Annotated in this window: 31 protein-coding genes and 1 pseudogene (1 of these 32 cut by a window edge); 9 read left to right on the forward strand and 23 right to left on the reverse strand. The window is 43.0% G+C overall.

Annotation, left to right across the window (positions count from 1 at the left end):
* Positions 1–55 precede the first annotated feature (55 nt).
* The 8 genes from GSQ19_RS30115 to GSQ19_RS25900 form a co-directional block, all read right to left on the reverse strand.
* Complete coding sequence (locus GSQ19_RS30115; RefSeq protein ID WP_011320675.1) at positions 56–4,987, reverse strand: non-ribosomal peptide synthetase; 4,932 nt, start codon at positions 4,985–4,987, stop codon at positions 56–58.
* Positions 4,988–5,508: 521 nt separating this feature from the next.
* Positions 5,509–13,164, reverse strand: a complete 7,656-nt coding sequence (locus tag GSQ19_RS25870) for a type I polyketide synthase (protein ID WP_011320676.1) — start codon at positions 13,162–13,164, stop codon at positions 5,509–5,511.
* Between the two features lie 143 nt (positions 13,165–13,307).
* On the reverse strand, positions 13,308–18,932 hold the full coding sequence (locus GSQ19_RS25875) for a type I polyketide synthase (protein ID WP_011320677.1): 5,625 nt from the start codon (positions 18,930–18,932) through the stop codon (positions 13,308–13,310).
* Positions 18,929–20,917: a long-chain-fatty-acid--CoA ligase gene (locus tag GSQ19_RS25880; RefSeq protein WP_011320678.1), complete on the reverse strand. Its 1,989-nt coding sequence runs from the start codon at positions 20,915–20,917 to the stop codon at positions 18,929–18,931. Before GSQ19_RS25880 ends, GSQ19_RS25875 begins: the two co-directional genes overlap by 4 nt.
* A 155-nt stretch (positions 20,918–21,072) precedes the next feature.
* Entirely contained in the window at positions 21,073–22,776 is a 1,704-nt protein-coding gene (locus GSQ19_RS25885) for an HAL/PAL/TAL family ammonia-lyase (RefSeq protein WP_011320679.1), read from the reverse strand.
* Positions 22,777–23,355: 579 nt separating this feature from the next.
* Complete coding sequence (locus GSQ19_RS25890) at positions 23,356–24,546, reverse strand: MFS transporter (RefSeq protein WP_041456968.1); 1,191 nt, start codon at positions 24,544–24,546, stop codon at positions 23,356–23,358.
* Between the two features lie 186 nt (positions 24,547–24,732).
* The gene (locus tag GSQ19_RS25895; protein ID WP_011320681.1) at positions 24,733–25,509 is read right to left on the reverse strand and encodes a thioesterase II family protein; all 777 of its coding nucleotides are present in this window, start codon (positions 25,507–25,509) and stop codon (positions 24,733–24,735) included.
* Positions 25,510–26,019: 510 nt separating this feature from the next.
* Complete coding sequence (locus tag GSQ19_RS25900) at positions 26,020–26,382, reverse strand: VHL beta domain-containing protein (protein WP_011320682.1); 363 nt, start codon at positions 26,380–26,382, stop codon at positions 26,020–26,022.
* A 15-nt stretch (positions 26,383–26,397) separates the two neighbouring features.
* On the opposite strand from GSQ19_RS25900, the gene GSQ19_RS25905 reads away from it, so the two are divergent.
* The 4 genes from GSQ19_RS25905 to GSQ19_RS30460 all read left to right on the forward strand — a co-directional run bounded on the left by GSQ19_RS25905 (position 26,398) and on the right by GSQ19_RS30460 (position 28,641).
* Positions 26,398–26,553, forward strand: a complete 156-nt coding sequence (locus GSQ19_RS25905; RefSeq protein ID WP_153228348.1) for a hypothetical protein — start codon at positions 26,398–26,400, stop codon at positions 26,551–26,553.
* Between the two features lie 150 nt (positions 26,554–26,703).
* Positions 26,704–27,780 (forward strand): alpha/beta hydrolase family protein, encoded by a 1,077-nt coding sequence (locus GSQ19_RS25910; protein WP_104009968.1) that lies wholly within the window; start codon positions 26,704–26,706, stop codon positions 27,778–27,780.
* A 390-nt stretch (positions 27,781–28,170) separates the two neighbouring features.
* The gene (psb34, locus tag GSQ19_RS25915) at positions 28,171–28,341 is read left to right on the forward strand and encodes a photosystem II assembly protein Psb34 (RefSeq protein ID WP_011320684.1); all 171 of its coding nucleotides are present in this window, start codon (positions 28,171–28,173) and stop codon (positions 28,339–28,341) included.
* Positions 28,342–28,518: 177 nt separating this feature from the next.
* Entirely contained in the window at positions 28,519–28,641 is a 123-nt protein-coding gene (locus tag GSQ19_RS30460; RefSeq protein ID WP_327194416.1) for a hypothetical protein, read from the forward strand.
* A 19-nt stretch (positions 28,642–28,660) separates the two neighbouring features.
* Here the strand turns inward: GSQ19_RS30460 and GSQ19_RS25925 are convergent, their stop codons facing one another.
* Positions 28,661–29,128: a GNAT family N-acetyltransferase gene (locus tag GSQ19_RS25925; protein ID WP_235622520.1), complete on the reverse strand. Its 468-nt coding sequence runs from the start codon at positions 29,126–29,128 to the stop codon at positions 28,661–28,663.
* Between the two features lie 1,059 nt (positions 29,129–30,187).
* On the opposite strand from GSQ19_RS25925, the gene GSQ19_RS25935 reads away from it, so the two are divergent.
* On the forward strand, positions 30,188–35,572 hold the full coding sequence (locus GSQ19_RS25935; protein ID WP_011320686.1) for a trifunctional serine/threonine-protein kinase/ATP-binding protein/sensor histidine kinase: 5,385 nt from the start codon (positions 30,188–30,190) through the stop codon (positions 35,570–35,572).
* Positions 35,573–35,808: 236 nt separating this feature from the next.
* Here GSQ19_RS25935 and GSQ19_RS25940 read toward each other — a convergent pair whose 3' ends face one another.
* The 3 genes from GSQ19_RS25940 to GSQ19_RS25950 form a co-directional block, all read right to left on the reverse strand.
* Positions 35,809–37,314, reverse strand: a complete 1,506-nt coding sequence (locus GSQ19_RS25940) for a bifunctional metallophosphatase/5'-nucleotidase (protein WP_011320687.1) — start codon at positions 37,312–37,314, stop codon at positions 35,809–35,811.
* A 331-nt stretch (positions 37,315–37,645) separates the two neighbouring features.
* Complete coding sequence (locus GSQ19_RS25945; protein WP_011320688.1) at positions 37,646–38,131, reverse strand: DUF4174 domain-containing protein; 486 nt, start codon at positions 38,129–38,131, stop codon at positions 37,646–37,648.
* A gap of 123 nt (positions 38,132–38,254) precedes the next feature.
* Positions 38,255–38,440 carry a hypothetical protein gene (locus tag GSQ19_RS25950; RefSeq protein ID WP_159368360.1) on the reverse strand — a complete coding sequence of 62 codons (186 nt, stop codon included), beginning with the start codon at positions 38,438–38,440 and terminating at the stop codon, positions 38,255–38,257.
* Positions 38,441–38,448: 8 nt separating this feature from the next.
* Here GSQ19_RS25950 and GSQ19_RS25955 point away from each other — a divergent pair, with 8 nt between their 5' ends.
* On the forward strand, positions 38,449–39,276 hold the full coding sequence (locus GSQ19_RS25955; protein ID WP_011320689.1) for a hypothetical protein: 828 nt from the start codon (positions 38,449–38,451) through the stop codon (positions 39,274–39,276).
* Between the two features lie 192 nt (positions 39,277–39,468).
* On the opposite strand, the gene GSQ19_RS25960 is transcribed toward GSQ19_RS25955, so the two are convergent.
* Positions 39,469–44,934: a phytase gene (locus GSQ19_RS25960; RefSeq protein WP_041456969.1), complete on the reverse strand. Its 5,466-nt coding sequence runs from the start codon at positions 44,932–44,934 to the stop codon at positions 39,469–39,471.
* Positions 44,935–45,724: 790 nt separating this feature from the next.
* On the opposite strand from GSQ19_RS25960, the gene GSQ19_RS25965 reads away from it, so the two are divergent.
* A complete protein-coding gene (locus GSQ19_RS25965; RefSeq protein WP_011320691.1) occupies positions 45,725–46,570 on the forward strand; it encodes a DNA/RNA non-specific endonuclease in 846 nt (281 codons plus the stop codon).
* A gap of 210 nt (positions 46,571–46,780) precedes the next feature.
* Here the strand turns inward: GSQ19_RS25965 and GSQ19_RS25970 are convergent, their stop codons facing one another.
* The 8 genes and pseudogenes from GSQ19_RS25970 to GSQ19_RS26005 form a co-directional block, all read right to left on the reverse strand.
* Complete coding sequence (locus GSQ19_RS25970) at positions 46,781–47,182, reverse strand: nuclease A inhibitor family protein (protein ID WP_011320692.1); 402 nt, start codon at positions 47,180–47,182, stop codon at positions 46,781–46,783.
* A 27-nt stretch (positions 47,183–47,209) separates the two neighbouring features.
* A complete protein-coding gene (locus GSQ19_RS25975; protein ID WP_011320693.1) occupies positions 47,210–47,656 on the reverse strand; it encodes a DUF1269 domain-containing protein in 447 nt (148 codons plus the stop codon).
* A 99-nt stretch (positions 47,657–47,755) separates the two neighbouring features.
* A pseudogene (locus GSQ19_RS25980) lies at positions 47,756–47,982 on the reverse strand (transposase); the annotation flags it as partial.
* Positions 47,983–48,342 carry a hypothetical protein gene (locus GSQ19_RS25985; protein ID WP_011320694.1) on the reverse strand — a complete coding sequence of 120 codons (360 nt, stop codon included), beginning with the start codon at positions 48,340–48,342 and terminating at the stop codon, positions 47,983–47,985.
* Positions 48,343–48,440: 98 nt separating this feature from the next.
* Positions 48,441–49,700 (reverse strand): SMI1/KNR4 family protein, encoded by a 1,260-nt coding sequence (locus GSQ19_RS25990; protein ID WP_228119702.1) that lies wholly within the window; start codon positions 49,698–49,700, stop codon positions 48,441–48,443.
* Between the two features lie 12 nt (positions 49,701–49,712).
* Positions 49,713–51,179 carry a hypothetical protein gene (locus GSQ19_RS25995; protein WP_011320696.1) on the reverse strand — a complete coding sequence of 489 codons (1,467 nt, stop codon included), beginning with the start codon at positions 51,177–51,179 and terminating at the stop codon, positions 49,713–49,715.
* An 88-nt stretch (positions 51,180–51,267) separates the two neighbouring features.
* On the reverse strand, positions 51,268–51,426 hold the full coding sequence (locus GSQ19_RS26000; RefSeq protein WP_153228350.1) for a hypothetical protein: 159 nt from the start codon (positions 51,424–51,426) through the stop codon (positions 51,268–51,270).
* Between the two features lie 108 nt (positions 51,427–51,534).
* Positions 51,535–52,542: a hypothetical protein gene (locus tag GSQ19_RS26005; protein WP_224311595.1), complete on the reverse strand. Its 1,008-nt coding sequence runs from the start codon at positions 52,540–52,542 to the stop codon at positions 51,535–51,537.
* Between the two features lie 336 nt (positions 52,543–52,878).
* Between GSQ19_RS26005 and GSQ19_RS26010 the strand changes: the two genes are divergently transcribed.
* Entirely contained in the window at positions 52,879–53,274 is a 396-nt protein-coding gene (locus tag GSQ19_RS26010) for a ribosomal maturation YjgA family protein (RefSeq protein WP_224311593.1), read from the forward strand.
* Positions 53,275–53,428: 154 nt separating this feature from the next.
* Here the strand turns inward: GSQ19_RS26010 and GSQ19_RS26015 are convergent, their stop codons facing one another.
* Positions 53,429–54,634 carry a lysozyme inhibitor LprI family protein gene (locus GSQ19_RS26015; RefSeq protein WP_199312797.1) on the reverse strand — a complete coding sequence of 402 codons (1,206 nt, stop codon included), beginning with the start codon at positions 54,632–54,634 and terminating at the stop codon, positions 53,429–53,431.
* Positions 54,635–54,876: 242 nt separating this feature from the next.
* Positions 54,877–56,865, reverse strand: coding sequence for a S8 family serine peptidase (locus GSQ19_RS26020; protein WP_011320700.1), 1,989 nt, complete (start codon positions 56,863–56,865; stop codon positions 54,877–54,879).
* 340 nt (positions 56,866–57,205) lie between these two features.
* Here GSQ19_RS26020 and GSQ19_RS26025 point away from each other — a divergent pair, with 340 nt between their 5' ends.
* Positions 57,206–57,671, forward strand: partial view of a hypothetical protein gene (locus tag GSQ19_RS26025; RefSeq protein WP_011320701.1) — the 5' portion only. 113 nt of this gene lie beyond the right edge of the window; only the first 466 of its 579 coding nucleotides appear in the window; it begins with the start codon at positions 57,206–57,208; its stop codon lies off the right edge, out of view.

Consider the following 57,671-nt stretch of genomic DNA (forward strand, 5'->3'; position numbering starts at 1 on the left):
ACCTCAGACTGGCGGTCTGAGGTATATTTTTGGCCTGTGCTAAGTGTGTAGTACGTTAAGAATGATTTGTCACGTCTATACCATTACCTACTAAAGATACAACAGCTAGCATCTGTGCCATTAGTTCCAAATAGCGATCGCCAAGTCTGCGAATAGTTGCAGGTAGATGGAAATTGCGAGAGTATTCGATTTCTAAGTGAACAGTACCATCGGTGATAGAGAAGAAAAACTCTAGTAACGCTGTACGTTTCTGGTCAGGGGAGGACAACCGACTATCTCTATCTTCCTCAATAAACTCAAACAGTTCCGAGGAGGGAGCAGTACGATTTCCTAAGTAGTTAGCTCTGACTGGTGTGAGATTGTTATCGGGATAAACATAATGAGGAAGCTGCTCAGAAATCCAATCGAAAGTTATACCATTCATCGGCAACTCGTTAAATTTGGCTTGGATTTCCTTAGTGGTTTGCTCCCACCTAATGGAACGTTCTAGATTAACCCCGACCGGGAAATTCATCGCAAAGTTACCAACACTATTTAAAAACGTGTGCTTGCTATCTAGATTCCTGCCGTGGCTGCGATGGCTAACCACTACCCAATGTTGTCCACTCCACTCAGCCATTAACTGATACAAGGTAGAAAGTAGCAACGTGTAGACATTACATTTGTAATACTGTTTGGCTTCACGTAAGAGAATATTACTACTGTTTTTGGACAGGGTGAATTTTTCGCTGGCGGCGGAAGCCTCTAAATTAGCACCTTTTTGATAGTCAAAGGGAACTTGGAAGGTATATTCCTGAGAAGGAAATTGAGATTTCCAATAATCTACATGACTTCTCAAAGCTCCTTGTTGTTCCGCCTGCATCAATGCACGTACATAGTCTATATAAGAAGGTGTCGCAGGGAGAGGCTGAGAAATCTGAGTTCTGTTCCCCAGCAACTCGCTGTAAGTCAACCATAATTGATTAAAAATTACCCCAGTACTCAGCAAATCACCGATGATATGATGTCCAACCAGCGAGATATCGTAGCAGGATTCATTCACCTTGATCGCGATGACTTTCATCAGCGGCCATTGGTCGATTTGAAACTGTTGAGCGATTTCTTGTATCCGGTTATGGATTTCACTGTCTCGCTGTGCAGATGTCAGATAACTACCATCGTAAAATTCAGCACTCAACTTTTGCTCTGGGGAAATTAACTGTTGCCACCATTGTTGATCTCTTTGCACAAACACAGTCCGTAGTGCAGGATGAGCTTCCAGTACAATATTGAGAGCTTGGTTAAATATCTCTGGGTCTAATGGTTGATGGAAAAGAAAACGCGTGTAACCATTCCATTGATATGGAGCCTCAAAGTATTTCACTAACCAACGTTGAGCAGGGCCTAGAGGTAAGTATTCCTGAGATACTGTTGGCTTTTCTTGGGTGATAGCTGCCAAAATAGCCTTGCGGTCTAGCTTCCCATTGTGAGTTTTAGGTAAACTGGCTAGCCATTCCCATCGGTGAGGAATCATGTAATCAGGCAAGCGTTGAGCCAGGAATTCCTTAATTTGTTGATTGTCTACTTGAGAACCAGCCAAGCAAGCTATTAACCGTTTTTGACCATTTTCGTAATCTACAGCTAAAACGGCAGCTTCACTAATCACGGGATGGCTATTGAGAACACTTTCAATTTCACCTAATTCTACACGGAAACCACGTATTTTAATTTGATGGTCAATGCGTCCATGATACTCGAAACTACCATCGGGCAATTCCACAGCTAAATCGCCGGTTTTGTATAAATATTCCCCAGGAACGTGAGAAAAAGGATTAAGCCGGAATGCGTCTGCTGTGCGTTGTGGATCTTTGAGATAACCTTTAGCCAATTGCACACCGCCAATCCAGAGTTCTCCCATTTTTCCTGGGGCTAATGGCTGCATCTGTTCATCCAAGATTAAGATATACACATTATCTATAGCTTTACCTATAGGAATGCAGATTTCTTGTTCGCCTGGACGTTGACGAATAATGTGTGCAGTGACATCGATGGAAGCTTCAGTGGGTCCATAAAGATTGGCTAAACCAACACTCATGCCATACTTATCAATCCAACGCTGTACAAAAGGTACAGGTAAAGCTTCACCACTAAAGACTAACCAACGCAAATCGGGAAAAGTCCATGATTCTGATTCTAAGGCATGACAAAATTCTCCAAATAAAGAAGGAACAAAGTGCATCACATTGATTTGGTTGTCCTGAATCCACTGTGCTAAGAGCCAAGGATTTTTGACTGTTTCTGTTTCCACAGAATAAACAGTAGCTCCCACCATCAAAGGCCAGAATATTTCCCATACTGATATATCAAAACAGCAAGATGTTTTTTGGGCAACGCGATCGCCATAACGCAATTGAAAAGCATTCTGCATCCAAACTAGACGATTCATGTAACCCCTATGGTTGAGCATCACTCCTTTCGGTTTACCTGTAGAACCAGAGGTGTACAGTACTGTCATCAAGTCATCAGGAGTATTCACATTGGCAGGAGCTATGTCTGAACAACGCGCCCAAGTCTTTTTGTTTAACTGTGTCCACGCTTTACCTTGCTCAAAAACACCCTCATCTAAAAACATCAAAGTCTTTAAAGGTAACTGCTCAGTCAGGCATTCTGCTAACTTGTTTGTCAAGCGATTTTCTGTGAGCAAAATTCCGATTTGAGCGTGTTCTAGTATGTACTTAATCCGTTCATGAGGATATATCGGATCTAAAGGAACATAAGTCCCGCCTGCTTTGAGAATACCGAGAATACCCACGAACATCAAAGGCCCGCGTCGTGTCATGATGCCCACAAACACGCCTGGTTTAACTCCCTGAGCCTGCAAATAATTAGCCACCTGATTAGAAAGACGGTTTAACTCTGCGTAGGTAATTTGAGTTTCTCCATCCGTCACCGCTACGGCATTGGGAGTACGCTTGGCTTGCTCGATAATTTCCCAGTAAGGAATTTCTTGGGGTTGTTGATTGTTGACAACTGATTGCTGTTGTAAAGAAGATGATTGTTTCTTGCCAAGTAGCACAGCCATTTCTTGCAGACTGCGACAAGAAAGCAAGGCTTGACGATTTACTTTGCCTAACCGTTTTTCTAACCTCGTAACAATGCGGATGAGTTCCAAAGAATCCATTCCCAATTCTGCTTCCAAATCCTTAGCCATATCATTGTCAGTAATCTGGGAATGGCAGATTTCTGTAGCAATGTCTTGCAGAAGCTGGGCTATATTTACATCTGTTTGTGTCTTAGGTAGTGGCTGCGTTAGTTGCTCAGAGGAGATTTTTAGTGAAGCTAACTCCTGGATTTGGGTAATATATTCCTGCATCAATTCATCGATAACAGACTCAGGGAAAAAGTTACTATCGTAGCTAGCGAACAAATGTAAACTGTCGTCAAATATTTCTTGCAATATATCAATTGTTCCTGCCGCATTAATACCACCTGCGCGATAATCGATGACATCTATGGGGCCATATTTGTTTTTAATATTTGTTTGTCCTGTAAATGGACAGTATAAATTTGATTTCAGTATGCGGCGATACATAGGTAACATCCGCTCAGGGATTTTGCCATCTTCTAAAACAATATTGTCTCGGAAAGCGATCGCCATTTGACGAGTTTGGGCGCGGTCATAACCATTAACTAACCCTTGTTGGATTTCCTGATGAACGCGGTTTAACAAGCGTTGCCAATCTTCATTCGGTGTTGGTAAGTCTAGGCTAATGGACAAATTCTGAGCAAAACTACCCACCACATCCGAAGCATCTATACCAGGATAAACTCTCCCACTGGTGGGAACTTGAACCATAATCGGTTCGTTTTTAGACTGCTCAAACTTGGCAACAGCCCGCACAAACGCACCCACTAGTAGAGAGTTCAGTGGTAATCGCCATTCACGAGTTTGGGCAATGAGTTGACCCGTGATAGCCTTTCCTAAGGAAAATCTGCGGTTATGGAATTTTGGACACAGGGATGTGATGGTATTTCCTGTAGGATTCCATAAGTAAGAATCTTTGCCTCGCCGATTTACATACTCGACCAGTGCTTTGTCTTCTTCCGGGTCTTGCCAAGCATTAATTGATTGCACCAATTCGCTGTAATCTTGGACGGTTGTAGGTGGCTGTAAATTAGGTTGTTCACCGCAGACATGGGCGCGGTAAATTTCCATAAATTCGCGTAAGATGACATGACATCCCAGGGCATCAGAAATGAGATGTTCGTTGGCTAATACCAGTTGATAGACTGAATCTTCCAGCCGAAAAACAAAAAATCGATGGAGTGGCCACTCTGTCATTTGCCATTCATAATTGAGGCAGCGATGTAATTCATCATTAATTAGTTGTTCTTGAGCCTCACTATGAAGATGCCTGATATCAGTAACAGGTATATCAGGAGGAGTAGGGTTTTCCATCACTACCATTTCGTAATCCTTGAATCTGGTAGTATCGGGAGGAATGATAAAGCGCGATCGCAGCATAGGATGACGATTTAGTAAGTCTTTCCAAGACTGCCAAGCAACTTTTGTATCAAAATCACCTCGTAAACGGAGAGTGGAAAATAAGCTAATTGAGTTTACTACCCAATGACCAAGTAAATGAAAATACTGTCCAGAAAGAATCTCAACTTTCTCTGTTTTCTGCTGCTCTTGATTGATAATACTTGCAGATGGTGAAGAATCAGAATTATCTATCGGGGAAATTAAGCAATTATCAGCTATTTGCACCACATCGCCCAAAGTTTGTAATTGCATCAAATTTTGCAAAGGCAATGTTTCCATGAATTTGGGTTGTATTTCTTGGGGAATTAGTGCAACTAATCCATTCAATAATTCCATCATTTTGATAGAATCTAATCCTAAGTTACCCTCCAAAAACATATCGCGTTCTAAGTCTTCTGCATCATGTCCAGTAATTTTGGCTACTAGGGAGAAAATTGGCAATTCTAAGCTCTTGGTACTCATTGCATCCTCTAAAAAATTAATGTTCGCAAAAAAATCTCCAACGTCTTACCTAATTAAGTAAGTATTATCTTGAAGGCTAGTTATTCATACAAAAATAAATTTGAATGGATAAGAATTACGAGAAAAATTAATCTTTGCTCTTGTTATGTTACTTATCGCCTTGTTCTGGGCTATTTATGCAAAAATTTAGGAGCAATAATACCAATTCAAAATTCACTCATAGCCTACTCTAAGGCTGCGCCAACAAAATTCCAAACAAAAACTCTACCCACAAGGAGGTAGAGTTTTTCATGCTAATTAAGTCAAGGGAAATTCAACAAACTATATTAACGTGAGTTCGATAAATTCGGAAGAACCCCTCTCCAAACCTCTCCCCGACGCGGGGAGAGGCTTAAAACCCTGATTATTTGGTACTCAGTTATAGATTTTCAGCCCCTTCCCTTGTAGGGAAGGGGTTGGGGTTAGGTTCAGTCGAACTCACGTTATATTACGAAACGTAAAGAGGCTGGAATGACCAATCACTAATGACCAATGACTGATTTACCAAACTTCTGCAAATCCTGAGCCAGCTTAATGTAACTTGACTGGCGTTGGCTATCGGTGAGTGGAGACAATTGTTCCATTGGCAAGAGTCGATTTTGGGTTACGGCTACCGGATGCCTTGGCTGTTGGCGATTGTCCACAATCTTCAAGTCCTCAATCAGCTTGGCGTAGCTTGACTGGCGCTGACTATCAGTGAGTGGGGACAGTTGTTCCATTGGCACTAGTCTTGGCTGTTGGCGATTGTCCACAATCTTTAAGTCCTCAGTCAGCTTGGCGTAACTTGACTGGCGTTGGTTATCTGTGAGTGGAGATAGTTGTTCTATGGGTAAGAGTCGAGTTTGGGCTACTGTTAGCTGATGCTTACTCTCTGGGCGTGGTGGTAATAATTCAGCCGCAGGTATAGAGGTGGCTTGATTTTCCTGAGTGTGATCAACTAATGATACTCTGTAGGTTTTACGCTCGAAAGGATAAGTAGGCAGCAGTACCCGACGTAGACCTTGGGGAAATAAGGGTATGCTATTAAACCTGATCCCAGCTACATAAGACCTAGCCAGACTTGTCAACACACGTTCCACTACTGGTTGTCTTTTGTTTAGATATATCCAGACTCCCAGTTCATCCAAACTTGCTAATTGTTCTTTGAGAGCGAATGAATCTCCTAAGTGTAGGTAAACACTTTCTTTAGAGATGACATCTTGACACACATCTACATTTAACTGTTCAGATACTTGCACCAGGGCTAGCAGTTGATCTGTGGAAATCGTGTCAGCATGACTGAAAATTCCTTGTGAAGTTACTAAGGGACAAGTCCAGGTGGATGCTGACTGTTCTTTTGCGGACACATCATGCACACTCAGACCTTTTTCTCCTTCTATTTGTAGGAGCAAAGCGATCGCCTGCTCTAGTGTCAACATTCCCCGCAGTGTAGCTCCGGCTAGAATACCAGTTTTTTCTACTAATAAACTAGTGGGTTGTAATTCCAAAGACATCAACAAGCGTCCCCAAGCGTACTGCACTGCAAATATATGTGCCTGTTCGCTCATCTCATGGAATCCGGCACGCACGCTATTGTAAGCTACTTGGAATTGGGGGAAACGTTGGCCTAAAGTTTCTATTTCTGCGGGAGCGATCGCACTAGTGCCATCTAATATTAAGTGAAACGGTGTTGTACGCTGGGGGTTAGCTCGACCTGTATATATATCTGCTGGTGTTTGTGCTGAACATATAGCCTCCAGGTAATTGAGCAGATGTTGGCGGTCATTGACTACTAAAGCTGCCTTGTAAGGTAATTCCTTCTGGGCATTATTTTGAGTAAAACAGATTTGGGAAGATTCTTGTTCAGGATGATGAATGATGTGTTGGCGTAGTTGTCTAGCTACTTCTTGAAGTGCTTGTTGATTCCGTGCCGTCAGACATAACAAATCAGGAGCAGAACTTGTGACCTGGGACTGTAAATTAGCTGCTACTGGGGATTCCTCAAGAATAACGTGACAATTAGTACCGCCAAATCCAAATCCATTCACACCTGCACGTAATGGGTTGCCATTAGGCGACCAAGGTATACTCTTACCTGCGACAGTGAAAGGTGTGTCTGCAAAATTGATATGGGGATTAGGCTCCTCAAAACCTACAGTTTGGGGAATTTTGCCGTGCTGCATGGCCAGTACCACTTTGATCAGGCTGACAATCCCGGAAGCAGACAGCAAATGACCAATAGAGGATTTAACCGAACCAATGGTACAGAATCCCTTTTCATCAGTAAAGCTACGGAAAGCTTTTGTCATCCCTTCTACTTCTACTGGATCGCCCAGGAGAGTACCTGTACCGTGGGTTTCAATGTAGGAGATAGTCCGGGGGTCTACGCCACAACTGTTGTAAGCTTGGCGGATAGCTTCCGCTTGACCTTTGGGATTGGGAGCAGTTATCCCCTGGGAGTGACCGTCATTATTTACTGCCGAACCTTTAATCACAGCATGAATCAAGTCACCATCTGCCAAAGCCTGCTTGAGAGGTTTGATAATTAATACGCCCGCACCTTCTCCTAAAACGATGCCATTAGCACGGCGGTCAAAGGGATAGCAAGTTCCACTCAGAGAAAGAGCCTGTGCCTTACGTAAAAAAGTAAAGGGGCTAGGACTAAGATTTAAATTTACCCCACCGACGATCGCCATGCCAGTTTGACCGGAGCGTAGACTTTCGCAAGCAATATGTAATGCCACCAAGGAAGAAGAACAAGCAGTACTAACTGCCATACTTGGCCCCTTGAGGTTCAGGCAATGACTAACTCGTGCCGCTAATTCGTTGACCTCGTTACCTGCTGCTGACTCAGGGAGAATTTCACTTGGTTGCAGTACTTGTGAAAGGGTCTTGAGCAAATGCTGACGATCTTCAGCAGGAAGGTGATCAAACCAGGAACTCTCTTGCAAACGTTGACGTAATTCCTCGTAATACTGATAATTGGTGAAGTGTTCGATGTAAGTATTTTGTCCACAACCAACAAACACACCGATATTATCAGGGCGATATTTGCCGCCGTAGCCTGCCTGTTGTAGAGCCTGCATCGAAAGCTCTAGGAACAACCTTTGTTGGGGGTCCATCGCCGTAGCTTCCTTGGGAGAGATGCCAAAGAACATCGGGTCAAAGTCGAAGGGACTATTTACAAAGCATCCCCGTTTGGATATTTTTGCTTGTGGAGAGTTTCCTTTGGCTTCAAAGTAGTGTTGGTTAAACCAACGGTCTTGAGGCACATCTTGAATGACGGAGCGCCCTGCATTGAGTAAATCCCAATACTGTTCTAAGTTATCGGCTCCTGGTATTTTACAAGCCATGCCGATGATAGCAATGTCTTGTTCAGGAACATCTTGGTATTTTTCCTGGGGAGCGACATTTGGGGGCGCTGATTTTTCGGTTTGTGGGCTAGATGTTTCTTCTGGAGCGATCACCAAAGGTGGGGCGTAGTCCATCGCACTCGTGCTAGTCTTCACAGAATAACCGTACTTGCTTTGTAAATAATCTACCAGGTCATCTGGTGTTTGATATTCAAACAGTAAAGTCGGAAATAATTCCTCACCCAGAGTTGTCCCTAAATGTTGGACAACTTCTACAGTGCCAACAGAATCTAACCCCATTTCTTGGAAAGTTTTGTGTCCTTCCACCTGTGCTTCCGGAATACGTAGATGTTGCAGCAAAACTTCTCGGACAAGCTGTCGCAGATTGCGAGGTTTAGCTTGTGATTGGCTTGCGGAGGATTTTGGTGCTATTTCTGGGGTGGCTTGAGCAATTAAGTCAATGATGTGAATTACAGGGGAAGCATCCAAAGATAGCGCCTGAATAAAGGCATTAGCAGCCGGCTCTGGTTCCAGAGGATTTAAACCTTTGGATCTTACCATTAATAAAGTTGATGCGCCTAAAAGAGCGCCCATACCGCGATCGCTCCATAGGGAATAATTCAGAGCTAGGGAGCGTCCTTGACCGCCATGCTGTGTGCGGTAGATGGCGTAACTATCGAGAAAAGTATTGGCTGCGGCATAATCGCCCATACCAGTTCCCCATTCGGCTTTAGAAGCGGAAACCGAGGACAATAACACAAAGTATTTCAGGGGTTCGTTACGGGTAACAGTATCGAGGATGATGGTTCCCTGGACTTTCGGAGCTAAAACTTTGGTGACTGAGGCGGGTTGTTTTTGCAGTAGTTTAAATGTGCTGTGGTCAACTGCACCCGCCGCATGGATGACTCCATCCAGATTACCAAAGCGGGACTTGATGCTCTCGATTAATTGCTTCATCCCCAAGGCATCCGTCACATCCACAGCCTGATACATGACTGTAGCTCCGAGTTGCTCTAATTGCTGAATTGCCTGGATACGTTGCTGGGTAGACGCATCATGACTAGCAGATTGCCATTCTTGTTTGGGGGGGAGGGGATGGCGACCTGTTAGCACCAAATTGATGGGTACTTGTCGAACCATAGCTAAGGCTATTTCTGTCCCGACAGCACTAGTACCACCAGTAATCAACCAAGTTTCTCCTGCCGACAAAGGTAGAGAATTGTTCTCTGTAGGTACATTAATTTTTGCCAGGGTACGGCTCAATCGTTGACCATCACGGATAGCAACGATACCTTCACCAGTAGGGGTTGCCTTCATTTCCTGGAACAAAATATCGGCTAATTTTTCTGGCAGATAAACATCTTGGTTAAAATCTACGACTTTGGCTTGAATTTGAGGATTTTCTTGTGCCACCACCTGCGCCAGTACACCTGCCATAGACTGATGTACACCGTGTAAGGAATCATTTGGAGATATTGGATAAGCACCTTGAGTTACCACTAAGAAATTGAGGGGAGAGGCTGGGTAATGTTTAACTAGCGCCTGTGTCAAAAACAAAAGACTGTAAACGCGTTCATTGAGTAGGCGGTCATTTTCTAGTAGTTGTTCTGGGGATGTTGCCCACAAACTATAGTTCCACAGATGCACGGCTGCGGTGACTGTCACACCCTGTGCTTTGATATTTTGGATCAGTTGTTCGTAGTCGGCAACGGATGCTGGATTTATAGTAAAGTGTCCTGCTGTTTGGGTGAAGCTCTCCCCTGGGGTGACAAAATATGTCGTGTACTTTTTAGCGTCGAAGAGCTTTGCTAAATTTTCCCCTACTTGGTGGCGATCGCTAAAGATCAAAATTGCCCCTGAAGGAATATCTTGAGATTGGCTCAACACCTCTGGAGTCCATTGCCAACTATGAAACCAATTCGATGGTACAGAAAGCGGAATTTTTGGCAAAGCTTTGGGGGGAATAGCTGAAGTAAAACCTAACCCCCCAGCCCCCTTCCCTTGTAGGGAAGGGGGAGAATTCAAAGCCTCTCTCCTCGTAGGAGAGAGGTTTGGAGAGAGGTTTTCCACCCAGTAGCGTTGGCGTTGAAATGGGTAGGTTGGTAGTGCCAGGCGGCGACGCTGATAACCTTGGTCAAATGCAGTCCAATTGATTTTTATCCCCCTGATGTACAACTCACTTAAACTAGCAAGCAATTGTGACCAGTCTGGTTGTCCTTTTTTCAGAGAAGTTAGCCAAGTACCTGCACCTTCTGGCAAGCATCTTTTACCCATGCCTACTAATGTGGTACTCGGCCCCATTTCTACAAAGATTTCATACCCTTGTTCATGTAGCGTCTTGATGCCGGCATAAAATCTTACTCCCTCTCTAAGATGCTGTCGCCAGTAAGCTGCATGGGGAATTTCGTTGGGTTTTAGTATTTGTCCAGTCAAATTCGAGATGAGGGGAATACGCGGCGCTTGAAACTGCACCGAGCTAGCTATCTGCTCAAAGGGATCGAGGATACTAGCCATTAAAGGGGAGTGGAACGCGTGGGAAACCTGCAATGGTTGGGCGTTAATTCCTTGAGTTGCCAATTCTTTCAGCACAGATTGGACTGCTTCTCTGGCTCCAGAAATAACAATATTTTCTGGGCCATTAATCCCGGCAATTGCCACTTGCCCTGTGTAAGCAGCTAAAATGCCATTCATCCGTGCTTCATTGGTGAACACTGCCGCCATCATGCCATTTTGGGGTAGAGATTGAATTAAACGCCCCCTCTCGGCGATTAATTTCAGCCCATCTTCCAAGCTGAACACTCCAGCAACGCAAGCGGCTACATATTCACCCACGCTGTGACCCATGACTGCATCTGGTACAATTCCCCAAGATTTCCACATTTCAGCGAGGGAGTACTCTAAAGCAAACAGTGCTGGTTGAGTATATGCTGTTTCATTCAAAGGGGAAGTAACATCAGATGTGGGGTAAAGTACTGACAACAAAGGCTGCTGGAGATAGGGACGCAAAATCTCATCGCATCGGTCTAAAGTCTTACGGAACGTCGGCTGAGTTTCGTAAAGTTGTCGTCCCATTTCCACGTATTGAGAGCCTTGTCCTGTAAACAGGAATACAACTTTGGAACGCTTCTTCTGTACTTGACCACTGACTGACGTGCTGGTCTGCTTTTGGCTAGCAAAAGCGGTTAGTTGTTCGCGCAAGTCTGCGTTAGATGCAGCGACAACAGCAAGACGGTGTTCAAAATGCGATCGCCCGGTGTTGGCTGTAAAACAAATATCTGCTAAAGATGTTTCTGGATGGGATGTTAAAAAAGATTCATAGCGGCTAGCCATTGCCAGTAGTGCTGCCTCAGTTTTGGCCGATAAACTTAGCAGGTGGAGTGGACGCTCAGTTTTCGGCAGCTCTAATTTCAATTCCGGTGCTTCTTCGATAATCAGATGGGCATTAGTGCCACTCATACCAAAAGAACTAACCCCAGCCAAGCGTTTCCCGTTAACTGCCGGCCACGGAGTTGGCTTAGTTGGCACAGCAACTGCCAGTTTGTCCCAAGGAATATGAGGACTGGGCTGTTGTAAATGCAGATGTGGCGGTATCTCTGCATTTTGTAAAGCCAGCACCACTTTCATTAAACTGGCAACTCCCGCAGCAGATTCTAAGTGACCCAACTGAGTTTTCACCGAACCAATCAACAATGGTTGCTCTGGAGAACGTCCTTGACACAACACTGAGCCTAAAGCTCTCACTTCTATGGGATCTCCCAAAGATGTGCCTGTACCGTGGGTTTCTACATAACTAATTTGTTCTGGTGCTACCTTAGCGTTGGTGAGCGCCTGATTAATCAACTTCTCTTGAGCTAGCCCATTCGGTACTGTCAAACCACTGCTAGCACCGTCGTGATTAACTGCCGAGCCTCGTACCACAGCCAAAATATTATCATTGTTAGCGATCGCATCTGATAAACGCTTGAGTACGACTATGCCGCAGCCTTCTCCACGTACATAACCATCGGCTTTGGCATCAAAGGTCTTACAACGACCATCTGGAGCCAGCGCCCTCATTCTACTCAGACCAATAGAAGCTTCCGGTGCTAAGATCAAGTTGACTCCACCCGCTAAAGCCATATTGCACTCACCTGAACGCAAGCTCTGACAAGCCAGGTGAACTGCTAGCAACGAAGAAGAACAAGCTGTGTCTAACTGCATCACAGGGCCTTGCAAGCCCAAGACATAAGCTAGGCGACCGATGGCAATACTCCGAGCATTTCCTAAACTGCTGTAAGCATCAATGCGGTGATGATCTCCAGAATATAGGTTAAAGCGGGAATAATCTTCCATAAAGAGTCCCATAAAGACTCCCGTCTGGCTGCCGTTTAATTCCTCTGGGGATTGTCCGGCGTTTTCTATTGCTTCCCAGCCCACCTCCAGCAGTAGCCGATGCTGGGGGTCCATGCTGGCTGCTTCTAGAGGGGAAAGTCCAAAGAAATGGGGATCAAATTGATCTACCTGTTTAATAAACCCACCATATCGGGTGTAAATTTTCCCCAGAGTGTTGGGATTTGCATTGTAATACTCATCCACGTCCCATCTGTCAGCCGGAACTTCAGTGATAGTGTCTACCCCATTGTGGAGTAATTCCCAGAATTTCTCAGGGTAGTCGGCTCCCCCAGGAAAGCGACAGTTCATGCCAATAATGGCGATTGGTGCTGTTTTGGCATTCTCCACTGCGTCCAACTTGGCACGCATTTCTTTTAAGGCTAAAACTGAACGTTGTAATGGAGATAATTGGTTAATGTCTGAAGTGTGACTCATTTTAAGAAATTGCGTAATTAATAGACAAAGAAATTGAGTCTGAAGCCAGACTCATTTAGCTGTGTAAGTAAATAAAAGAATGTCTTTTGTAGACTTATCGGAGTTAAGCAGGTGATTTACGCAAGTTCACAAGTAAAATTACTTCAGACACCAAGCAAAGCCTCTAATTCTTGGTCAACTAATGCTGCTAATTCGTCTTCAGAATATTGCTGAATATCTATTAACAAATCAGTTTGCTCTTCAGCCTCTATTTGCGGCTCCACCACAACTGGCTCGGCTACAGTCAAGGAAATTATATTGTTGAGCAGATATTCAGCTAAAGATTCAATTGTGGGATATTCAAAGGTCAAAGTTGAAGGCAGAGAATTTCCTAAGCTGGTTTCCAGTCGGTTCTTCAACTCGATGGACATGAGAGAGTCCATCCCCATATCGAAAAATCCCTGTTGCGGATTTGGTTGATAGGATGCTTCAAACCTGAGAACTTGGGCAACCTCAGTTTGAATGTAAGCAATTAAAACATTTTGGCGATCGCTAGCAATATTTTCCTCTAATTGACGCAGCAGTTCAAGTTGTTTGCCTGATTGTGCAGAATTGCTTTGTGGCTGGGTTTGGGGAGCTAAATCAGCAATTAAAGGTGCTGCGCCTCCTGGTGGGAATTGCTGGAGGAATTTCTCCCAATTGACTGACATCACACCAACTTGGGTGGCATCTTGTCTCAATAAATCTCCCAGTAGTTGCAATCCCAATTCTGAGGATATAGTAGCAAAACCACTCTCAGCTATGCGCTTTTGGCTACGACTATCTAAATCTGCTGCCATCCCAACTTCTGCCCAAGGCCCCCAGTTAATGCTCAAACCAGGTAAACCCAAACCTCGACGATAATGAACTAAGGCATCCATGAAGGCATTAGCGGCTGCATAGTTTCCTTGGCTGGGTGAACCAAGTAATGAAGCGACCGAGGAGAAGCAGACAAAGAAATCTAAAGGTAGGTCTTTGGTTAATGTGTGCAGGTTCCATGCGCCTTGCACTTTGGGCGCTAGGACTTTAGCAAAGCGGCTCCAATTTTGTTGCAATAATACCCCGTCATCTAAAACACCAGCCGCGTGAAAAATGCCTCTAAGGGGTGGATAGTTAGTTTTGATGGCTTCTAACATCTGAGCCACATCTTCCGGGTTGGACACATCTGCTGTGACAACTAGAACTTTTGCCCCTGCTTGCTGTAGTTGATTGATAGCTACTTGAGTATCACCAACCACTCCGCGCCTGCCGGTTAAAACTAAGTTTTTGGCTCCTTGTGCTACCATCCACTGAGCAACTTGCAGCCCTAGCGCCCCTAGACCACCTGTAATCAAATAAGTCACATCTTCACCAATTGCCAGTTGATTCGTGGGGGTTTGAGCTTGGCGACGCACCAACCGGGAGACTTTCCGCACTCCTTGACGGAATGCTACTTCGTCTTCTTGGTCTGGGAACAACAACTCTGCTAATAATTCTTCAATTTCGTTCCCATTACCAACTGGGTCTAAATCCAACCGCACACATGACAATTCTGGATGTTCCAAGGAAATAACACGTCCCAAGCCCCACAAAGCAGCTTGATTTATGGCTAAGGAATCAGACATTGGCTCTACTGGCTGGGTTCCTCTGGTAACTAACCACAAACGGGGAGGCTTAGACCAAGTTGATTGTGCCAAGGCTTGAACCAAATGCAGCACATTACCACAGCCAGTATTTAAAGTCTCCCGTGCCTCCTCCAGCCCCCACAGATATACTACCCCACGGCAGGGAGGTTGATGATTACCTAAGCTTTCTTGAATTAACCTCTGAAAATCTTGTGGTTCTGAGGGGTTGATGTAGTAATGTTCGCCATTGGCTTGATATTCTGCACCAGGAGAAACTAAGATGGGGCGATCGCCACGTTCTTGGAGTAGTTTTGCTAACTTAACCGCCGTTCCTTGCTCGTCAGCAAATATCAGCCAACTTCCTAACTCTTGTGTCTGTGCTAACTGATGATTTTGCTCACGAGGCTTTGGTTGCCAAGCTACTTCATACAGCCAATCACCTAAATCTTTTTGCAGACTTTGCAGCAGAGTTGCCCGCCGGACTTTCCTGACTTCAAAACCGATGATTTCGGCGATTAACTGCCCATTTTGGTCGAACAGATGTACGTCACCAGTTAAGCTTTGCTGATTAGATGTTGGTGTTTTTTGACCATGACACCATAGTTGATGACCAGGATGGGGACGACCATAGAATCTCAAGCTACCGATGCTAAAGGGAATGTACATATAGTCATTCTGGACTTGCTCGGCAGGATTAATATCCCAGCAAACGTTTAGTAGTTGCAAGCATGAATCAATTAATCCCGGATAAAGTTGATAGTTATCGAGTTCGTCTGGTAATTGGGGCAGTTTCATTTGACATACTGCTTCTCCATCCTGATACCAAATATTTTCTAGCCACTGAAATGAAGTTCCCCAACTGTAGCCGACTGCTTGAAAATTAGAGTAAAATTGCGTCCCCGATAAAACTTGAGAACATCTAGCCTTGACTTGTGCCACATCTACGAAATTGGGTACTGGCGAGAACAGCCGGACTTTTCCTGTACTATGTGTTTTCCAAGCGTTGACCTCGTTTTCTGCTTCTCCACCTAAAAAACTAATAATTTGCCAGGAAGTCTCTTCTGTTGTTTGGGGTGTCAAAACCAACTGAACTGTTGTACTGCCGTCATCTGGGCAAACCAGCGTATTTTGAAACAACAAATCTTCGATGATGCAAGATTCATTGGGGAAAGCCTCCCTAACTGCGGATAGAAGCATCGAGATATAAGATGCACCAGGAACTATTCTGACTCCGTTTAATTGATGATCCTCTAGGTAAGCGTGTGAATTGGGGCTAAATTGGGTTTCAAAGCGAATTTCTGGAGAAAATGGTAATTTTAGCCGTTGACCGAGTACAGGGTGGAGAGTTTTGCTAGTCTTAGCAGGTAATGTCTGTTGGCGATGGGATGTCTCAACCCAGTAACGCTGGCGCTGAAAGGGATAATTTGGCAGTACTAGACGATGACGGGGATAATCTTGGTCAAAGCCAGACCAGTTGATTGATGCCCCACGTAAGTATAATTCCTGCAAGCTTTGCAGTAGCTGTTGCCAATCTGACTGTTGTGGGCGCAAACTAGGAAGCCAAATTCCTACTCCTTCAGGGAGGCACTTACGACCCATTCCCAGTAAAACTGGTTTTGGCCCGACCTCTAGAAAAATGTCGCAACCTTGCTGCTCCAGGGTTTCCATCCCAGCAGCAAATCTCACGGAGTGGCGCAAATGTCTAACCCAATATTCCGCATTGGTGATTTCTGTGGTAACTACTGTGCCGGTAACATTAGAAATCAGTTTGATATTCGGAGATGAAAAGCTCACTTCTGAGGCAATGCGCGCAAATTCCGCTAACACTGGTTCCATTAAAGGAGAGTGGAAGGCATGGGAAACGTTTAATTTGACACTATTAACGCCTTCGCTTTGGAGAGTAGACATCACGGCTGCGACTGCTTGATGCTGTCCAGAAATAACGACACTCTCCGGGCCGTTAATGGCAGCAATTGATACTTGATCGGCATAAGGTTGAATAGCTGCCAATACTCGCCCTTGGGAGGCGAATATATTGACCATTGCCCCATCTTGAGGTAGAGACTGCATGAGGCGAGCGCGGGCAGCAACTAATTTTAGTCCATCTTCCAGACTAAAGACTCCAGCGATACAAGCGGCAACATATTCACCCAAACTATGACCGATAACTACTGTGGGTTCTATGCCCCAAGATTTCCATAACTGGCAGACGGCATACTCTAGGGCAAACAAAGCTGGTTGGGTGTAGGCGGTCTCATTGAGAGGGCTAGTCCCAGATTCAGGATAGAGAACCGACAGTAAAGGTTGTTCTAAATAAGGACGGAGAATTTCATCACAACGATCTAAAGTTTGCCGGAATGTTGGTTGGGTTTCGTAGAGTTCTCGCCCCATACCTATATACTGAGAACCCTGTCCGGTAAACAGAAAGGCGATTTTCGGGCGCTTTTTGTTGTGTAATTGTCCGCTCACACCTGGGGTTTTACCTGCTGTAAAAGCTGCCAATTGTTGACGCAAGTCTTGAGTAGATTCAGCGACAACAGCAAAACGATGGTCAAAATGCGATCGCCCTGTATTCGCACTGAAACAAATATCTGCTAGATTTGCTTTGCTATCATCTTTCAGGAAGGACTCGTAACGGCTGACAAGTGACTGTAGTGCTGATTCAGTTTTGGCCGATAAACTCAAAAGATGAAGTGGACGCTCAATTGCTTCTTCTTTTTGACTTTTGACTTTTAACTTTTGACTTTCTAAAGGTGCTGCTTCCAAAATCAGATGGACATTTGTACCACTCATGCCAAAGGAACTGACCCCAGCTAGTCGTCGTCCATCTGCCCCTAATGGCCATTGTGTGGGCTGAGTCGCCACTACAACCGGCAGTTTTTCCCAAGGAATATAGGGATTAGGTTGTTGAAAATGTAAATGTGGTGGTATCTGTGCGTGCTGGAGAGCTAATACAACTTTCATTAATCCAGCAACGCCGGCGGCTGATTCCAAATGACCAACCTGAGTTTTGACAGAACCGATAGTTAGGGGATTATCTTCTGAGCGACCTTCACCTAATACTGCTCCCAAGGCTAACACCTCGATGGGATCGCCCAAGGGTGTACCAGTCCCGTGAGTTTCCACATATTGAATCTGATGGGCTTGGACGTTGGCATTTTCTAAGGCTTTGCGAAGTAATTTTTCTTGAGCCGAACCATTGGGGGCTGTCAAACCATTACTAGAGCCATCATGATTGTATGCTGAACCCCGAATCAATGCCAGGATAGGATCGCCATCAGCTAAAGCATCAGATAAACGTTTGAGTAGGACTATGCCACATCCTTCTCCGCGTCCGTAACCATCGGCGCTAGCATCAAAAGTTTTACAGCGACCATCAGTAGATAAGGCTTTTAATTTACACAGACCAATGGAAGGATCTGGTGAGAGAATCAGGTTGACACCGCCAGCTAAAGCCATATTGCATTCTTGAGAACGGAGGCTTTGGCAAGCTAGATGCACTCCTAACAGAGAAGAAGAACAAGCTGTATCTAACTGCATGGTAGCGCCTTGCAGACCCAAGACGTAAGCTAAACGCCCAGCCGCCATACTTCTGAGAATACTTAAAGTATTGTAGGCATCAATTTGAGTGCGATCGCCATAAAAGCTCAGTTGTGAGTAGTCGTCCATAGATAGTCCGACGAATACCCCTGTAGGACTGCCATTTAACTTTTCTGGTGCTTGTCCAGCATTTTCTAGCGCTTCCCAGCTTACTTCCAAAAGTAGCCTTTGTTGGGGGTCGAGGCTGACGGCTTCGCGGGGAGAGATGCCAAAGAACTGAGCATCGAACTTGTCTACCTCATTTAAAAAACCGCCGTGCTGGGTGTACATTTTCCCCGACACTTCGGGGTCTGGATGATAAAACTCATCTACTGGCCATCTTTGTGCAGGAATTTTGCTAATGGCATCTACCCCATTATGTAATAAATTCCAGTAATCCTCTGGGTTATTGACACCCCCAGGTAAACGGCAAGACATCCCAATAATAGCGATGGGTTCTTTCTGTAATTGCTCAACAGTATCAACTTCAGACCGCATCCGCCGCAATTCTAAAATGGCATTTTCTAGTAACAAGCGGTAATTTGTATTCTCTGAATTAGGACTCATACTAATCTCCTTTGTTTAACTGTGGCAATTTCTTTGGTGAGTAATTCAGCTATTTCCGCGTCTGAGAGTGCTTTTAAGTCTGCTGATTCGGTCGGTTCTGCGTTGTTTGTCGGCAATTCTACAGACACCAACAGATTTTCTGTGTGCAGATTAGACTCTGGCTTTGTCTTGGCTAATTCTGTCGGTTGGGTAATTTTTTGACTGGCTAGGTGGCGTGCTAAAGATTCGATGGTCGAGAAGTTCCAGACTATAGTTGCTTCTAAGGGATATCCCAACCATTCACTCAATTCTTGGGCTAACTTGACAGCCCTGACGGAATCTAATCCATAATCTGCAAATGACTTACTTTGGTCGATTGACTGGGCTGCTACTGCCAATTTTCTCACTACCCAATCGATAATCCAGTTTTCGATCAATTCTGCAGTTTGGTAAGAGACTTTTACCGACGCAGATGTTTGCGTTTTGCTAACCACAGTATGGGAAGGCGCAGCAGAATTTTCTTGCCGAAGTAGCCGCTTGAGTATTTTGCCTGTGGGGTTCTTGGGGATGGAGGAGACAAATTCGACGGCACTAGGAACTTTATATTGAGCTAGTTTCTGGTAACAGAAGGCAATGATTTCTGCTTCTGTAACCGCTTGGTCTGGTTTGAGGACAATACTAGCTTTCACCTGTTCACCTAGTACTGAATCTGGTACACCGTAGACAGCTACCTCTGCAATACCTGGATGCTGGTAAATAACATTTTCAACTTCGGCTGGGTATACTTTTAATCCACCGTTGTTGATCATATCTTTGAGGCGGTCAACGATGTAAAAGTAGCCTAATTCGTCTATTTGACCAATGTCACCGGTGTGAAACCATCCGTTCTTCATGGCTTTGGCAGTTTCAGCCGGGCGATTCCAGTAACCTAGCATGACATTGACACCGCGAATCACGATTTCACCGAGTTCACCAGGGGCAACTTCGCAACCATCATCCAGGCTGACAATCTTCATCTCGACATTTTCAATTGGTGAACCAATAGAACCGAGTTTGTACCTCAATTCGTGGTTATAACTAGCTAATGGTGATGTTTCTGTCAGACCATACCCTTGGTTGATGACTTTACCAAACTTGTCTTGCCAACGTTTGGCAATTTCTACAGGCAAACCTGCGGCCGCAGAGAAGTAGTAACGCACTGAATCCAAATCGCGGATAGATGCTTTATCACATAAAAGAATAAAAGTAGTGGGAACACCAAAAAAGATTGTAATATTATATTCGCTGATGGTTGTCAGTACCGTTTCTGGGTCGAACGATCGCTGTAAAATGATCGTTGCACAGGTATTCAGTCCACTATTGAGAACTGCGTTCTGCCCAAAACAGTGGAACATCGGTAAAAATAGTAAAATTTGATCATTAGGGCGCATTTCACAACAGTGCTTCATGGAGTGCATATTGGAAATCACATTGCCATGAGATAAAGTAGCGCCTTTAGGAAAACCTGTTGTACCAGAAGTATAAAGAATCGCTGCTGGCTCATCACGTTCTATCTCCACAGCACGGGCGTTAGGGGAAGCATTGGCCATGAATTCACTCAAGGCGATCGCCTCACCTGCTTGCCCCTCAGCAATTATGATGTGCTTGAGGTGGGGTAAATCGACTTTGGGCAATTTTTCTCGCAGCGTTTCTGTGGTTACGAGTACAGCTGCTCCACAGTCATTGAGAATAAACTTGAGTTCATCGCTTTGCAGATTTGGGTTAATAGAAACTGCGATCGCCCCAATCTTGAGAATCCCTAGATAGGAAATCACAAATTCAGGAATATTTGGTAATAATAATGCTATGCGATCGCCACGTTCAATCCCCAACCCCAGTAAAGCATTGGCAACGCGATTTGCCATTTCATTGAGTTGTTTATAAGTAAAATATAAACCTTCAAAAATGAGCGCTGGTTTGTTAGGAAAAAGGCAGCAACCACGCTCCACATTTTGGGAAATATTCATAAAAGTTGTGGCAATATTTAAGTTGTAGCTCTTGTTGTACTTATCGCCTTGATGTAGAGAATTTATGCAATAAGTGGATAAAATTAGTAAACAGTCAACAGTTCAATTGACTGCCGACTGTTTACTGTTGACTATTGACTATTGACTCTTAACCCTTAATGCAAGCAGGGTAAGATATCTTGAACTGCTTGCACAATCACACCACCAGCAGCGATATCAGCAGAAATCCGGGCAATATGCTCATCCAGTCCTTGCTCATTATCATTCCAAATATATGGGCGATCTGAAGTTGGTTTTTGTCCAACTACGTGGCGGACTGCTGAATATAAGCGCTCAGTTGCAGGTGATAGACAGGCGCGTGCATCGTAATGACCAGTCTTTTTATATGTGCGGAGGTCAACAGCTTGGACTCCAAACATCAGAGCGATCGCCACATAATTCTGGAAGATATCCACAGAACGGCGGGCTAGAGTCGCTGAAGTGTATCCTTGACTGTTGATGTTCTGATTAAATTGTTCTGCATGGGTAGGAAAGCGATCGGCGATGGAATTTCCATAGAAGGTCAACAGTGGCATAATTGAGTTACCGCATATTTGCAGACCTTTGAGTCCCATATTGACTTTACGTTCTCGGTTGCCTAATAAAGATGGTGGTAGTCCATTGCTAAACTCTGGTGAGGCGAGGAGGGCAATCTGCACATCTAGGTGTTTAGCCAATAACCCAATATAGTAACGCAGGTGATCCATTCCCATACCCACGTACTGTCCGAGGAAATTTCCTCCATGATAGCTAGCTTGGTTATCAACATCAATTAGTGGGTTATCGGTGACTGAGTTGATTTCGATTTCAATTTGTTTGGCAATCTGGGAAATTCCATCAACGATTGGCCCCAAATACTGGGGAAGGCATCGGAGTGAGTAACGATCTTGAATCAACTCGTGATCACGATAATCGTGTTTACCATCTAACTCATCACGAACTAACTGGGAATTGGCTAACAAAGAAATCATCTGATCTGCTGCCCATAATTGACCAGGATGTGGTTTGGAATTATGGATAAATGGATGGAATGATTGATTGGTTCCGTTTAAAGCTTGGATATCTAGAGCGTGAACGCCCATAGCGATCGCAGTTAAAATTTGAGTATCGTAGACGCAGTTTGCTGCAATACCTGTCATGACTGAAGTGCCGTTCATCATCGCCAAGCCTTCCTTCGGCAACAATGTCAAGGGTGACAAATTCAGTTGACGTAGAGCTGTTGGCGCATCCATTTCTTTACCGTTGAAGTCAACCTTAAAACTGGGATCTAAGCCTATCAGTGAACCAGTAATGTAGGATAGTGGCACTAAATCACCACTTGCACCAATTGAACCAAACTCATACACATATGGTGTGACACCAGCGTTAAGGAAAATCTCCATACGCTTGATAAGTTCTAATCTGATGCCAGATGCACCGCGCATATGAGAGTTTGCACGCAAGAGCATAGCTGCGCGCACATCCGCCAAGGGTAATTTGTTCCCTGCACCTGTTTTCAGGAACCAAACTAAGTTGGTTTGGAGTTCAGATGCTTGTTCACGGGATATGGCAACATTGGCCATACCGCCAAAACCAGATGTCACTCCATAAATTGGTTCCCCAGATTCAACAGCATTATTAATGTAATCACAAGATGCCTGAATACCCTGCAAAATATCAGTGTTATTGGTTAAAGACACTAAGGTGCCATTACGCGCTACCCTTGCAACATCATTGATTGTGAGTTTCTGATTACCAATAATTACATTGGCAGAAGAATTTCCAGTAAAAGAAAATTGTTGAGATGAGGTTTTGCTTTGTGCTTGAGATAGTGTCTTCATACAGGGATTGTGTCTAACTTGTAGTAGGTATTGCAATTAACTTAACTTTTGTTTGTTGCTGAAAATATTTGAGGTCATATTTCAGCAAATACAACTTGATATTTAGCTGGCATCAGTGTTTTAACGAAGCAGCTATTCTCCATAATTGAAACTTTTGAGAATATTTTTTGGAGAATTTTATAGAAGAATTAACCAAAAGAACAGCCATTTGTTTCAATTCATTTGCTCATATATTGATGAGAGAATGAAGCTTGTAATCGTTTGTTCTTTAATTGAACTGTTATATATTTATCTGGAGTAGGTAAAAGATTTATGCAAATATTCCCTAAATTGGAATTTATTTTTTGGTGTTCCCTAAGAGGTTGTTTGAAAAGTGATTGTCCTTGAAAAAGGGGGGGAATGAATGAAAGTCCCCCTTTTTAAGGGGGATTTAGGGGGATCTAAAATGTTTTGCTCCCAAGCATGGAATTTTTAAAACACACTCTAGTCCTTATGTGGAATCTGTTTTGCCTATTTCCGTCTCTACAAGACTAATCCCCGACGAAAAAGTCCCTCCCTCTCCCGCAATAACCTACTTCTTCAATGTATTTTCCGTGCCACATTAAGTAAATAGGTACGAAAATTTTTATTTGGTATACTCAGGTAAACCAAAAATATGGCAAAGATAATTATTGTCAAACTAAATATATAACTATCCCCAAAAACTTTGATAGCTAAAGATGAAGCGATCGGCCCAGCAGTACATCCGAAACTATATATAGCCGTGAACAAAGCACTGCCAGAAGATAGTTCATTTCTAGAGAGTTTTGCACCAATCAATGCCATTGCTAAGGGAAAAATTGGACTAATACTAGCTCCAGCAATAAATGCAAATATCTGGGTAGCCGTAGAGTTTTGAATCAATGAAAGAGATAAAAACGACAATATGACGATAAACACACTCATAAACAGAACTTTGAGTCTGCCGAATTTGTCTGCTATGTGAGTAACGGGAACAGTAGAGAGCAAGCCGCCAACTACAAATACAGCGAAGGTATAGCCGATCTGCTCTATATTGTAATTTTGTCGTAGCAGATAAACCGGATATAAAGAAACTAGCGTTGATTCGGCAAAACCATAGGCAAATGCGCCCTGAAGGGGAAGTTTGAGTTTGTTAAAAATTCTGGAACGTGAAGATTGTTGAAAAACAACTGCCTTATCTGGTAAAGCTATCCAAACTACAATTACACCGCTAAAAATTAAAGCACTACCCAACAAAAATGAAAGTTTTGGTGAAACATTATAAAAAGCAGAACCAATTACAGGGCCAATACCAAATCCAAAAGTAAAAGCTAGAGCATTCAAACCGTTAACTATCGCTCGATTACCTTCATGACAAAAATGATTCAATGCAGTGTTTCCACTGACTAAATATAAACAACAAGCAATGCCCATAACAGCACGTATAATGAACCACAAAGGCATTGATGTAGTCATGGTAAACAAAGGAGCGCTAATACCCATCATTGTCAAGCCAAGCATCATCGTTTTACGAAGCCCTAACTTGGGTAATACTTTTACTACTAACGGTGTTCCCAACGCTATGACTAGAAAATACACCGTAGAATTTGCTCCTATCCATAAATCATCAACTTGATGTTGCGCCATTAATGTTGAGATAAAGGGATTAAATAGCCCTATAGAAATACCAGACAAAAAAGCTATGCTATACAAAGCTGGTAATCCAGTAGAAAAAGGGGAATTTGATTTCGTTGAAGTAAATTCTGTCATAAAACCGGGGGATAATTGATAAATTACGTGGTTTGAGTGCATCGTATAAATACGATGCAAGCGATTTTGTTATCGCAAAATTTCTACGCAAAATTTAAATAGCCATTCTTGCAATGAAATTACTTTTTACACTTTATGAAAATAGATTTACCTACTTCGCAAAATATACTTTCTTGTATACAATACTTAATTGTTGTTGATAGCTAACAGGTAATCTAAATGTTGGGATAATGACTGCAAAAAGAGTGATTGTGAATTGTGTAAAAAGAAATGTTCTCCAGGAAACATTTGCAGGTTGAAGTAACTACTAGTCTGCTCACGCCAAGCTTCTAAAGCATCAACCTTAATTGCTTTATCCTGCAAACCTCCAAATACAGAGATTGGGCATTCGAGGGGCATTTCACTTTTGTAAATGTATGTCTCTAGTATCGTAAAGTCCGCTCGCAGACAAGGTAAGAAAAGTTGTAACATTTGTTCATTCTGCAAAATCGCCTTGGGAATTGCATTGTAACGATCGCAAAGTTCCGCCAGGAATTCAGTCTCAGGCATTTTGTGAATAAACGGTTTGAGTATTGGTTTTTGAGGAGCAGGGCAACAAGCAGCAAATAAATGAACAGGGCGAAGATTATACTCTTGACGGAGTAGACGCGCTATCTCAAAGCTAAGTGTTGCACCCATGCTATGGCCAAAAAAAGCAAATGGCATATTCAGATACGGTCTAATGTTTGATGCCAAAGTTTGAACAAGAGGTAAAAAATTGGTATATGAGGGTTCTTGCAATCGCCGTCCTCTTCCAGGAAGTTGAACTAAGTGAACCTCTACGTCCTTTGGTAATTTGTTTGTCCAGGTACTATATGTTGAAGTTGTACCCCCTGCACATGGAAAACAGAATAAGCGAAGTTGGGCCTTTGGATTAGGCTGAGGGCAGCTAATCCAAGGATCAACTATTAGTCTTGCTGTCATAAAATTATGTGTGTAATCTGAAAATTTTTGTTATAAAGCCTAACCCTGTTTCTTTATCAGACTGTGGTAATACCAATTCAAAATTCAAAATTCAAAATTAAGAATCAAGAGAGGACAAGCGTTTGGGGTTGTACATCTGTCACATTCTTTTTTCAAATTGGTATAACTCTGTTCATAGCAGCGATTAAAGGTAAATATTATTTCTGCACATATACACGGTTAATTAACATTTGTTTGCTCTTATAGTACTTATCGCTCTTCTTTGGGTTATTTATGCAAAACACCAAAATCCCCAGCAAATCTTGTATTACACGGGAAGAGAAGGCATTTTTAGCTGCCACTTCACCAAAAAACGAGCCTTAGCCGAGTATTCAAAGGCAGGGAGAGTTTCATCAGAAATCTGATACGAAGGGCTTATGTCCGCACAAAAAAAGACGCAGGTACGGGTACAGTGTTACCGAAGTTTTGAGGGAAAACACCTGCTTAGACAGAAAGCGATCGCTCTGGATGTTAGAGAATTTCTACTATGCGCGGTTGTCCATCAGGATAATAGACACCAAGGCAGTTGTTTTTAGTATCAGTAATTACCCAAGGGTGAGTTACATAGGTGCTTTGAGTAATTCTATTGTTTGGAGCAATTAAGGTGTAAAACTTCCGTTGACCAGAGTAATCAAGCCAATATAACCTCACTGGTGCGCTGCGTTGGTTGATAAATGTAATTTCCGTAGCTATTTTTCCACTGCGAGAAATGGAAACAGATTCAGATTCACATTTTTTGGATTGAGCATTGGCAGTCGGCACACCAGCACTGATTGCAAATGAAAGCAACGCACTGCTAATAATAGCGAAGTTAACGTGTTTAAATTTGAGCATTGTTTAAATGAAAATATGATAGACGAAAAGATTGATAAGTATGAGAAAAACATCGTTTGGCTGGTTGCCCAGGAGAAAACACAGCAAAACTTACACGCTCAAAACCCAGAGTGTACACCCTACAAGTGCATCATTGGGACAGAAATCCAGCCAAGATACTTGAAACACTAGTATTCATATAAAGAATATGTGATGATAACCTCGTTCAAGATGAGACTTGGCAAAATTTGCCCAGAATGCCCAGAAAACTATGATTTTTAGTGGCTGGCAAGCAAAGAGATTTACTCATGCCGAGTTGGCAATATAACGAGGTATAAAGCCATGAATTTTCTCTCCTCAAAGAAGCAATCATCAACGGTTATAGTTGGGGCATTGATGATAACTTTAGGAGTAGAGCGAAGTGCTGCGGCCGCTACATTCAACCCTGCTCCTATTTTCGATAGCGCGGCTCACTACGCTACCACGATTCCTAGAAGTGATGGTGGTGTAGATGCTACTGATATTTACTACCCAGTTGTTTCCAATACCGATAAGAGTTCACTGCCCATTGCTTTGTTCTTGCAAGGAGCGCTTGTTGATAAATCTGATTACTCAAACTTTGCCAATACCGTAGCGCGTTATGGGTTTGTAGTAGTCGTACCTAATCACATCAGAACTGCTATCAGTCCAATGGGTGCGGTTACAGGATTGATCGCTGAACAGCAGCAGGTAAATGATGTTCTAACTTATATGCAGAGTGAGAAATCTCAGGGAGTATCACCTGTTGCTAATCTACTCGACCCCAGTATCCTAGTCTTGCTTGGTCACTCATTTGGAGGCGCAGTAGGAATTGCTGCGATTCAGGGTAACTGTTTTGCCGTTTTATGTACGGAAGATTTTAATCGACCTGATGAATTGAAGGCTGGGGTGTTTTATGGTACTAACGTTCGGATCGGCCAAACTAGTGGAGGGCTTCCGATTATTGACAATGATGATATACCTATTGCTCTAGTGCAGGGTAATCGAGATGGTGTGGCAACTCCCGCTAACGCTCAAGAAACATACGCAAGCATTCAAGACCCTCCCAAGGCGTTTATCACCATTCCTGGTGCTAATCATTACGGCATTACCAATGAAGATAATCTCATACGTGAGCCTATCAGACCAACGCTAGAGCAAAATGTGGCAATTGAAACCATTGCCCGTTGGAGTGCGCTTTTTTTACGCGGAACTGTACTCAACGACAAAGGAGCATTTGATTATGTATTCAACTCAGGTGATGCGTTAGATCCAAATGTCAATGTGGAGAGCGTTACAAAACCTATACCTGAATACACTTCTGTTGTTAGTTTGCTGGGATTGGGGGTAATAGGTGCAAGTTCACTGCTAAGGCAGAAGCAGAAGTTAATTACAAAATAAACACAGTGATAAATTTGTTATCCACCCTCAGCTACCCAGCGAGGGTTTTTCGTTTGAACTGATGAAATACTCGCCTTAGCAACTGGCGATCCGTCGGGCGGTTATGTCATCCCCCATACCACTACACATCCTGCTATCGCATCTTTACCGCACTTCCTCTAAGAATATATATGACGCGAGCGATCGCCTACAGTGGAGCGTAGCTCATCGCCTCTAGTGGAGCGTAGCTCATCGCCTCCAGTACTTCGCTCAATCACTATCCTCTAAGAAAATTCCCCAGATAAGTGGTTCTGAATACAGTCATCCACTATTGTTTGTCAAGTTGTATTGACACTTTGTAACAATATTGTTATATTAGTTTACATAAAGTAACAAATACAAGAAAAGATTATGTATACCACCATTAACGAAGACGGCGTTCTCAATAACTATGCAACTGAACCCCAGATGTACTATGCTGAGTACCCCGCAATTTGGGAACAGCGCAAATACGTTATACAGAGTGTGTTCGCTACTTTAATTGTCACTACTCTAGTTTTGGTAGCTTTAAGCGTTAGCTAAGACTTTTAGATTTGGGTATCGCTGTATCTCATCGTCATTCGTACTTCTCCTATCAACCCCAGTTAGTTTCGCTGGGGTTTTTTGCTATCGTCTGCCACTGCTCAATTTACCCACTGACTTTTAGAGGTACTACGTCAGGGAAAACTAGAGACAAGTAAAGCCAAAGCGATCGCCCGAATTCAAGATGAGTCAATCCGAAAAGAACTTTTAGAAGATGCGATCGCCTACAATCTCTCGTTGAGTACTGTAGAGACGTTGTATGCAACGTCTCTACATCGTTTATTTAGCGCAACTTCATAAAGAATTGGTATAAGGAGATTTAAGTTTCCAGATGCCAATCTGCTCGGTTCATGCGATAGACGAAGCAATCATCGTCACCAAATCGTCTAGGCTCAACAAATCGAAAACCAAGACGTTCATAAAAGGGGTGAACGCGGGTATTGCTGGCAAGTGGATCAACGAGAACATCCGTCACAAGCGGATCAGCAAAACATCGAGCAAGTGCAAGCTGCATCATTTGGGTTCCATAGCCTTGACCCAAATCAGTCTCTTCCCCAATCCAAATATCAATAGCGCGAAGATTCGCCGGAACATCACCCCAGTAGTGACTATCATCACGTAGCGGATCGATGATCTCGATAAATCCGATGGGGCGACCATCAATTTCAGCAATCAATTGCTCCCGCCATTCGGGGGCGCGGTCAAGTTCTACCTCCCAGCCCCAGTCATCGTTAGGATCTGAGTCAACTACATGAGGTTGTTCATCCCAATGTCGTAGCAGCTCCAAATCGGTGAAGGTAGCAAAGCGGAGGGTGATCCTTATCGAAGATGGTGGAGTATAATTCATGGGGTTTCTCAGATATTTTCGGTAATCCACTGGACGAGTTGAATCACGACACCGTTGGGGTCTGTGACTCGAAAGAACCTTTCACCCCAAGGTTAAGTCTCAGTTTAAGAAATAGCCGTCTATACGGTGCGTATGTGTAAACATTCGTAGTATTGGATTTCAAGTGATATTCTGGTCGAAAACTTAGAGAAGTACAGGAGTAACGCTTGATCGTTGAGCCAACTTGCTATTTATAAAACGCCAATCCCTATTCAATAGAGATTGACGCAAGACTCATTCGATCTCAAGAGTCTTTATAATGGCTGACCCCGTTTGAATTAAAAGTATTAAACTTTAGATTGTTTAGGGATTACACAAAATCCTAAGAAGTTGGAATCGGTAATTGAAGATAATAAAGTTAAACTAAACTCTCTTCACTAAATTAATAAGTAATTTAGCTCTCGCACTATTGGCTTCTTCCGGCTTGGGGCTAGAGTGCTTTATTTTTGATTAGAGGTTATTTATAAAGAAAAAATAAAATTACTGTAGGGTGTGTTAGGCGCTGATTTCCCAGATGATTGGTCACAAAATAAATATCCTCGCGCCTAACGCACCATCCGTGAGGCGGTGCGTTACGGCTAAATTTTCTTGTCTTTGCGTCCCAAATCCTTTCATAGCCGTAACACACCCTACTTAAGATTTACTTGGGGCTAGGGTGCTTTATTTTTGATTAGTAAAGCTAATAATTGTTTATTTGGAAGAGGAGAGCTTTTTGCTCAATGGAAAAATCGCCTTTTAGTTACATCTCAAAGTAGTAAGTAACTCTATTTTTTATTTTTCAAGATTTAGCCATGAGCAAATGTGTAGTAAGTTAAGTCACATTTTGCTCAAGTTATGGTTTATGGTTTGGATATTTTTGGGGTAAAAGTATAGTAGAACCAAGATTGTTAGATTACTGATATTCTTGGGCATTTTAATAACAGTAATAATCTTCTAAAACAATTATCAGTCTTCCAGGTTATGACATCTACAGTACCTCAATTCCCGGAAATTTCTGGCTACACCATCACTGAACAAATTTACCGGGGTTCACGTACTGCCGTGTATTTAGCGATACAAGATAATCAGAGATTACCTGTTGTCATTAAGGTGCTGCAACGAGAGTATGCCACATTTGGGGAATTGGTACAGTTTCGCAATCAGTATGCGATCGCCAAAAATCTGCCCATTACCGGCATTATCCCACCCCTAAGTCTAGAACCATTTGGTAATGGCTATGCCTTAGTCATGGCAGACTGGGGGGGTATCTCCCTGGAAACATATATCCAGCAACAGCCCTTAGACTTAGGAGACATTTTGGTAGTTGCCATCCAACTGGCAGATATTCTCCACGAACTACAACAACATCGAGTTATCCACAAAGACATTAAACCTGCCAACATCCTCATTCATCCAGAATCCCAGCAAGTTAAACTGATAGACTTTAGCATTGCTTCGGTATTGCCCAAAGAAACCCAGGAAATCCAAAACCCCAACACCCTGGAAGGTACTTTAGCTTATCTTTCCCCTGAACAAACGGGAAGAATGAATCGCGGCATCGATTATCGCAGTGATTTTTATGCCCTTGGTGTTACTCTGTATCAATTGCTAACAGGTCGCTTACCCTTCCTTACGGACGACCCCTTAGAATTGGTGCATTGTCACATCGCTAAGATTGCCACACCTGTCCATCTAGTAAATACCGATGTGCCGCCAACCTTGGGGGCAATTGTCGCCAAACTCATGGCCAAAAATGCCGAAGACCGCTATCAAAGTGCCTTGGGACTCAAGCATGATTTAGATGAATGTTGGAGTCAATGGAAACAAACAGGGTCAATTGCGGAATTTGAGTTGGGACAGAAGGATTTATGCGATCGCTTTCTCATTCCTGAAAAACTCTACGGTAGGGAAACTGAAGTCCAAACCCTGCTAGATGCTTTTGAGCGGGTTGCCCAAGGGTCATCAGAAATGATGCTGGTGGCTGGTTTTTCGGGCATTGGTAAAACAGCCGTTGTCAATGAAGTACATAAGCCTATTGTCAAGCAACGAGGTTACTTCATCAAAGGCAAGTTTGACCAGTTTAATCGCAACATTCCCTTCTCTGCCTTTGTGCAAGGCTTTCAAGACTTAGTTGGGCAACTTTTGAGTGAAAGCGATACCCAATTGCAACACTGGAAAACTCAGATTCTCTCAACATTGGGAGAAAATGCCCAAGTGATTGTTGAACTGATTCCTGAACTGGAGCGGATTATTGGGGTGCAACCCCCAACACGCGAATTATCAGGAACCGCAGCCCAAAATCGGTTTAATTTGTTGTTTCAAAGGTTCATTCAAGTTTTTACCACCCCTGCACACCCGTTGGTAATGTTTGTGGATGATTTACAGTGGGCAGATTCGGCTTCGCTGAATTTGATTCAGGTGTTAATGTCTGAGTCTCAAACGGGCTGTTTATTACTGTTAGGGGCGTATCGGGATAATGAGGTCTTTGCCGCTCACCCATTAATGTTGACCCTCAATGGTATGGAAAAAGCTGGGGCAAAAATCCACACCATCACTTTGCAACCCCTAAGTTTTACAAGTCTCAATCACCTGATTGCAGATACCCTTCATACTCATGCACTCGTGGTACAACCTCTGACAAAACTGGTAATGCAGAAAACCCTGGGTAATCCTTTCTTTGCTACCCAGTTTCTCAAGGCATTACATCAAGACCAGTTAATTACTTTTGACCCGAATGCAGGACATTGGCAGTGTGATATTGTGCAAGTGCGAGATGTGGCTTTGACCGATGATGTGCTGGAATTGATGGTGCAGCAATTGCAAAAAATGCCAGAAGCAACGCAAGAGATTTTAAAACTTGCGGCTTGTATTGGCGCACAGTTCGATTTAACCACACTAGCGATCGTTTCACAGCAATCTCAAACAGAAGTGGCAACGATACTTTGGAAAGCGTTACAGGAAGGGTTGATTTTGCCACAAAGCGATTTGTACAAATTCTATTTGGGAGAATCGCAAGCAATACAGCACACCCCACAGGAAACCCTCAACTATCGTTTTCTGCATGATCGCGTCCAACAAGCTGCTTATTCTCTGATTCTTGATGACCAAAAACAGGTGACACACCTCACTATTGGAAAATTGCTATTAGAAAATAGTAATCCCTCTTTCCAAGATAGTCATTTATTTGCAATTGTTCATCAGTTAAATTGTGGCATTTCCATGATTACAGAGTTGGAACAACGTTATCAATATGCTCAATTAAATTTACAAGCAGGTTATAAGGCTAAAGACTCTACTGCATATAATGCAGCCTTACATTATTTCGACAAGGGAATGCAATTTCTGCCGACGGATAGCTGGGATAAAAATTATAATTTGACACTTCTTATATATGAATCAGCAGCAGAAGTGGCATTGCTTAGCTGTGATTTTAAGCAGATGGATACCTTAATTCAAATAGTTCTAAAAAACACAAATGACCTGTTGGAACAAGTCAAAGTTTATGAAATAAAACTTCAAGCTTATCAAGTACAAAATCAGCAGCTTCAAGCGATAAAAATTGGACGGGAAATCCTGCAAAAGCTAGGAGTTATCCTGCCAGAATCTATAACACTTTCAGATATCCAACGACAGGTACAACACACACTAACTAAGCTATCGAACTACTCCCTGGAGGACTTAATCAATTTACCCATTACCCAGGATGCCACTGCTACGGCGGCAGCGCGCATCATGACGAGTTTAGTCCCTTCGATTCATCAGGCTAATCCCCTTTTATTTCCAGTTGTTGCCTGCGAAGAGGTTAATCTATCCCTGCAATACGGGAACTCGCTTTTCTCAGCACCGGGATATGCAGATTTTAGTATTATTGTTAGCTCTGTGTTGAATGAAATAGAAGTAGGTTATCGTTTTGGACAACTTGCACTCCAGTTAATGGAGAAATTTAATGAAAGTTATGTTCAAAGCATCGTTATGTTTAAAGTTGCCGCATTTAATCAATCTAATCAACAAGATATCCGGAACGCAATTTTTTTATTAAATAAATCCTATAAAGTTGCCATAGAAACAGGCGATTCTGTTCACGCACTTGTCTCGACTTCATTTAGATTGTTCTACTCATATTTGAGTGGGGACAAACCTTTACCAGAGTTATTAGAAGAGGTTGAAATTTACCAATCGAAATTCGCAACGAGTGAACATTTTCTGACTTGGGTGCATATTATTAGCTCATCTATTCATAATTTTATTGAGTTAAGTGACAATCCAGACTGTCTAGGGTCTATTGATGCTGAGAATGAAAAATTATCTACTCTAATTCAAGAAAATGATGAGCTAGCTCTGCATCTATTTTACTTGAGTAAATTAATACTTAGTTATTCATTTAGTTGTTTTGAAACTGCGATTCAGATAGCAGATCGAGGACTTCAATATCTCAAGGCTGGTATTAGTATGCCATCGGCACCAGCTTACTACTACTACGATTCATTAACCCGGTTAAAATTATATTTCAATTTTCAGCCTTCATCTCAGAAGGAGGTTTTAAGGAAAGTTGATTCTAACCAGAAACACCTCTTGGTTTACGTGAATGCTGCTCCCATGAATTATCAACACAAATATCACTTGGTAGAAGCAGTGCGTTTCCAGAGGTTGGGTAAACAAGCGGAGGCTATAGAATTTTTTGATTGCGCCATTGCGGGGGCAAAAGCCAACAGATTCATCCAAGACGAAGCCCTTGCCAACGAACTAGCTGCCGAATTTTATCTCAATTGGGGTAAAGATAAATTTGCCGCAGGCTATATACAAGAAGCTTACTATTGTTACAGTCGCTGGGGTGCTAAAGCCAAAGTTACCGACTTGGAAACCCGCTATCCTGAATTGCTGCGCCCCATTCTGCAACAAACAATGACATCGACTGATGCGTTGACCACACTAATGACTATTGCTGCACCTGCGGTATCAGTTCATTATGACACTCATCACACTTCTAGTAGTACTGGCGTTAATCAAGTTCTCGATTTTGCGGCTATCCTCAAAGCTTCTCAAGTCCTCTCTAGAACCATTCAACTGGATCAGCTACTACAAAAACTCACCCAAATTATTTTGCACAACTCAGGAGGCGATCGCTGTGCGCTGTTGTTTCCCAACGAAACCGGAGAATGGCAAGTAAGGGCGATCGCCACACCTGATGATGTACAACTAATCGCGGAACCTTTTACCAATAATCCCAATATTCCGGTCAAATTAATTCAGTATGTTAAAAATAATCAAGAAACTGTGGTAATTGATGACCTAAAAACCGATTTACCTGTAATTGATGACTACCTCAGGCAACGCCAACCAAAGAGTATTCTGTGTCTACCACTGCTTAATCAAGGTCATCTGATTGGGATTTTATACCTGAAAAATCGCCTTACCAGAGGTGTTTTCACCAGCGATCGCCTCCTAATTCTTAACTTCCTCTGCATCCAAGCTGCCATTTCCCTAGAAAATGCCCGCCTTTATCAACAAGCACAAACCTACGCCCGACAACTTGAGCAATCCCAGTTGCAAATGATACAAAGCGAAAAAATGGCATCCCTGGGAAATCTAGTAGCTGGGGTTGCCCATGAAATCAACAACCCCATTGGTTTCCTCAATGGCAGTATCAAAAACGGCAAAGAATATGTGCAAGATTTACTGGGACATTTAGCTCTTTATCAACAGCACTATCCCAACCCAGTTGAGGCAATTCAAGACAATGCCAAAGATATCGACTGGGAATTTCTCTCGGAAGATTTACCAAAGTTACTCGATTCGATGGAAGGAGCAACGAATCGCATCAACAGTATCAGTAATAGTCTCCGTACCTTCTCCCGTGCTGATACCGAATACAAAATCAGTGCCAATCTTCATGAAGGACTTGATAGCACGTTGTTAATTTTGAAATATCGCCTCAAAGCTAACGAACATCGCCCAGCGATTCAAGTCATACAAGACTTGGGAGATTTACCCACAATCAAATGCTTCCCTGGACAGTTAAACCAAGTATTTATGAATATCTTGGCGAATGCCATTGATATGTTTGACGAAATGGCGCAAACTCGATTATTCAAAGAACTGGAAGCCAATCCCCAAAAAATTACCATTCGCACTGAAGTTATATCAAACCAGGTGTATATCCGTATTCGTGATAATGGCAAAGGTATCACACAAGAGCTACAAGAGAAAATATTTGACCATTTATTTACTACCAAAGCTGTGGGGAAAGGTACGGGATTGGGATTGGCGATCGCCCGTCAAATTGTGGTAGAAAAACATGGTGGTAGCTTAAATGTATGGTCTGAGCTAGGTCAAGGAACTGAGTTTACAGTACAAATTCCAGTGTAAATAGAGGCTGAAAACTCCATAACCTGATCACTGTAATAAGTCAGGCGTTCTACTACTCCCGTAATTAACTCATACTTGGGAGTAGCGTTTACTTGTTGCTGGTTTGCTCCGGGTGCAGTGGACATCGCTTTCAACAAACGGCGCAGTCACTATACTCGATACTTGCTCTGACACAAGTGATAGAGTTAGCCATTATAGTATTTATGTACTATGAGAAAATTATGAATAATTTGGTTTCATTTCAAAATCTGACTAGCAGTAGCTTGGCGCTTTAACTGGTCAATCACCACAAAACGAATATCCCGTTTTTCGGCAATCAGTTTAATCCCCGATTGTTGAAGATTTAAGAAGTCTAATCCTTTTTCTTTACCACTGATTAAAAAGTCACTGATGGCGATTTTGTAGGTACGGTTAGGGTCAAGAGGTTGACCTTGAATCAACCAACTTCTTGAATTTGCTTGTTGACTAACTTTGGCTGTTTGTAGATAACCCCCAGTGCCTTTATTAGCTTGCCCCTGATCCAATACCCTTTGCAACAGCGCACCACTTATCTCTACTGCCACAACTTTACCGCCAAAAGGCAGTATCCGAATTACATCATATTGGGTAATTGCTCCTGGTGGAAGGATATCATCAATCCGAATTGAACCGCCATTAAATACAGCTAAATCTGCGTCTGGTACTTCTTGCAACATTGCCAGGGCAACTAACTCTGTCAGATTGGTAGATTTGTTACGGACGCTAGATTCCAAACCATCTAAAGCAAAGGATAATTTCGCAATTACTTGATTTGGTTCAAAACCATTGGCGCGAAATGCCTGATAACCTCGTTCTACCCATTCCTCGACTATCTTTGCAGTTCTTGGTTCGTCAGGAATCTTATCAGTAATCGGTACTAATCGGGAGTTAATTACAAGACTTCTGTTGATAGTATCGTAATTCAATTGGTGAACATAAACTGTACGCGCATTAGCATCTGCTTTAAAAATTGGAGTAAAGTCCTGACCGCGCCATTGCTGGGTGTTTTCATGCTCGTGACCACCAAGAATAATATCTATTTCTGGTACAGTTTCAGCTAGTTTGCGGTCATCTTCAATGGATTGATGGGTAATCGCAACTATAATATCAACTTTACCTTTAAGCGTACTAACCTGCTGTTTGGCTGTGGTAATGGGGTCGGTGTAACTAACGTATTTAGGCTTATTACTATCGAGGGTGACACCAATCAAGCCTACCCTAACCACTGCACCGCGATCGCCTTTGACATTAAATACTATTGACCGAGGAACACCTTTGAATGGTTGCCCTGTACTATCAGATACATTACTGGAAACCCAACGAAATTGAGATTCTTCCAATCTTTGATAGAAGAGGTTTTCTGGTAAGTCAAATTCGTGATTGCCAAAAGTCGCATAATTTAATCCCAAGGCGTTCATCACAGCTACCATTTGCTGACCAGCTAGAGGTGTACCGTTAATTTTGGCAGTTCCTAAAGCTGAAGGGCTAAAGGTATCTCCGGCTAATACGGTGTAGGTGCGGGGGTTGGCTTTGTAAAGTTGTTGTCGTAGGGTCGCTACACGCGCTAGACCACCACGAGTTCCCCCTTCCACTGGCGTAATTTCGTAAATATCGTTAAGTTGCAGCAGGTTAATCTTAACGATTTCTGCAAGTGCAGGAGTAGCTAAAGTTACTGCTACTAAGACCTGTATAACTACACTGCATCCTTGAGAAATAAGTTTCATATTTAGCTTTAAGCATTCGTACTCTACGGAATTGATTGTACTAGGAACAGGCAATTCCTATTGTCTAGTTTTACGGCGTGCCGAACAGCCTATTAAACTTTTTCTGATTGCTCTTGGACTGCTTGTAGCCACAGCTTCTTAAATTGAGCTACTCATACCAATTTGAAAAAAGAATGCGACAGATATACAGCCCCAAACGCTTGTCCTATGTTGATTCTTAATTTTGAATTTTGTTCGCCCTTGGCGTTCCCGAAGGGTATTTTGAATTTTGAATTGGTAAGGCGATCGCTCAAGAGGTCTAATTTTGACTCGCTCGTATTTTATTTTATAGTTACTTTCTTTTTCGCTCTTGTATTTCTTGCTGGCGCATGGGCATAGCGTCAATTTGCTCAAAAATTGCTGTAGCTGGGACTGGTGTAGTGTTATGGCGTTTAACACCACCATCTTTGCCTACCAAAATAACGCGAAAATTATCTTTGTCAACTCCAAAGCGATCGCGCAAATTGACCACAGAAGATTCATCTATTAACTGTCCGTTGGCATAGCTTTTATCTGTTGACAAAACCTGAACCAGAACTAAATCCCGGTCTGTAAAACCGTTTTGGTGCTGTTCAAATAACTGCATCTGTTGTTGATAAGTACGGTTATTAACAGACGGTGCAAACACTAATAGCACGCGGTTTTGCCATTGTTGGGAACTGAGGTTAAATGAAGACATTTTGATGGTTTGGGTTGAACCTTGGATACCAGCAATGCTGACTGGCGATAGAGCTATAGACGCGGTGAGGGTCAGGGCAATTAATACTGAGTTATTCACTTCGGGGGTTGAGATGAACTTTACATCATTTCAAAGTATCATTAGTTTCCCTACTCTGACTCTATCTGATGATTGAATAAGTGTAATGCCTACCCACAAGAGCGATATCTACGATCAGCTCCGCTAACGCTTATCGTGGGCGAAGAGCGCATCAGATTCAAGCGATCGCGCAGCGTGTCGCAGAAAGGAAACTTGGCAGTGGGGAGGCGATCGCCCATCTGTGCAAAATACAAGCGAGGAAAAGTGACAATCCAGTCTGTAAAACCCCATACTCAAGATGTATCCAGCATAAGTTTTCACCTTTACCACAAAGCCAAATGTACAACTACAATCAGTCTTCGTTTCCTACTCCTGGTTCGCTGGAAATCCGGCATGGGCATTACTTTAGTTATGTAGTGCCGAGTGGTTGGCGAGTGGTTGAAGATGGGCAATTTGCGGTTGTTTTATTTTCAAGAGACAATGCTGCTTTGACAATCATGGTAGGAAATTCTGGACTGCCAGCAAACTACAACCCCTGGCAGTTTGTCTATGAGAAGCTGTTGGCAATGCAGCCCTATAACCTACAAATGAGTCAGCCCCGCCAAGCTCAACCAATTGCTGGATGCACGGTTGCTTATGAGTGGGATTATACCTATATGTACAATGGTATCCCCTGTCAAGGGATAGCCAAATGCAGCATTGCGTATAGCTATAACATCTGTACGATGGTGATGACTGGTGCAGCATCCCACCAATCACAGTGGGTTAATTATGTTTCATGGTTGCCACAAGTAGCATCTCAGGTTTCAGCTACCAATGGAGCAGCCTTTGGAATACAAGGAATTATGGCGCAGAATCTAGAAATCTCGCAAACTGAAGGGCAAAGGCACAGGGAATACCGCGAATGGTCTAAGCATACCTGGGATGAAGTAACACGCCAACGAGGTGAGTCTATAGATCGTCAAAATTTCCAATTTCGAGAGAACCTGGGCAATGTCACAACGTGGACAAATCCTTATGGTTATCCCAATGTCGAGTTACCAACAAACTACAACTACTATTGGATGAACCGTCAAGGACAAGTTTATGGTACGAATGATAACAGTGAAAATCCGAATGTCGGCTCAACTCAAGATTGGGTAAGGATGAATCAGTATTTGCCCTAAATATTCCTGTGTTGCCTGTTAAGGATAAGGAGAGGGGTTTTGGTCTTGCACCCCTTCTCGCGTCAGTGACTCGGTGTGTAGCAACGACCCTGAAGGTAGGTTTAAGCCTTCGTAGCAAAGCAAGCTATGGAGGAGGGTTATTCCAAATACATCGAACTCACATTAATCCATATCAGATGCGAATTGGCATAACTAAGCCACCACACTTACCGCAAACACAAAGTCCGTGAGAGTGAGACTTGTTGAGTTAATTCCTTGCAATATAACTAACTCAGTCGCGCCTAGCTTCACCAAAGTATCAGCACCTTGCTGTACCAGACTTAAAGCACTAAATTGTGTCACACCAATTCCCCCCAATCCAATTTTGTCAACACCGACAGCGAAGTCCGTCACCGTATTCTTACTAGTTGGTAAACTACCATTAGCAATCCAAAACTGGTCAGCACCAGCGCCACCACTCAGACGGTTACTACCGGCTTGACCTGCAAATAGCACATCATCACCATCACCACCGAACAAAGAGTCATTCACACTGGAGAATAATTTGTCATCTCCTGAACCACCATTGAGACGGTTATAGCTACCGTTACTTGTGAGGGTGTCGTTACCAGAACCACCAAAGGCGAATTGACGAGAACCTTCAATTACTTGCAGAGTATCATTACCTGCTGCGCCAAAGAGGTTGTTACTTCCCCCTGCTTCAATCACGGTGATTTCGTCCTCACCATTACCACCGTTAGCTGTAGTATTGCTGGCAGGGCCATTCACACCAATGAAGACTTGATCGTTACCATTGCCAGTAGAGACAGAAGCATTACTGCCCACAAATACCGTATCATCTCCGTTGCCCGTGGAGATAGTATTATTCCCAGGGGAATCTACTGTATCTGCACCATCACCTGTGAATAATATTTGACCGGGTTCCGCCGTAATATTATCACTACCAGAGGAGCCGAACTGAATATCTAATGGCTGTGTGACTGGTAAATTATTAGGGAGTTCCAAAAGAGCCAGTCTTTCCGGTAGCGGTGCAACTCGAATGCTAATTGTCCCATCAGGATTGGTGGTAGTTCCAGTGACACCGAAATCATTGTCATTGAGTAGGGCGAGAGTATTGGGGGCGACGAGTGCTAGTCCTTCCAATTTACCCACACCTGTGTAACCCAGTTCAGCCGCATTGGCGATTAAACTTTTACTTACAGGGGTAACATTAGCAGCAGTTAACTCATCTGGTGTCAGTTGTTCAATTGTTTTACCACTGGGCAAGCTATAGTTAGCAGGGTTATTGATATTGGTAGCCCCTGCTAAATCAATGAGAAAAATCAATTTATTAGCGTCGGCGGTTTCACCATCATCCCGTTCAACTACGGCGAATTTGCCCTTACCCAAGGAAACTGCATCACCGATTTTGTCAGTATTTGGCAGACCTTCCAGTAAATAAATATATTCGGCTGTTACCTGTTTACTGACAAGATCAAACTCCAGAATCCTTAAGTTACGGGAACTACGAGAAACTGTATCACCAGTATTGTCCGGATTATCAATGGGACTTTGAATAAAGGCGTAAAGTTTGTTACCCTCCAGCGCCACAGCTTCAAATCCGCGATTATTGCGGCGTTGGGCGTAGACTTCGGGTAATACTTCAATCCCAAAAGTACCGGCTGGTTGGTCGGGGTTGGGTGCAGTAGCTGTTCCTCTGGGGATAAAACGCTCGATTAGTTTGCCATTACTATCAAAATGATAAATTGCTGGACGGTACTCATCTACCAACCAGTAATCCCCATTTTTATCTACAACAATTCCCTCTAAATCAGCGCCCAAGGGGTCGTTGGGTAAGATTTGGTTTTGTAAGTTAACGGGAATTTCATCAGTGTAGGCCGTGTTTCTTGCGCCGGCTTGCAGGTTGGGTAGTCCAGTTAAGGGCGTTGTCCCATCTTGGCGGAACAATCCGGTTCTTTGGGTGATGGTGATTTCGCCTGTAGCGCGGTTGAGTTCAAAGCTGATAATTTCTGGTTGGAAGTTGGGTAAAGCAAATGGTCTATTTGCACCGATGTTTTCGCCATTGGGGCCGCGGTCTGTATGGGTGACGAATTTCAAGTTACCATTAGCAGCAATACCTTGGAAATAAAGCCCAGAGAAACCACCGAGGAAAATATCTTGACCTGCGGAAGTTGTCCCTAATTTGGGTAGGTTATCAAAATCGTAGATGGTCAATCTGGGTTGGGCGACGGGATTACGAGGGTCGTAACTGGTGGTGTCAATGTCTAGGGGTTGAGAAAAAGCATTGGCGATATTTTCCCAAGGTACTAGCTTGAAGTTAGCGTTAACATTTTCACCATCAACTACGTTGGCTGGTTGATTGTCTCCATCTTGGGTAACGAACAAACCAAAGGGAAAATTAGCACCTAATGGGACGTTAACTACATCTGCGCCATCGGACTCTTGCACACTGTCGATCGCTCCATTATTCCCCACGGCAAAACTACCGATATAATCGTTGTTACCCTCCCTGGTATAAGCAACAAAGGTATTTTCACCTTGGCTCGATGCTAGTAAGTAACCTGTGCCATTTTCGCCATAGTAAATAGTCAAGCCTTCTACATCATCTGTTAGGTAGGAACCGCCCAAATCTTTAATTCTGTCAATTAGCCTACCTGTATTCCCACGGTTCGGTTCGGCTTCGTATTTCCAAATACCGACATTCTCTTGTCCAATATATAAAAAGCCAGTTTCTTGGTCTACCACCATCCCTTCAGTTTGGGGGTCAATTCCCGCATCGGTGGGGATGGTGAATTGTCGGACTAATTGCGTCCCAATTTTGCCATTACCTTGGTCTATAAGTTTTAACTGGGCGATGTCTCCAGTTTGACGGCGATTGACAAAGACATAATAATCATTCGTAAACGGGCTACGGTACAAAGCTAGACCGTAAGCGCTGCGGGAAGAAGAAGAATAGGGCGGTGCGAAGGGTGCGCCTTGGAAGAGAGTCCCAAGATTACTGTCGGTGATGTTTTCTAAATATTGACCGGGGGTGCTGGGGTTGGGGTTAATTTTGAAGAATACCAGCTTATCATTTTGGCGATCGCTTGCTACGGCGATATCTATAGATTGACCGCCTAATTGAAAGCCGTATTGCAAATCTACGTTGTTGTAGCGAATACCACCAGGATTAATACTCTGTAACAAGTTCCCTGACAAGTCATAAACCCGCAATCCGGCGTTTTTCACTGAAGTGATGACAAGGCTAGCATCGGGATTCGTCGCATTTACATAAATTGCAGGGTCGTCAGCATCCGCATTCTGGTCAATCACCGGAATTGACGGATTATCATCGTCGAGTAAGTCAGGGCGAGTTTCCACTGTCGGCGTAACCGTAGGAACTATCTCTGCACTCAAGGTAAGGATTTGCGTAAATTGCGTACCGCTAAAGTTGTTATCACTCACCAAGACAATCGATTGGCTACCATCAGCTAGTTTGGGGCCGAAGCTAATACCCTCGATGTTGTCTGTACCATTGGGTAGGTTGAGGTCATTGAGATTCAACAATAGGCGCTTTTGGGCGGGTTGAATGGCAGCAAATTCTGTGGTATTTAAACTATCGAGAGAGTTAATGGTGCTAATATCGGTCGCACCTTGGAGAGAAATTTCGTAGATTTTAATTGTATTCCCCACACCTTGAGCAAAGGAACGTTCCACCGCCAGCAAAGTACCACGGTTATCAATCGCCAGTAAATCTACCAAGCCATTATCACTAAAGCCTGTGGCTGGATTTGGCGATGCAGCGATCGCATCTGTAATATAAAGATATTCTTTTTCTGGCTGACCACTAACTAAGTTATATTGCAGAATCCGCGAACGGCTACCACCAGTGAGAGAAGCCCTAGCACCATCTTGGAACAGGGCGTTTTCTGTTGCAGTGAATAAAGTTTTTTGGTCTGGTGTGATGGTGAGGCTTTCAAAGGCTAGGTTATTGCGAACCCCTGATGTTTGGGTATCACCAGTATCAACAACACCGTTGTTATTGGTATCTTGGACAACAGGGAGAAACTTAGTCGGGACAAAAAGCGATCGCACTTCTTGACCTGTTGTTAAGGAAAACTCTCTAATAAAGGGATTGGTCACCCGACCCGCGCTAGGATTCGCCTCACCTTCGGAAGAGATAAATACAGTCCCGTTATTAGTTAAAGCGATACCTTCTGGGTCAAGGCTACTTAAGGCGAAAGTATTACCATTTCTATCTTTGAGAGTGACAACATCAGTAAAAGTTACATCTCCGTTGTTTGTAAAAGTATAAAAACGCGCAGGGGCAAATTGAGAGCGATCGTCAGAGATAGCATAGTAACGGTTGTTGGCTGCATCATAGGTAACACCAGATAACCCACCCACCGGGGCTGCCAATCCATTAACTACCCCAGCCGCACCATTAGGAATAAAGCCTGTGGGGAAAGTAGTTTGTCCTTGAAACTCCAACTCAGTAATAGTTTTACCCGCTTCAGTCGCCCCCACCTGAACATCGACCGACACCAAGCGATGGTCAGAACTGGGGAAAGGAAACGTTCCCACTGGGGGGAATGTGGGATCATTATTTACAGGCCAGAAAACTTGCGAGTTAGTAATCTGCAAGTCCGTAGAAGGTAAAACATAATCTGAGCGCAAGTTCCCCGGAGTGGTATCAGCAAAGTCAGCTGTATCAAAACTAGGATTACCTTGGTGGTTGGTATTTGCTCCCCCTTGTAAGGCTGACTGTTGCGCTGCACCAGGGCTGCTGGGAATAAAGTTAGTATTAACACCAGGATTTTGTAACAATTGCAGAATAGCGTTATCAAAACTATCCCCATCGTAGGGATCAGCATTTTGATCACCCATAATCACAAAGCTCGACCCCGCAGCTAAACCGCCAGTTCCCCCAGCATCATCATAGATATAACCACCTTCACCAGGGGTAATATAGTCTGCCCAAAAACGAATCTCATCATGGTTGCGTTTACCGTTCCGGTCTTCTGCACCATCAAAAACTGGGGGTGTGGGGTGACTAACTAGGACATGAACTGTTTCACCATTCACCAAAATGGGTACATCCCAGTGGCTTTTAGAGGAGAGGCGCAAAACCGCTTGTTCTTCTGGTGAGTACCAAGGCGTTTGAGAACCAGGACTCTGGATAGTAGGTAACAATGAATCTGGCATATCCTTCCATAAGAAATTTTGGAAGGTGCGGACGTTAGCTGTATCAATCGGGTATTTGGATAAAAGCAACATCCCGAATTGACCAGGAAAACTACCAAAACCAAAGGCATCATCACCATATCCTGATGCCCCTGGAGTGGTCACAGCTACACCATTATTATTTAAGTCAAAACCAGAAGCAATACCTGTATTCGAGGGAGCAATGTAAACATAAGGATAATTAACAGGCGTTGCACCATTTTGGCTCACACCTAGATAATTTTGTTGGAAAAGTCGAACCGCTTCTAAAGGATCATCACTATCGTAGTCAAACTCATTAATTAGCAACACATCCGGGTTATTGCGCTGGATGATTTCCGCCACAGCCTTTGCTTGAGCGTTATTAGGGGTAGATAAATCACTGACTAACTGACCTTCAGCGTTACGGTTGAGAGACGCGTTGAATTGGGAAAAGCGGACTGTAGTATTTACCATAAATTTGTTTTCAATTACATCCAGAGTTTGGGGCGTGGCTACACCGATAAAAGATTGAATAATGAACAAATTGACCCAAAGTCAGAAGCTTTGGGAATTTGGAGTATGAATGACATTATTTTTGGCATCAAAAGAAAATCAACTGCAAAGATGCAGTTTACAGTTAGAGCAATCAGCTAAACTTGGGGGATAGTCGATGACCTACGGCGATCGCTAAATCTCTCCCAGAAATCAGGATATATGCCATAAAATGGCTACATACCCCAATTGCTATTCGGTTCCATTGCCCTCAAGCTATCCCAGCTAGGTTAAGAAACTGCTAGCAAAAGATTAAAACTAAGAAACAAACTCAGAAAAAATTCTCTGATTTAGCTTACTAGCTTTATTTGTAAGAGTTTATATAGCCGCGACAGCGCAACTTCCTTAATTTTTAGCGCGTATGATCCTCTTCAATTGGCGCAGTTTACCCAACAATGGGACGATAAATACTTAACTCTGGAAGTCCTTCTGTTAACTCAACTAAACTCCATACCCTACGAGGAAAGCGTAGCGTTCTATAGAAAAGGCTAATGCCAACTTCATAACAGAAATAATTATAATTTTTCCATGTTATTGGAAACGTTTATTTAAAATAATCACCTAAATGATTACTAAATGTTAATGCAATGTTTGCAACTTTTTAACCTCTGCTTATACAACCAAAGCTATATTACAATCGCTCAGTTTGACTGAGTTTCTGTAATTTTAACAGAAGCAATTGTAGTTAGTTTCAACAAATAAATAGTAACGAATGAAGAAGTCTAAATTTTCTAAGACTATTCTACTTATTGCCTTACCAGCAATATCATTAATCCTGCTTAGTTATCTACAAAATCCCTTAACTGCCCAAACCTCAAGTGTTCATTTAACGATGGGCAATCCTAGTGGGGCTAATACTAGTTACAGTAATCTTTTATTAAGCAAACCTCAATATGCAGTTTCTTACAATTGCTATAGAGGGACACCAAATTGGGTAAGTTGGCAGTTAAATACATCATGGCTCGGAAGTGCGCCTCGCCAAGATGATTTTCGTGCAGATACTACATTACCTTCAGGCTGCTACCGAGTTACTTCCTCTGATTACAGTGGTAGTGGCTTTGACCGTGGTCACATGACTCCTTCAGCAGATAGAACAAATACAATTGCAAATAACTCTGCTACTTTTTTGATGACAAATATGATACCCCAAGCACCTGATAATAATCAGGGAGTATGGGCAAATCTAGAAAATTATTGTCGAGATTTAGTGGTCAATCAAGGTAAAGAACTCTATATTATTTCTGGTTCCTATGGCACTGGTGGAACCGGGTCGAATGGAACCTTCAGCACTATTGCTGGTGGTAAAGTTACAGTCCCAGCTAGAACTTGGAAAGTTATTGTAGTCCTAAATAGACCAAATTCTGGTGCTGCCAGCGTAACGACTAGCACAAGAGTAATTGCTGTAAACATACCTAATACACAAGGTGTTAGATATGCAAATTGGAGAGACTACAGAGTTAGTGTTGACTCTATCGAAGTAAACACTGGTTACGATTTGCTCTCTAATGTCTCTACAACTACTCAATCTGTAATTGAGGCTAGAGTTGACAATTTGTAAGGATAGTTAGCTCACTAAAAACTTAAAGCCTGTCTGTAAATTATGGACAGGCTAAGGTGATACGCACCTAAATCAAATATTCTTGCGTCAGGGCCGTCCATAGTCAAGAGTCCAGAGTCAAAGGCTAGCTTGGACTCTGGACTTTGGACTTTTGACAACCTGAGTGCGAAATATACAATTTAAATGCGTAACAGCTTAATAATTGATTAATTAGGTTTCTACAACTTTTGTGGTAATTCCCGCTAAATCCCCAGATGGTGTTTTACCAATAATATAGATATCGATATTTATCGTGCCTATCCGATAGACATGAATATTAGTCAGATTATCTTTTAATGTTTTGACAAGTGATTGAAACTTCTGCACATTTTGTCTTTGTATTTCATCGTGCCATTCTTTTTCTAAAGCACAGTTACGAAATAAATAATCTAGTTCTACTTCTTCAACTGATGTATCTTGGGAATGTCCTGTTAACTGAATAAGTTTTTGATTTGTCAAAGGTTCTTGAACTTGGTTAGACCATGAAAACACTTCAAAAGGATACTCTGATTCACTCATCATTAGCAAACTATCGGTAGCTTGCTTGAGCTTTTCAGTAATTTTATTAGCCATATAATTTATTTTAAGCACTCGAATTATTTAGGCTTTTTGGTAAGTTTTTTGTAGATTATCTATTTGGTGTTTAGACAGAGTTGTTCTAATTAACTTTCCTTCAAACCGATGAAATTCCGCAATTATTTTCTCTGGGTGAGCATAATTAATCAGGACAAATAAAGATGAAGAATTTGGCTTTAAAGATTCTTCAACTTCGGTTAAGAAATTACTATCAAACACGCTCTCTTTAATTGTCAGAAAGCGGTGAAAGAAAGTGGAGCTAATGATTCCACCCCAAAGTTCATTGCTCAGATCACCGGGTTTAACTAAATCATGATACGGTTTAACCCTAATCTTACCCTGTGCATTTTTGGTGATAATAACTGCATCTTCCAAGTCAGCTAAATACTCTTGTTCAAGTTTTAGCAGTTCTAGAAGCACTGCATCTGCTTTGTATTTGTCATCAAAGTTGACTACAACTAATTCACTCATATTACATCCATTGTGATTCTTCAAGAATTCTTAGCTGTATCTACTTTTACCTTATAAACTGCTCGTTGTTAAGATGCACAGAATACAATAACGGCCTTAACGCCCTGACAGTAGTTTAAGTTCTTGAAATTTCGACAGCATCACGTCTAGTATTGGTCGCTCGACTCCACCTGTTATTAATCGGTCGCGGAATTCGCTCAAAACACTAAAGTCAAAACCAGGGTCTGTCAACTCCAACGACAAAGCGTATTTACAATCAATCCCCCTTGTACTGCAAGGGTTGCTTGCCTATCAGAGAGATTTTCTAAATATTGCATTACCAGTATTTATGATCGCAAGGATTCATCGATTAGCAAACCTCCTAAAAACGAAGCTCCATTAGCAATGATGGATAAAAATAAACCATTTTGCCAACCTAATTTTAAAATTATTGCATAGAGAATACCTTCTGCGATCGCCGCACAGCTTTCTATCAGTGCTATTCTGAGAGGAAAGTCCATGTAAGGAATTAGTATTTGGTTACTTTCCCAAGCTAGGGGATGGGTGAAGAGAGTTGCAGCAAAGGCTATAATCGACGTATTGTAGATATCCCCACGGGAAAAAAATTGCTGTGTATTTGCTAAAGTGATTAACACCACAGGTATTTCAATGCCCCAGGAAATTAATAGTGCTAACAACTGCGTCATCTGTTTGGAAGAATAATAAAGAGCAAATAAAAAGTCGTAGCAATTTTTGTATTATATAGTTATTATTTCATAACTTTTTTCTCCAGATTATGTGTAATTTAGGAATAAAGTTGATATAAATATTCCAGTCTTTCTAAAATTCGTTGCCTTCGCACCTCAGCTTGCTCTGCATTAAAGCCAAAGTTGTACCGCATCTTACCCATATTCTCAATTCGCCATTGGTTGATTTTATAATCTATTTCATCGCTCATCTTCACTTGCTCATTTGTGAGTTCAGGATCGATATTGAGTCCAATCGTTTCTGCAAGGAGTCTGGCAAAATTCACAGTGTGGAAGTATGGGTAATCTCGAATTAATTCCCCAGAGCGAAGAAAAGCCAGTAATCCTTCAATTGGAAATAACCCATATTGAATATCATCTAGAAAATCTTTGAGCCATTGTTCTGGGGAAAACTCACAAAAACGAATCCAATCTCCCTGAATTTCCACCTCGTAACCTTCCTGGGTGAGAAACAAATCGCGCACAGGATTATCCCAATCGACAATTCGTAACAACCCTGGATATTGCCGATTTCCTGGATTTGTGAGCCAATCCCCCGACTTTGCCGCTTTCAACTTTGCGAGGAACTCAGGTAAAGGCTGATTCCATAGTTGAGCAGAATTGTTTGCCATAACTTCCTCAGCCGACCAGTAATGTCCTAGCCGTTCCCAATTGCCACCATTGCAAACTTCTAGCAAAAATGTTCTGTAAACTTCAGGCAGTTTAATTCTATGTTCTGCTTCTAACTCGCTCAATTTTGCTTCAGAACCAATTGGCGGATTAGTCGTAATTTGGGCATAGCAATTGTATGGATCGAATTTTCGCAATCGAGCGAGGGTGACGTGAATTCGTTCAGGAACACTTAACCATTTTCGCAGGGGTAATTGGCAACCGAAGTGACGCTCCACTGTAAAAATTTCTTGATCGTACACCCTCACCCTTCCTTGCGGGTCGTGAGAGAATTGAATTTCTAACTGAGTCAACACCTGACAGAACTGCTCTGCCTCTGCATCAGTCGGAAATAGCCCTACAAGATGGGGATGCTTGATTCTCTTTATCTCCCGATACATAAACTCACAAGCTTCAGCCTCATCCGTAAATTCAAACAGCAGTTGTTGAACCGCACCACGTTCAGCATATACAACTTGCCAGCGTTCGCATAGCGACTCCTGCGGAGTATCATCTGTTTGAATCAAGCAAATCTCATCATCACCCATTTGGCGAATCTGATACAGGCGACAGCCTTCGCCCCAAAGTTTGAGATCGAGTAACTCTGCATTCAGATATCTGACTTCCCACATCCACTCACCTCTTACCATTTGGTATGATTATTACTTCGCTTGTTCTGCCCGAAAAAGCCGGAGAAATCCCCCATCAAACCATTCCCCATAGTTAAATCGCAGTTCCCCGGATAGTAGCATCTGACCTCGACAGTAGAGAAAGTAGGTTTCTTTAGGGAAATAACTTTGCAAAGGGAGCAATCCTTTTTTCAACGCTGTGCGATCGCCATTTTGCCAGAGCCTTGCAAGGTGAGATGCTAAACAGTTCAAGAAAAACTCAGCTTTAGGCAAGGAAGGATCTGTTCCTAAAGTTACCAACTCATCTTCTCTTCCTCTCCAATCAACGGACATTTCCCAATCTTCGACGGGAGGTAAGCAGGATGTCTGCGAAGCCCAGATGACTAACTCTAGGTATGTCGGCTCATTCACGTTGGTAAATAAGGTATTCGCATTTATCGGCATCGTAATTTCTAAAACCGTTAACAAGCCGATCGCATTGTGATATACACTTCCTGTCACCAGTCGATATTGCTTCCCATCGGTTTCAAAGGGGATCGTATACGGGTACTGCAATTTTGCTTTGTGAAAATGCTGTAAGCAAAGCTGATGAAAGTCAGGTTGAGGTAGTGGTGGATCAAAAAACATCCAATCTAAACACAAACTATTTTTTTCTTGGCTCACAGAAGCACCATCTAAATAGCGCCATAGCTTTTCAGCTTGAATGACGCAGCGTTGCAGATTTGGATAAGCAACTAGACAAGCAAGAATTTCTGGCGAGATTTCACGGTTGAGTAGGTTGGCGTTCACGAAGTGACTCCGTTGCGTTAGCTTCCCGCAGGGTAGGAGTATCGCCATCTGATGCAGCAGTTCATATCGAATTGCCGCAACCTGATTGGGTGTATATAGGCGGGCTTGTTCTTCAAAAAATAGTATATAGGTGCTAGCAGCTTCCTCAATCTCAGACAAAATCTGCGGGATTAGTAAAGAGTGAGTAGGACTCGCAGCAGACACAAAGCGTAAATTCCACTGAGCTTCATTGAGCAGTTCAATTCCCTCGATTTCTTGCAGATTGCTCCAATTCCGCGCAACCTGTATCACCTTCAATGCAGTTCCATAGGGAATACCGTACATCGGATAGTAACTTCCCGGATGCCATAAACAAATCGGTTCATTGAAAGACTCGCCATGAATTTGAAACAGCTGATCGATCAGTTCCCAAATCGCCCAATTTTGATAAACTTGCGGTAGTTTCCAACTGTGATCGCGAATCAACTGTTGACAATCTCTGACAAAGAAGCGATTATCTTCATTCTCATACATTTCACGCGCCTGAAAGCACTGCCAAAACGTATCATTATGGGCATGACGTGCCAAAAACTGAATTAGGAGCGAATCGTCATATCGGCTTATAGCTTTGCGACTGTGGCGACCAGAGAATAACACACCTGAATCGCTTTGTGCGATCGCTAATGTATATCCATCAATTAGAACAAACGTTTTTTCATGCTTATCTCTCATCCCGCAACTCTCAGTTTCTCTCTAAAGGAATTACAGGACAATTTTCAATACCATATTCCCGTATACACTCACCTGGAAAACACGCATCTCAATCACCGCCATTTATGTCTTCACTATACTTCGACTCAATTAGATAGGGCTGGTTTTCTGAGGGCATGATAGCAAGATATGCTAATGCTTTCTCTCGACTTTGAAAAATGCCAGAAATCCAACGTTTGCTTGCAGTTTGATGGGCGATTAAATACATAGCTCTAACCCAGAGACTGGCTCCAAAAATATCGTAGCAAAGGACTCACAACGAGGCATGATTTTTGGGAGTTCAGCCCGTAACAGGGAAATTGCAGCATCAATTAGATTAGGCGATCGCAACCACCTTTATCCCTTGCTTGGTAGCAACAATAGCTTGGGAAGATGTGTAGTCAAACACCAAAGTATTAACCACTGCGTCCACGTCATAGGTTTTTATTATTTCCCCTGTCTGAGCTGACAGCACTGCCAGAATTTGCCCTACACCACACAATAGCCTGTTGTTATCTAACCAAACGATATTACTTTGCCAAGGATTTAATCCATCATGGTCATGGTACAACCGAAAGAATTGACCCCACATTTTCGCCCGATATTGCTCCGATTTGTCCCAGTCTTGATCGAGCAGTTCCTGTGTTTGCGGGGATAAAGTGCTTAGTATCGAGCGTTCAAGCCGAAAACTTAACAAATCAACACCTGGAGATCGATATGCAGTGTAAACCAGACGCTGACCATCTGGGCTAAAACTCAAGCCGCCAAGATGACAACGCGCACCACCTGAATATTCACCCAAATAGGTCAATTTACCCTCAAGGATACTGTCAATTCTGTAAAATTGATGGGACTCATCCATATCTACAGAATTAACAATGAGAAACTGCATTTGTGGATCGATGGCAAAAGCAGCATTATAATCTCGCCAACGACGCAACCAACGAATTTGCTCACCGCTTTCTAAATTAACTAGATAAATATCTCCCCAAGCCTCAGCAATCATTAAATATCGCTGGCAAGGTGTAACTCCCAACCAGGAAATATGAGTACATTTACCATGTCCATAACACTCATCCTCCTCGGAAGTCTCCACATAGGGTGCATGGGGTACCTCAACTGTTTGCACAACGGAAAAGTCATCCCAGCAAAGTATTTTAATCCCGAAATCTAGTCTAACCTCAGAAGGAGTCACAGCAAACCTTTCCCCATCTGGTAACAAAACAATACTTGGTACTGGTACAGATTTAAAACCGTAGGGTAACTCGATTTGTTCAATTATCCGGGGTTCTTGGGAAATATCCCACTTCACCAAAGAATGAGGGTATTTTATTGGTGCGTTCACGAAGTGTCTCCTATGGAGAATCGCCTGTTTCCCCATATCCCACTTCGCCGAAGAATGAGAGTATATTGGTGTGATCGCCTGTTTCCTTACCCCATTGTAAATTAGTGCTTTGCAATCCATGCAGCTTGCCCTCCTACCCATAGGCATCAATTGATTGCAGTTTTATGGGCAATTAAATAAATAGTATATTATTATACCTTGTACATTTGTTCGAGAAATCTCCTTTTATCACCCAAGACAGCAAGAAGCTATTTCCCAATTCTGTCAAAAATTGGATTCATCATATTTTAAAGAACAATGTTACGATCCTGGCGAATCAAACCCAGGAAATCAATCGTGCCTAAACAATTCTGTAATCTCAAGTGGTTGAGATTTAATCGTACCTCTTTCACCCTGTTTGCGATTCTACTGGCAATAGTTGTAATAATTGCCCTCTTCTTCCGAGATGATTGGATTAGACCGTTACTAGGCGACGTTTTAATTGTCATGGTGATTGCTTACTTTGTCCATGCTTTTATTGCAGTTCCACTACGGAAGGTTGCTATTGGGACTCTGATCTTTGCCTACTTGATTGAGTTTCTTCAGTTTCTTAATCTCATTGATATTTTAGGCTGGCGAAACTCGCAGCTAGCTCATTTAACAATTGGATCTACTTTCGATTGGCGAGATTTGGTTGCTTATACACTGGGGATTGCGATCGTTCTCCTCAGTGCCAATCGTCTGAAGTCATAAACTAGTCTTATTTTCCTCTTTATCGTAAATTCAAGGGCTTAAGACTCCTATGTCTACACATAGTATCAGTTGATTTGGGGTTTAAATCCCCGACTCCAACTGTCTTTAATTTTGAATTTTGTAGCTTTAGCTTCCCGCAGGGTATTTTGAATTGTTAACGAGTATTTATCATTGCTTTGATATGGCGCAAACGCCCCAGATTTAAACGATTTGGGCATTGCTTGCTTCTGGTTTGACTACCAAAAAACAGTGACTCAAACTTGCAGTACTCAGTTTGATAACGCTCCCACAGAGCTTGAGTGGTATCTTGCCCAGATGTAACTGGGGCTTGCTGCGCCTCGTCTTCTGAATCGTATACAGCTATCCCCTTTAGATCCGCAATGCGATCGTTATTTAGCCGAGCTAAACAGCGATGATAGAGCATCGGTGCCATAGAACCTTCCTGAAAAGGTTCAACCAACTCAGTACAATGTGCTTCACGATAGTCTTGCCAGTATTTCTGTGCGATCCCAAATGTTGGCTGATACTGCTTCGATAGTCTTTCTGCCCAATCGCCATAAATGCTTGATTGCAAAAACTGAGTTGTTTTTGACCAATAGACCGCGCATTGATTTAACCCGATCTGCGTCTCATCCACACAATTTAGCTCTGGAATTCCAGGTCGTACAGAACTATTGAAGATAGCCAAGCCACGAGCAGGTGCTGCCAAAAGTTCTTCCAGTTGGTGAAGTCGAGCCTGTCTCAGACCCTGATGACATTCCGCCAATCTCAGGGTATTCAGGGAGAATAGAGCTTTTTCAATTTGGCAATACTGAGTTTGATATTCCTCCCAGTGGCGTTGCACCGATGAATTTCTCAATTTGAGTTGATCGAGTAAGGATTCAAATCGAGGATCGTGAGATTGGAAGGTTATGATTTTAACACCTCTCTGTAATTCTAGAATGCGATCGTTATTTAATCGCGCTAAACAGACAGATGTTGCAATTGGAAAATCTGGTGTATTGCGTAAGCGTTGAGTTAACTGTTGGCAGTGTTGTGTTTGAAACTGATGCCAGGATTGATTTGCGATCGCCAGTTGATTTTGCAGGGGTGGAATAAGTTGCGATTCAACATCTTGATAAACTAATGATTTGAGCAAATGGGTGACTTCTGCCCAACGCTTTGCACAGCGATATTCACCCGCTTCAACCTGTCGAATACAGTCCAGTTGCAAAACTCCACCAAATCCTAATATCACGGTTGGATTAGGTAGAGGAGTCCCTGCCTTATGTGACGCAGGGAGAGCTTTGCTCGGTTCCACATCAAGCTGAGTTCCAAATAAAATGACACTCGCACATATCGCAGTTCTAAATTTTATCATTTTCTTAATTACCAATCCTGAGTAGCTTTCAAGCACTATCCCTGGCATTTAGATTGTATGAGCTTACTCGTTCAAACGGGATGATAATGAGAGCAATTTTTTTCGGGAGAGATGGGAAAGAATTAAGCACGGGGTCTAATAAAATCGTGCATTGCGGAAGGTGCAGGGGATGAAGGGGAAAATATGTAAAAGTTTTACCCAGTCCCCAATCCCCAGTCCCTAATCCCCAGTCCCTAATCCCCCTAAAACCCAAGTTCAATAGTCAAGCTGCGAATCTTCCCTGTATCCGCCTGTGCTTTATCTGCTACTTCTAAAGTCCAGGTTCCTTGAGGAATTTTACCCTTCAAAGCAGTTAGTCCTGGTGTACTCACCTCATCGTAAGTTTGTTTGATATCATCTGCGCCTCCGCCTTTGCGGTCGTGGAGGATGATTGGTAATACACCGGATTCAGCAGGGGGGTTGAGGCTAACTACTAAGTCACCGATGTAGGTATGCTCGATATCTACCGTAACTTTGATAGATTTGATGGGGTTGGTGTTAGCGATCGCTAAACTGAGTTGAGATATCTGCAAGTCGTTGATGGGGACATCCTGCACAGCCGTGAAAATGCTGACTGGCTCAGGTTGTGCGGGTAGTGCCAATTCTACCGCTTTGAGGGCATTGATACGACCATAACCGTAGAATGGGCTACGACCTTCAGCGTTATAGTTACCACCAACTGGATCAATGCGATCGCATGAGCGTTTAATAATATCTCTGACCTCATCCCAACGCAGATTTGGATTGCGAGAGAGAATCAAGGCGGCGACACCAGCTGCACCAGGACAGGCGCTAGAGGTGCCACCGAAACTATTTGTATAATTGCCTGCCTGGTCACCGAGATTAGTATTACCGGAATTATAACCGACTACACCAGTGCGATCGGCTGTCCAAATACCAGGGGTTTGGGAAGGGTTACCGTTGTTGCTAGGAAAGGCACACCAGACGGCTGTACCAAAATCACTGTAAGCACTCCTAGTACCAAAGTCGTTACAAGCCGCGACAGCTATGACCTTTTCATAGCTGGCGTAGCCGTCATTATCTACGCTTTCGTTACCATTACCCGCAGCGAATAAAATCACACATCCTTTGCCATTACGCCCCTTATTGATGGCATAGTCCATTGCTAGTCTTGTGGAATCGGGTAGAGGTACTTTCTGCTTGTGTAGGGGGTCTTTATCATCCCACCATGTACCATCTGGTGGCCCCCAACTACAGGAAATTACATCCGCACCATTTTGAGCAGCCCAGACAAAAGAGTCGGCTTCATCTTGGGAACCCAGGGCAGAAACGAAACGAATGGGCATTAACTTAGCCCCAGGCGCTACCCCAGAAGCCCCAAAGTTGCCATTACCACAAGCTACACCTGCACAAGCCGTACCGTGATTATCTCGGTTTCCTGGTGTGGGAAAGTTGGTTTTCCGTGTGACATCTCTAGGGGCGACAATCTTACCAGAGGAACGGAACTCTTCATGGTCGATATCCACACCATCATCAATAATGGCAATAATCGTTCCCGTACCATCGCTCAACTTCCATGCCGCCTCAACATTGGCGTGGGCATTGATAGTTTTACCCCCAATCGTGGTTTGCTTGAGATGCCATTGCGGGGGAAATGCCTGACGTTGTCTAAATTCCCGCACCAATTCAGGATGACACAATTCCACCGATTCCTCGTTGAGCAACCTTTCGGAAATATCAAAGATGGCTAAACCAGTATTGGAGGGTGCGCTGACAAAGTAGGCATTACGGGCGTATTCTAGTTGACGTTTAATTGTTAAGCCGTAGCGTCCCAAAATTTCTTGGCAGAAACTAACGTCTTCTTCGTGGTCAAACTTCACGAAGAGGTTTTCTGTGTAAACTATGGGTTGTTGACTGACCGGATCAATTAACACACGTCCGGCAAATTGCACCTCAGGTTCTTGATTGAGAATTTCCCTGGCTGTGTCGCGCAAAGCACCATCGTGGCTTGGTTCCTTCACATGGAGAACTTCTACACCTGCTTGGCTGAAACGAGTTGATAACTCGAATTGATTGAGGATATTACGGGCTTGGGGTGAAACAGGGGCGGCTTCAAAGGGGCGATCGCTAATTAGCGAGCTGCGGCTTTCAGTCCGTACTACAATATGATTCTCACTAATCGCTAATTCGTACTGTTCACCGTTCTGACCACCATAGCGGACATGAACCATACTTAATCTCCTACTATTAAGTTGATACTAAGCCTCTGTATTTTGTGTGCTGTTTCCAAAATGACGCACACATAAGACGCAGCTTAGAACAATTTCCTGTGGATACAAACTATCAGTCTGGCTTTCCAGAAATGGGTAATGGGTAATGGGTAATGAACTTTTCCCACTGCAAATTTTACTCAGCTAGAACAGGATAGTGCATAAATTTTTCAACCCTGAAAAGGCACAAAATCAACAGCCTACCCCCTACACCCTTACACCCCTAAACCCCCACACCCCTAATATTTCAATCTATGAGTAGAAGTAGTTCATTACCTAAAATCATTAGAATTTAAAAAGAATGTTTTATTTTCCTGGTGAATTATTTTTACAGGCGTACTCTCTACCTTTAATCGCTGAAGTGAGACCCCAACGAGACTATTTTATTGAGTATCCCCAACAAATTCCTGTTGGTACAAAAGCGAGTGTCTTCTACAATCGCCAGTTTGGATACTACGCCGCACATTACAAACAAGCTAGCAAGATACCATCCCAGGCTATTTTAGTCTTGAATGAGGGTGAGGGAGCGATCGCTATTTTTCCCGGTGAACCCGATTCAGCAATCGAGAATACTGCCAATACAAATATACTAAGTCCAGTATATACCTTAGAAAATAACGGAACGCTGGCTGTCCCTACTGGGATGGTTTTCATCCGTTTTACAGAAGGTGTTGATATTGAATCACAACAAGTTGCTATCAATCAAGCAGGTTATGAAGTAGCAAAAACTCTAGTTTATGCACCTAACGCTGGTTGGTTGCGTGCCA

This window comes from Trichormus variabilis 0441 (genome assembly GCF_009856605.1).
GTDB lineage: Bacteria > Cyanobacteriota > Cyanobacteriia > Cyanobacteriales > Nostocaceae > Trichormus > Trichormus variabilis.

Excerpts from the sequence above, each read along its gene's own strand:
- GSQ19_RS30115 (WP_011320675.1), bottom strand. The coding sequence starts at position 4,987 with ATGAGTACCAAGAGCTTAGAATTGCCAATTTTCTCCCTAGTAGCCAAA.
- GSQ19_RS25870 (WP_011320676.1), bottom strand. The coding sequence starts at position 13,164 with ATGAGTCACACTTCAGACATTAACCAATTATCTCCATTACAACGTTCA.
- GSQ19_RS25875 (WP_011320677.1), bottom strand. The coding sequence starts at position 18,932 with ATGAGTCCTAATTCAGAGAATACAAATTACCGCTTGTTACTAGAAAAT.
- GSQ19_RS25880 (WP_011320678.1), bottom strand. The coding sequence starts at position 20,917 with ATGAATATTTCCCAAAATGTGGAGCGTGGTTGCTGCCTTTTTCCTAAC.
- GSQ19_RS25885 (WP_011320679.1), bottom strand. The coding sequence starts at position 22,776 with ATGAAGACACTATCTCAAGCACAAAGCAAAACCTCATCTCAACAATTT.
- GSQ19_RS25890 (WP_041456968.1), bottom strand. The coding sequence starts at position 24,546 with ATGACAGAATTTACTTCAACGAAATCAAATTCCCCTTTTTCTACTGGA.
- GSQ19_RS25895 (WP_011320681.1), bottom strand. The coding sequence starts at position 25,509 with ATGACAGCAAGACTAATAGTTGATCCTTGGATTAGCTGCCCTCAGCCT.
- GSQ19_RS25900 (WP_011320682.1), bottom strand. The coding sequence starts at position 26,382 with ATGCTCAAATTTAAACACGTTAACTTCGCTATTATTAGCAGTGCGTTG.
- GSQ19_RS25905 (WP_153228348.1), top strand. The coding sequence starts at position 26,398 with ATGATAGACGAAAAGATTGATAAGTATGAGAAAAACATCGTTTGGCTG.
- GSQ19_RS25910 (WP_104009968.1), top strand. The coding sequence starts at position 26,704 with ATGAATTTTCTCTCCTCAAAGAAGCAATCATCAACGGTTATAGTTGGG.
- psb34 (WP_011320684.1), top strand. The coding sequence starts at position 28,171 with ATGTATACCACCATTAACGAAGACGGCGTTCTCAATAACTATGCAACT.
- GSQ19_RS25935 (WP_011320686.1), top strand. The coding sequence starts at position 30,188 with ATGACATCTACAGTACCTCAATTCCCGGAAATTTCTGGCTACACCATC.
- GSQ19_RS25940 (WP_011320687.1), bottom strand. The coding sequence starts at position 37,314 with ATGAAACTTATTTCTCAAGGATGCAGTGTAGTTATACAGGTCTTAGTA.
- GSQ19_RS25955 (WP_011320689.1), top strand. The coding sequence starts at position 38,449 with ATGTACAACTACAATCAGTCTTCGTTTCCTACTCCTGGTTCGCTGGAA.
- GSQ19_RS25960 (WP_041456969.1), bottom strand. The coding sequence starts at position 44,934 with ATGGTAAATACTACAGTCCGCTTTTCCCAATTCAACGCGTCTCTCAAC.
- GSQ19_RS25965 (WP_011320691.1), top strand. The coding sequence starts at position 45,725 with ATGAAGAAGTCTAAATTTTCTAAGACTATTCTACTTATTGCCTTACCA.
- GSQ19_RS25970 (WP_011320692.1), bottom strand. The coding sequence starts at position 47,182 with ATGGCTAATAAAATTACTGAAAAGCTCAAGCAAGCTACCGATAGTTTG.
- GSQ19_RS25975 (WP_011320693.1), bottom strand. The coding sequence starts at position 47,656 with ATGAGTGAATTAGTTGTAGTCAACTTTGATGACAAATACAAAGCAGAT.
- GSQ19_RS25985 (WP_011320694.1), bottom strand. The coding sequence starts at position 48,342 with ATGACGCAGTTGTTAGCACTATTAATTTCCTGGGGCATTGAAATACCT.
- GSQ19_RS25990 (WP_228119702.1), bottom strand. The coding sequence starts at position 49,700 with ATGGTAAGAGGTGAGTGGATGTGGGAAGTCAGATATCTGAATGCAGAG.
- GSQ19_RS25995 (WP_011320696.1), bottom strand. The coding sequence starts at position 51,179 with ATGAGAGATAAGCATGAAAAAACGTTTGTTCTAATTGATGGATATACA.
- GSQ19_RS26000 (WP_153228350.1), bottom strand. The coding sequence starts at position 51,426 with ATGTATTTAATCGCCCATCAAACTGCAAGCAAACGTTGGATTTCTGGC.
- GSQ19_RS26015 (WP_199312797.1), bottom strand. The coding sequence starts at position 54,634 with ATGATAAAATTTAGAACTGCGATATGTGCGAGTGTCATTTTATTTGGA.
- GSQ19_RS26020 (WP_011320700.1), bottom strand. The coding sequence starts at position 56,865 with ATGGTTCATGTCCGCTATGGTGGTCAGAACGGTGAACAGTACGAATTA.